We start from the raw sequence: 56027 nt of genomic DNA, 5'->3' as shown, positions 1-56027 counted from the left end.
GGGTTCATGCCCTCTGATCGGCATCAAAAGCGGCATCGACAGGCACTTGAAGGGCCACCGCAAGCTGGTTGGTCTTGGCGGCGAGCGCGATAATCCGCATCAGATCGGCATGCTGTTCATTCGTCATGCCCTTGGCTTTCGCGGCCGCCGTATGGGAATGGGCACAATAGGAGCAGCCATTGGTGACGGACACTGCGATGTAAAGCATTTCCTTCACCAGCGGGTCGAGCGCCGAGGGTGTCGCCATCACCGCCTTGACCTCGGCCCATGTCTTTTCCAGAAGATCAGGATCAAAGGTGAGGTAAAGCCACATATTGTTGATGAAGTCCGATTTGCGGGTGGTGCGGATATCATCGAACACCGCTTTCACGCGCGGATCGGCTTCGGGATTTTGTGTTTTCGTGACGGTGCTCATGGCTTCCTCCGGCTCATTTCGTGCTGACAGACTACCGCGCTGAACAATATTTGCGATAATATAGCGTTTATGGTGTGTTCGACGAGAATCCATCACAAATTACAATTACGTAAGAAACGTATTTGTGCGTTGCCTCGTTCTAAACGACGGGGAATACTGCTGATGTCCCGAAGCCTGAGCTTCAGGGGCTTTCTTATGCTGCGATGATCAACCGGAGAACTATATGCGGGTCTGGAAACAGGTGGGTGTCAGTCTGGCCGTGGTGGGGGCAGGTCTCTGTCTCTGGGGCGTCTATTCGCCCGACGCCCGCAATATGCTCGCCAGCATCGGGCTGGTCAAAGCACCCGCTGCTTCGGTCGAAGTCGCCGCAGCCGGCGGATCGGCGGCCGGCGCGCCGACGGGACAGAATGCGGGTGGCGCACGCCGCAACAATAACGCCACACTGGTTGTGACCGCCCCTGTGAAGAAAGGCACGGTCAACGACCGGTTGAACGCCATCGGCAATGGCGAGGCGATCCAGTCCGTCGTCGTCATGCCGCAGGTTTCCGGCACGCTTTCTGAAATTCGTACATCGTCCGGTGCACGCGTCGTGAAGGGGCAGGTGCTGGCGCGGCTCGATGACGAGGAGCAGGTGATCGAACGCGACAAGGCGCAGGTGGCGCTGCGCAGCGCCGTCGAAAAATCCAATTCCTACAAGAATTTGAAGTCCGTTTCCCGCCTCGACGTGCTGGATGCCCAGATTGCCGAAGAAGCCGCCAAGCTTGCGCTGAGCACCGCCGAACTCAATCTCAAGCGGCGTGATATCGTCGCGCCCATCGAAGGCGTGGCCGGTATCGTCGCCGCCAATATCGGTGACAATGTCACGACGCAATCCACCATTGTCAGCATTGACGACCGGTCTGAAATTCTCGTCAATTTCTGGGCTCCCGAGCGTTTTGCGACTGCGATCAAGGTCGGCATGCCGGTGGAGGCCACGTCGATTTCGCGCCCGGGTGAGACTTTTAAGGGGGAGATCGAGGCCGTCGACAACCGTGTCGACGAGGCGAGCCGCACCATCCGCATCCGGGCAAAGTTCGGAAATGAGAAGGATGAGTTGAGGGCGGGCATGTCATTCGGCGTCACCATGCGCTTCGCCGGGGAAACTTATGCCTCGGTTGATCCGCTGGCCGTGCAGTGGGATGCGGAAGGCTCCTATGTCTGGCGTGTGGCTGACAATAAATCCAACAAGGTGCGGGTGCAGATCGTGCAGCGCAACCCGGATGCCGTTCTCGTCAAGGCTGAACTGGCGGAAGGCGAACCTGTCGTGATTGAGGGCCTGCAGCGCGTGCGCGAAGGCGGGGCGGTGCGGGTCGGAAACCAGCCCAAGCCCGAGGAGGTTGCCAGCCAATGACGACCCAGCCGCCTTCCGGTCAGGATTCCAAGCTCGCCTTTACCGCATTGTTCGTGCGTCGGCCAATTCTGGCGGCGGTCCTTAACACGCTGCTGGTCGTTGCCGGCCTCGCGGCTCTGGTCGGCGTCGAAGTGCGCGAACTGCCCGACGTCGACCGGCCGACGATAAGCGTCAGGACCACGTATGAAGGTGCCGCGCCTGAAACGATCGATCAGGAGGTAACGCAGACCATCGAAGGTGCGGTGGCGCGTGTCAGCGGCATCAAATCCATCGCGTCCAACTCACAATTCGGCACCAGCCGCGTGACGATGGAATTCGGCGACAATGTCGACATGGCCGTTGCGGCCAATGATGTGCGCGATGCCATTGGCCGCGTCACCAACCAGTTGCCTGACGATGCTGACGAGCCGCAAATCATCAAGGCGGATTCCGACAGCCAGCCGATCATGCGGCTTGCCGTCACCTCGTCCACGCTCGGTATGGAAGACCTGACAAAGCTGGTGGATGACGAAATCATCGACCGTCTGGCTGCCGTCGATGGTGTGGCCGATGTGGAGCTTTACGGCGACCAGGAAAAGGTCTTTCGCGTCGATCTCAATCAGGCAGCATTGGCGAGCCGCGGTCTGACGGTGACCGATGTTTCCAACGCGCTTGCAAGCGCTGCCCTCGATGTCCCGGCGGGTTCGCTGAAAAGCACGACGCAGGATATCGTCGTGCGCGCGACCGCGAGCCTGACAAAGCCCGAGGATTTTTCCAATCTTCTCATCAAGAACAATATCCGCCTCAGGGACGTGGCGACCGTCATGCTGGGGGCGGACGACGAATCCACGTCGCTGCGCTCGAACGGCGTTCAGGGCGTCGGTCTTGGCATCATCCGCCAGGCACAGTCAAACACGCTCAGTATATCGACCGGTGTGAAAGCCGCCGTCGACGCCATGTCGGCCAATCTGCCGGAGGGCACGCGTGTCGTCGTGACCAGTGACGATGCCGTCTTCATCGAAGGCGCGCTGCACGAGGTCGAACTGGCGCTGGGGCTCTCGGCGATCATCGTCGTTGTGGTGCTTTATCTCTTCCTGCGCGACTGGCGCGCCACCCTCATTCCGGCGATCACCATGCCGGTGGCGCTGATTGGCACCATCGTCGCCATTTATATGGTCGGCTTCTCCGTCAATATCCTCACACTGCTCGCCATCGTTCTGGCGACTGGTCTCGTTGTCGACGACGCCATCGTGGTGCTGGAAAATATCGTGCGCCGCCGGGCGGAAGGCATGGGCCCCCGGGCCGCTGCCGTTCTCGGCACGCAGGAGGTGTTTTTCGCCGTCATCGCGACGACGGCGACGCTGGCTGCCGTGTTCATTCCGCTTTCTTTCCTGCCGGGTCAGCTTGGCGGCCTGTTCCGTGAATTCGGTTTTGTGCTGGCCTTCGCGGTGGGTTTGTCCTCCATCGTGGCACTGACGCTGTGCCCGATGCTTGCTTCGCGCATGCTGAAGGAGGGGTTGAAAGAGCCGACCGGGCCGCTCGCCTGGTTCGGTAATGTCTTTGCCTCCACATACAAGTCGACGCTGTCCGCCTGCCTCAACAACCCCCTCATCGTCATCGTCGTTGCGCTCATCTTTTCCGGCCTGTCATGGATCGCCTTCGGCATGATCCAGAGTGAATTGACGCCGCGCGAGGACCGCGCCTCTATCATGATGCGGGTCACCGCGCCGCAGGGTGTGAGCCTCGAATATACCCGCGACCAGTTGCAGCGGATCGAGGAAAACCTGCAGCCGCTACGCGACAGCGCGGAAATCCGTAACATCTACTCCATCACTGGCATGAACGGCTCGTCCAATACCGGCTTCATGGTGCTGACGCTGGCGCCCTGGGCCGACCGAGATCGCACGCAGAACCAGATCGCTGCCGATGTTACCTCTGCCGCCAACAAGGTTCCGGCGTTGCGGGGCAACGCGATGCAGCCGAACAGCCTCCGCATTCGCGGCGCCGGCAACGGATTGCAGATGGCGATGGTCGGCAGCAATTATGCGGCGCTGACAGAGGCGACGCAGAAATTGCTGCTTTCCATGGAAGAAAGCGGCCTGTTTGATACGCCACGTTTCGACAACGAACCCAATCAGGCGCAGATTTCGGTCTCCATCGACCGTGAGCGCGCGTCTGATCTCGGCATCGACATCACCGGCCTCTCTCGCGCCATGCAGTCGCTGCTGGAAGGGCGCTCGATTGTCGACGTCTTCGTGGATGGCGATGCGATCCCGGTGCGGCTCCTGTCCTCCACCCGGCCGATCAATGATCCGACCGATCTTGAGAATGTCTTCCTGAAGACGGGCGACGGCAAGATCGTGCCGATGTCGGTCATCGCGTCGCTCAAGGAAAATGCGGTCGCGCCGCAGCTCAACCGCGAACAGCAGCTTCCCTCCGTCGGCTTTACCGCCAACCTCAAGGACGGCGTTTCGCTGGGCGAGGCGCTGCAAAAGGTGAACGAGCTCTCGCAATCCGTCCTGCCGCCCGGTGCACGCTTGCTGCCGCTGGGTGAGGCTGCGACACTGGAGGAGAATTCGAGCGGCATGCTGCTGACCTTCGGTTTCGCGATTGCCATCATCTTCCTCGTGCTTGCCGCGCAGTTCGAAAGCGTGCTGAGTTCGATCATCATCATGTCAACGGTGCCGCTCGGCCTCGCCTGTGCCGTCATCGCGCTGCTCGTCACCGGCTCAAGCCTCAATGTTTACAGCCAGATCGGCCTCGTGCTGCTCGTTGGCGTCATGGCGAAGAACGGTATCCTGATTGTTGAATTCGCCAACCACCTGCGCGATCAGGGCGCAACCGTGCGGGAAGCTATCGAAAAAGCCACCAGCATCCGTCTGCGTCCGGTCATGATGACGATGATCGCGACCATCCTTGGCGGCGTGCCGCTGGTTCTGGCGCAGGGAGCAGGCGCCGAGGCGCGCATCGCGCTCGGCTGGGTCATCGTCGGCGGCCTCGGCTTCGCGACGCTGGTGACGCTTTACATCACACCGGTCTCCTACCTGCTGATCGCCCGCTTCGCCAAACCGCAAGCGGATGAGGAAATCCGCCTTCACCGCGAACTGGAACTTGCCGCCCGCCGCAAGGCGCTGGAGGAAGACAAGCCGCTGCTTGCTGCGGAATAAAAACGGTTGCCGCCTTGCCGTCTGGCGCCATTGCGCGGCTGGACAAAGCGTTAACCTTATCCCATACCACCTGACGGAATTTCGTAACGGATCGAATCCTTTACGGGCTGATGTTGCGGTGGAGACGGACGATGGCGTTGAAAGATGTGGTGGCGGGAAAGCGTAACGAAGAGGGCATTGCGTCTGCGCTCGCCGTTTTGAAGCAGCAACTCGGCGACAGGCTCCAGACCGGACAGGCGTTCCGGGAGCAGCACGGCCACACCACCACCTATCTGACGCTCCAGGCGCCTGACGGCGTCGTTTTTGCCGAGAGTGCTGATGATGTGAAGGCCGTCGTGAAGGTCTGCTCGCAATATAAGGTGCCGGTGATTCCGTTTGGGACGGGGTCTTCGCTGGAAGGGCAGGTGAATGCGCCCAGCGGCGGAATCTGCATCGATTTCAGCCGGATGAATCGCATCATTGAGGTGAATGCCGAAGATCTTGATGTGACGGTGGAGCCGGGCGTGACGCGCGAGGACCTCAATGTCTATCTGCGCGATACCGGCCTGTTCTTCCCGATCGATCCCGGCGCCAATGCCTCGATCGGCGGCATGGCCTCGACACGCGCTTCCGGCACAAATGCCGTGCGTTACGGCACGATGAAGGACAATGTGCTCGCCGTTACCGCCGTCGTCGCCAACGGCGAGGAAATCCGCACCGCGCGCCGCGCTCGCAAGTCGTCTGCCGGCTATGACCTGACGCGGCTTTTCGTGGGGGCCGAGGGGACGCTCGGCGTCATCACTTCGGTGACGCTGCGGCTGCAGGGCATACCGGAAAAGATCGCCGGCGGCGTCTGCACATTCGACAGCATCAAGGCGGCCTGCGATGCCGTCATCATGACGATCCAGATGGGGGTTCCGGTTGCCCGTATCGAATTGCTCGATGAGGTCCAGGTCCGGGCCTGCAATGCCTATTCCGGCCTGAACTATGCGGAGAAGCCGACGCTTTTCGTGGAGTTCCACGGCACCGAGGAGACGGCGGCGCTACAATCGCAGCAGTTCGCAGAAATCGCGGCTGAATGCGGAAGCATCGACTTCCGCTGGACAAGCGATGCCGCCGAACGCAACAAGCTCTGGAAGGCGCGGCACGACGCCTATTGGGCCTCGCGGGCGCTTGCGCCCCACCTCGACGGGCTTTCCACCGATGTCTGCGTGCCGATTTCGAGGCTGGCGGATTGCGTGGTTGAAACGCAGCTGGATATCCAGGAAAACGGCTTTCTCGCACCGATCGTCGGCCATGCCGGCGACGGGAACTTTCATGTCCTTATTCTGTTCGATGGAAAAGATGCGGAAAGCGTAGCGAAAACCGAAGCCTTCGTTGCCCGTCTCAACCGCCGCGCCATCGCCATGGACGGAACCTGCACCGGCGAACACGGCATAGGACAGGGCAAGATGAGTTTCCTCGCCGAAGAGGCCGGCAATGCATTGGATGTGATGCGCGCCATCAAAATGTCGCTCGACCCGGACAACATTTTCAATCCGGGCAAGTTGTTCCGTCTTGTCTGATCGTTCTCACATTTGATTGGTACAAAAGGCTGCTTGCCGTTAAGGCAAAAAAGAATAGGTTTGCAGCGTTCGTGAAGGGAGATGCAGGTCAGTGCTCGGGCGTATTCTGGTTTTTCTGGGCGGACTGCTGGCGGTGGTGCTGTTTTCGGCGCTGCTTATTCCCTATTTCGTCGACTGGACGGATTTCCGCCGTGATTTTGAGGACCAGGCGAGCCGTATTCTCGGCAAGAAGGTTGTCGTGCATGGCCGCGTCGAGGCCCGCATCCTGCCGTTCCCTTCGGTAACGTTGCATGATGTCCGGGCCGGGACGGATGCCGATGGATCGCCGCTCATCCAGGTCGCTCGTTTTTCCATGGACGCCGAGCTCGCGCCCTTCCTTTCCGGCGAGGCGCGCATCTTTGACATGCGCATCGAGGAACCCAAGGCGAAGATCAGGCTGCTGAAAGACGGCACGCTGGACTGGATGCGCGGCAGCCGCGCGGAAATTCCCGCCCGAACCGTGGTTCTGGAAAGCGTGCAGATTGAGGGCGGCCAGATCGAGTTCATCGACGAGCAATCGGGCCGCAACCGCCTGATCACCGGTCTTACCGCCGATATGTCCGCCAATTCGCTGGCCGGACCATGGAAGGCGGACGGGCGGGCTGCCGTCGACGGGCATCCCGGCTCTTTCTCCCTCTCAAGCAGCGAACCTGATTATGCCAATGGCCGCATGGGCCTTCGCGTCCGCGTCGTGCCGGATGAGCATCCCGTCGAGGTCGATCTGGATGGCGTCATCGCCGCAGCGGCGGGAAAGCCCGCCTATAGCGGTTCGTTTTCTTTCAGCTTCAGGGAAGACGAAAAGCAGAAACAGCCCGGGCAATCGCTCTTCTCCTCGCCGCGCACCCGCGGCAGTTTTGAACTGACCAATGAGAGCGTGCGGATACCGAGCTACCGCATGGAACTCGGCGGTAACGAAAATCCCTACGTCGTGACCGGAGAGGCGACGCTCGATACCGGGGCCAAACCCGAATTCCTGCTGACGGCCGATGGCCAGCAGATCGATGTCGCACGTTTTGCGCCGCCTGTCGTGCAGACGGGCAAGACCTCGCGCCAGCCCACCGTTTCCGTGCGCCAGCGCATCGAGGCCTTTGCCGCCATGGTGGCGCGCATTCCCGTACCGCCGGTGCCGGGCAAGGCGAGCATCAGCCTTCCCGCCCTCGTTTCCGACGACACGACCATTCGTGACATCCGGCTGGATGTTCGGCCGCAGGGCAGCGGCTGGCAGGTGGTGAATGCGGTGGCGACGTTGCCAGGAAGAACCCAGCTGGAGGCCAAGGGATCGTTGACCCTGCTTGGTGGTCCGGCCTTCAACGGCAATATGCTCGTTGCGTCCAACCAGCCTTCGGGGCTGGCGAACTGGCTTTCCGGCTCCGTCGATCCGGCCATCCGGCAACTCAATGCCGCCGGCTTTTCTGCCGATGTCTCGTTGACGACGCTGAACCAGCGCTTCGACAATCTGGAGCTCGCCATCGGCGACGCGTCGCTGAAAGGCGAGCTGGAACGGCGCTCCGACGGCAAGACCTCCAATCTTTCGATCGATCTTGCGGGCAACGAAATCGACCTGGACGCGCTGAAGGCACTCGGCAGTCTGGCGCTTGGCGATCAGGTCGGAAGCTCGGTTCTCGACCACCGCATTACTGCGAAGTTCAAGGCCGACCGGTTCAACATAGCCGGGGTGACCGCCAATCATGTCGAGACCGCCTTCACGATGGCGGGCGGGGTTCTTTCGCTGGAAAATATGACGGCCGGCGATATCGCCGGTGCAGAGGTCAGGGCAAGAGGCGAATTGCAGGGGTCGTTGCTGAAATATGCGGGCAAGGGCACGGTGAACCTGCACGCGGCGGATATGCAGCCGTTCTTCACGATGCTGCAGCAGAAACTGCCTGCTCATCCCTTCCTCAGCCGCCTGGCGGCCAGCGCGCCATGGTACGCCAATTCCGACCTGGCAATGGATGTCTCGGTCAACAGCGAAAACGGCGGCGCCAATGTTGCCGTCTCCGGTACCGTCAACGGCAGCCGGCTGTCCGCCGTCGCCAAGATGCCGGATTTCCTGTCGATCACCGATGACACGGCCATGTCACTGGAAGCTGTCTTGAAAAACCAGTCGACGGCCATCCTGTTCGGCCAGGCCGGGCTTGACCCGTTGCCCTTCGACGCTGACGGCGAGGGCCTCCTGTCCGTCAAGCTCAATGGCACGCTCGGCGCGCCGGCACAGACAGATATCCGCTTCTCGACGGAACGCACACATTTTTCGGCGAACGGCTCCTTTGCCCTTTCAGCCGCCAATTTCGGCGAGGGCAGCGCCGATGTCGTCCTCGAAAGCGCTGATATCGAGCCCTATCTGATCATGAATGCCGTTGGGCTGCCGCAGCTCGGTGGGGGCATGGCGGTGAAGGCCAATGCGAAAGTTGCGGTGGATGGACAAAAAATTGCGCTTTCTTCTGTCGGCGGACAGGCAGGCGGTAATCCCTTCTCCGGCAATCTGACGTTCGAACGCGCCGCGCCCCATTCCGTCAGCGGTGATCTGGCGGTCCGGACCGCCGATCTCGCCTGGCTTGGCGACGCAATCTATGGTCCGGTGATCGATCCGGAAACCGGGGGCCTCAATGCCAAGCCGCTGGCCATGCCGGCCTTCCCGCAGCTCAAGGCGTCTCTGTCGCTCAAGGCGGAAAGCTTCGAGGCCGGACCTTTCGGCACGGTCACGGGTCTGACGGCCAAGGTAACGCATGATTCGGGCAGTCTCGCACTCGACGACATCACCGGCGGCTTCATGGGCGGCAAGATTGCGGGACGGTTTGCGATGTCCACGGGCGAGGGGGCGGGCATTTTCCGCACCAAGATCGCGGTAACCGACGCCAATCCGGAGCCGATCCTTTGGGCGAATGCGAACGGTCCGGTTGCGACCGGCCGCGTGGCCATTGATCTCACGGCAGAATCGACCGGCAAAAGCGTTGGTGAAATGCTGAAATCAGCGGGTGGCTCGGGTGAAATCCGGGCCAGCGGGCTGGTGCTGAAGGGGCTCAATCCCGGTGCCCTGCCGCCAATCCTGCAGGCGGCGGATGGCTTGCTGCAGCCGATCGATGCTCCGAAAGTTCGGCCGCTGGTGGACCAGAGCCTGTGGCAGGGCGAGATCGGGCTCGGCGATGTATCCCTGCCGTTCTCGGTGAATGGTGGTGCGCTGCATTTCCAGAATTTGCGGGCGGCGATCGATCCATTGACGCTGACAGCCGATGCGACGGTTGATCTTGCTGCTTTCACGGTGAATGGCGACTTCGATCTCCTGTTCAATCCCGGCACCGAAACGGTTGCCGGCGCCGAGCCGTCTTTGCGCCTGAATTACAACGGTCCGCTTGCTGCGCCAGCCCTGACGACCGACGTTTCGGCGCTCACCAACTACCTGTCCCTGCGGGCCTTCGAAAAGGAGCGGCGCAGGGTGGAGGCAATGCAGGCAAGCGTTCTTGAAAAGCAACGCCTGCGCCGCGAAGTGGCGCTTTATCGTTTCCAGGCGGCCGAGCGGCAGGCGGAGAAGGAACGGGCGGAGGCGGAAGCCAAGGCGAAGGCAGAGGAAGAAGCGCGGCTGAAGGCTGCTACCGAAGAACGTCTGCGGCAGGAAAAGGAACAGCAGGAACGGTTGCAGCAGCAACAGCAGCAGCAGCCCGTGCCGCAGCCGCAGTCAGCACCGGTTCTGGTGGTGCCACCGACGGAAAATGCAATCCGGGAACTCGCCCCGGAAAATGCTCCCGCCAATCCGTAAATTTCCGAAAAGGGCTCGGCGTCGCTTTTCATTTCTTCTTCGGTTCCATGTCCGCGGTCTGGACAGGCTCCGGTTGCCACCCCGCAATCCGGATTTTCAGGTCCGAAACGGTTGAAGAGGCAGTGAATGAAGGGGAGAAAGCTATGCTGCTCCCGGAGAAACCATGGGTATCCCCATCGGGGGATGTCTGGACGGGGAGGTTTCGGACAAATGCTGGAAACAAGGCTACGCAATACGGGAATGCCTTGCAGCGCAGATTAGTCCGCGAATGTTTAATGAATACTTTCGCAGCGTTACCAGTTTTCGGCGGGAATGTTTTGTAGTCGGCGAATATAAATTGCGGGGCTGGCGTCGCCGGGTGACTCCGTCGCCAATTTACCGCGTCTTGAGCCAGTTCAGCACATAAACGCGTAGCGACGAAGACAGATTGCTGTCGGAGGGGCGGTTGTCATCGATTTCGGCCAGCAGGGCTGCGAAACTGATCTTGCGTCTCTCCGCGATGATTTTCAGCTCGTCCCAAAAGGCGTCCTCAAGCGAAATACTGGTCCGGTGGCCGTGCAACGTCGCAGAATGCTTGCGGATCATCAGATCGGTCTTTGGCTGGAAATCTGAATCATGTTTTGCCGGCAAGCCCCTGTTTTAAGATTCTTTTCCGATTTGCTGGCTCTGTCTGTCCCTCGGCAGGCCGGTCTCAGTCCTTCCGGGGCTCGTGAGCGTCGTTTTCGAGCCGGCCCTGGTCAAGCGCCTTTTCGGCCTTTTCATTCAGGGCTGATGTGAGGTTCTTTTCGGCTTTGGTGCGTCCGAAGGACAGGCGGTTCTGCTCCGCCTGTTTTTCTTTTTCGCTGCGGGCTTTCTGCTTCCGGAACTGGCGCAGATTGACGATATCGGCGGCCATGCGGATACGTCTCCTCGGGTTTCGCGCTCAGGCAGGCGTTATTGCTTCTTGCGGAAAGCATCCAGCGAGACGACGGAGCCTTCCTTCTTTTCCTCGCCGGCCTTGGGCGTTTCGGAAGCGGAAGCCGGCTTCGCCTCGTGCGACACCGGATATGCGGTGATTTCCGCGTCTTCCGCTTCTTCCTCGTCCGCCAGGGGGACATCGAACTCAAGTTCGAAATTTACGGAAGGATCGTAGAAACCGCGGATGGCATTATAGGGAATGACGAGCTTTTCCGGTGTATCGGAGAAGGAGAGACCGATTTCGAAGCCGGTTTCGGTGACCTTCAGGTCCCAGAATTGATGCTGGATGACAATGGTCATCTGCTCGGCATATTTCGCCTTGAGGTGCTGCGAAATCCGCACACCGGGCGCACCGGTCAAGAAGGTAATGAAGAAATGGTGGTCGCCGGGCAGTCGGCCGGTGGCGGCCACTTCGCCCAATACCTTACGAATAACGCCGCGAAGGGCATCCTGTGCGAGAATGTCGTAACGGATATGATCCTGCCCCATGCGGTCCTGTCTTTCCCTTATTCGAACGTCTTTTTCATGCGCGGCGCGCCTTGGGTACCAAGGACGCTGTAACACTTTGAATCTCTGCGTAATCCTTGAGCCGGGATCAATTCCGATCCGGATGGTTACGCTTTGCTCAAGTATACGCAATGTCCCGAACGGCAGCAATGGAAAAGCCGATGCTGTCCGCAAGTCAGCTATCATATAACCAATTCAGGCAAAATGGAGAAGGTGGAGGTTTCTGTTGCCAGGTACCTCCGAACCCCGCCTCACGGGGCTAACCGTGAGGGCTTTAGAGCGGAATTCCCGCACCGCCATTAGGCAGCGAGAGCGTATTCCTTAGCGTTGTTGTCGTTTGCAACTACACTTGTGACCCGATAACGGCGGTATCATGCCGAGCAAAAGTTCGATCTTTACACCCTTGTCGATCCTATTTCGCCCCCATCAAAAGCCGGCCTTTCATCTTAAAGCCGCCGGTTTTTGGTGGAGGCGCCGGGTACCGCCCCCGGGTCCAATAGGTTTATTACACCGACCGTTTATCGCCATAGCCGGGTTGCCCCGGCAAGGCTCATATAGGCGTTTCGACCGGCTGAGAAAAGGGGGGAGATGACAATTCGATGAAAAGGTTTCGTGTTTGACGCCGGCAATTTAGACAATTCTTGACGACGAGGGATTGCTGTCTCATTCTCCCTGCAACCGGTCATTAGAAGCAACACCGGGCCGGGGACACACGAAGGAGTGGACATGACTGACTATCTCGCAGATGTGAAGAAATACGATGCAGCAGCCGACGAAGCCGTTGTTGGCAAGATCGTCAAACATCTCGGCATTGCCCTGCGCAACCGGGATTCCTCGCTGGTGTCCGCGTCCGATCCGGAAGAGCTTGCACGTGTGAAGGCGAGCTGGTGCGGCAAGAAGCTTGGTGTCACCGATGACAGCGCCGACAAGGCAATCGATGCCGTTGCGAAAGCCATGGCCGCCGACCGCTCAAAATCGCGCGTGACCTTTTATTACCTGGTCGCCAAGGAACTCGGAAAGCTTCAGTCGCTCTGATTTTCCCGGAAAAACGGGGATAAGCGTTTCCCCGGTGATTGGTTCTGCCGCCCTGTGCTATTATATCTGCCTGATATCAGGGAATCGGCGGCAGAACGCATGAAACAATATCTCTATCTTCTCCGGCATGTGATGGAAACCGGCTCCGACCGCGGAGACCGCACCGGCACCGGCACGCGCTCGGTGTTCGGTTACCAGATGCGTTTCGACCTTGCAGAGGGGTTTCCGGTCCTCACCACCAAGAAGCTGCATCTGCGGTCCATTATCTATGAACTCCTGTGGTTCCTGAACGGCGATACCAATATCGCCTATCTCAAGGAAAACGGCGTTTCCATCTGGGATGAATGGGCCGATGAGAACGGCGATCTAGGCCCGGTCTATGGCGCACAGTGGCGGTCTTGGCCCGCGCCGGACGGACGCCACATCGACCAGATCGCGCTTCTGATCGAGGGCCTGAAAACCAACCCGAACTCGCGCCGTCATATTGTCTCCGCCTGGAACCCGGCGCTGGTGGACGAGATGGCGCTGCCGCCCTGCCACTGCCTGTTCCAGTTCTATGTTGCTGACGGAAAGCTCTCCTGCCAGCTTTACCAGCGTTCCGCCGATATTTTCCTCGGCGTGCCGTTCAACATCGCGTCCTATGCTCTTTTGACGCTGATGGTCGCGCAGGTGGTTGGTCTGAAACCGGGCGATTTCGTCCACACGCTCGGTGATGCGCATATCTATGCCAACCATTTCGAACAGGCGCGGCTGCAGATGACTCGCACGCCGAAGGCCTTGCCGACGATGCGCCTCAATCCTGATGTCAAGGACCTTTTCGGCTTTAAGTTCGAAGACTTTACGCTGGAAAACTACGAGGCCGATTCAAGCATCAAGGCACCGATCGCGGTATGACCGAGCCGCGTATCATCATCATCGTCGCAGTGTCCGAGAACGGCGTCATCGGCCGCGACCTCGACATGCCGTGGAAGCTTTCCACCGACCTCAAGCGCTTCAAGGCGATGACGATGGGCAAGCCGCTCATCATGGGCCGCAAGACGTTTTTATCCGTCGGCGAGCGTCCGTTGCCCGGCCGCCCGCATATCATCGTCAGTCGTAATGCCGATTACCGGCCGCAGGGTGTCGATGTCGTCTCCTCACTGGAGGAGGCCTTGAAGCTCGCCAAAAGCAAGGCTGCGGAACTCCGCGTGGATGAGGTCTTCGTAGCCGGTGGTGGAGAGATCTACCGTCAGGTCATGCCCTTCGCCGATCAACTTTCCGTCACCCACGTCGCGGTAAAGCTCGATGGCGACACTTTTTTCCCGGAGATCGATCCCGTCGTTTTTGAGAAAACCGAGGAAATCCCGGCTCCCGCTGGGGAAAAGGACAATTATCCCGTTCTGTTTACCACGTATATGCGGAGAGCCGCGGCAAAGTGAACTATTTACCCAGATTGGGTATTTAGTTACCACCTCTGCGTTGAAACGAACGCTTCTCCTTCCTATAACGGGTCGATATTCCCGCCGCACGCGAGCAATCGCTTTCGAACGGAACCGGGAGAGGCTTTTATAAAGAGGTATTGATGCCCTGGAGCAATCAGAATGGCGGCGGCGGCCCATGGGGCGGCGGCGGTGGAGGAAACAACCAGGGTGGCGGTGGCGGCCCGTGGGGGCAGGGGCCTAACCGGCCTCGCGGCGGCGGCGGCGGCAATGGCGGTCCGCCCGATCTGGAAGAGATCATCCGGCGCAGCCAGGACCGTTTCAAAAATGTGCTGCCCGGCGGTTTCAATGGCGGCGCAGTTGCCATTGTGGTTCTCGTCGTGCTGGTTTTCCTCGGCATCCAGTCCATCTACACCGTCCAGCCGGACGAGCGCGGCGTGGAGCTGCGTTTCGGCCGTCCGAAGGACGAAATCTCGATGCCCGGTCTGCATTTCCATCTGTGGCCGATCGAGACGGTTGAAATCGTCAAGGTCACCGAGCAGCAGCAGAATATCGGTTCGCGGGCCTCGTCGTCTTCGTCGAGCGGCGTGATGCTCACCGGCGACCAGAACATCGTCAACGTTCAGTTCTCGGTGCTCTATACGGTTTCCGATCCGAAATCCTATCTCTTCAACGTCGACAGCCCGGCCGAGACGCTGCAGCAGGTTTCCGAAAGCGCCATGCGCGAAGTCGTCGGCCGTCGTCCGGCGCAGGATATCTTCCGCGATAACCGTCAGGCAATTGCGGCGGATGTGCGCACCATCATCCAGTCCACCATGGACGGTTATGGCGCCGGCATTTCCATCAATGCCGTGGCCATCGAAGATGCGGCGCCGCCGCGTGAAGTGGCCGACGCGTTTGATGAAGTGCAGCGTGCCGAGCAGGACGAAGACCGCTTCGTTCAGGAAGCCAATCAATACGCCAACCAGAAGCTCGGCGCTGCTCGCGGTCAGGCCGCGCAGATCCTCGAAGAGGCGAACGCCTACAAGTCGCGCGTCGTCAACGAGGCGCATGGTGAGGCGCAGCGCTTTGTCTCCATCTATGACCAGTATCGCACCGCGCCTGACGTGACCCGTCAGCGCATGTTCCTGGAAACGATGGAACAGGTCCTGAAGGGATCCAACAAGATCATCATCGATGAAAAACAGGGCGTGGTGCCTTATCTGCCTCTGAACGAGATCATGCGCAACAATCCGGGCGCAGCACCGCAGGGAGGCAACTGATATGGGTAACCGTCTTACAGCCGTTCTCGTCGGTCTCGCCGTCCTGCTTTTTCTCGGTTATTCGTCGATCTTCGTGGTTAACGAGCGCCAGCAGGCCATCGTCGTCCGCTTCGGTGAAATCCAGGACGTGAAAACAGCGCCGGGCCTCTATTTCAAGCTGCCCTTCGCCTTCATGGATGCTGATCGCGTGCAATATATCGAGAACCGCGCCTTGCGTTTCGACCACGATAATATCCGTGTTCAGGTTTCCGGCGGCAAGTTCTACGAGGTCGATGCCTTCGTGGTCTACCGCATTACGGATGCGCGCCGCTTCCGGCAGACGGTCTCCGGTGACCAGATGTCGGCTGAATCGCGCCTGCGCACCCGTCTCGACGCATCGCTGCGCCGGGTTTACGGTCTGCGCGGATTTGAATCGGCGCTGTCGGATGCACGTGCGTCGATGATGCAGGAAGTGCGTGACGATCTGCGTCCCGATGCGGAATCGCTTGGGATCAGCATCGTCGATGTCCGCATCCGCCGTACCGACCTGACGCAGGAAGTCTCCCAGCAGACCTTCGAACGCATGAAGTCGGAGCGTCTGGCGGAAGCCGAACTGATCCGCGCCCGTGGTAACGAAGAAGCGCAGCGCCGCCGCGCTATCGCTGACCGTCAGGTTGTGGAACTGGAATCCGACGCTCGCCGCCAGTCCGAAGTTCTGCGCGGTGAAGGCGATGCGGAGCGTAACAAGGTGTTCGGCGAGGCTTTCCAGCGTGATCCGAACTTCTTCGAGTTCTATCGCTCCATGTCGGCCTATGCCAACGCACTGAACGGCAATGGCACGACGCTGGTTCTGTCGCCGGACTCGACGTTCTTCCGTTATTTCAACAATATCGACGGTGCGGCCCCTGCCTCTCCGGCCGCGCCCGCACCTGCGCCGGCGAACTGATGGCGGATAAAATGAATTTGGAGGGGCCGGTTTTTACCGGCCCTTTCTTTTTGGTGGGGTTTCGTGCCAATGCTGTGGCTAAGGGCAAGGCGTCCCCCGCCTGTTCACGAAAAGGTATTTTTACACTTCATCATTCCGCCTTATGCTTTGACGATATATGCAGGGCAAGACGATTTGAAACGCGAGGACGCATATGGCCGTGACCCTTCTTTCGCCTTTTCGCAGCAGCATTTCCGCAGTCGCGGTAATAGCGCTTGTTGCGGGCAGCCTTGCGGTGCCGCTTCCGGCGGGCGCGCAAAGCCACGGGCCGGAATCTGTTGCCGATCTTGCCGAGCCGCTGCTGGATGCGGTGGTGAATATTTCCACGTCGCAGAACGTCAAGACAGATGGCAAGGGGCCGGTTCCGCCACGTCTGCCGGAAGGTTCGCCCTTCCAGGAGTTCTTCAAGGATTATTTCGACAGCCAGAAGCCGGAAGGCGGTGAAAAGGTCAATTCCCTCGGGTCCGGTTTTGTGATCGATCCCGCCGGTTATGTCGTCACCAACAACCACGTCATCGAGGGTGCCGATGCCATCGAGGTGATTTTCCCGAATGGCTCGAAGCTCAAGGCGACGCTTGTCGGCACCGATACCAAGACCGATCTTTCCGTTCTGAAGGTGGAGCCAAAAACGCCGCTGAAGGCGGTCAAATTTGGCGATTCGCGCAGCATGCGCATTGGCGACTGGGTAATGGCGGTCGGTAACCCCTTCGGGCTTGGTGGATCGCTGACCGTTGGCGTCATTTCAGCGCGCGGCCGCAATATCAATGCCGGCCCTTATGACAATTTCATCCAGACGGATGCGGCCATCAACAAGGGTAACTCCGGTGGCCCGCTCTTCAACATGAAGGGCGAGGTGATTGGCATCAATACGGCGATCATTTCGCCGAGCGGCGGTTCGATCGGTATCGGTTTCGCCGTGCCGACGGAGCTTGCACAGAACATCGTTCAGCAACTGATCGAATTCGGAGAGACCCGCCGCGGCTGGCTGGGTGTTCGTGTCCAGCCGGTCACGGACGATGTCGCCGCAAGCCTCGGCATGGACAGCGCCAAGGGCGCGCTGATTTCCGGGGTCGCCAAGGGCGGCCCGGTGGAAAACGGTCCGATCCAGGCTGGCGACGTCGTGCTGAAATTCGACGGCAAGGATATTCACGAGATGCGTGACCTTCTGCGGATCGTGGCGGAAAGCCCGGTCGGCAAGGAAGTCGATGTCGTCATCCTGCGCGACGGAAAGGAAGAGACCGTCAAGGTCAAGCTGGGCCAGCTGCAGGATACTACGGATGAGAAAGCTTCGACTGACGACCAGCAGACTGACGACGGCGACAGCGGTGTGATCGCGCCGGAAGACAATGATGGCGGCGACGATCAGGCCCAGGATCAGACTCCGGAGGTGCGTGAAGCGCCGCAGAGCGTGCTTGGCATGAATCTCGTTGTGCTCAGCAATGAGTTGCGGACGGAAAAGGGCATTGCCGAGAGCGTTGAAGGCGTGCTGGTCGCAAGTGTCGATCCGGGTTCGTCCGCAGAACAGAAGGGCATGAAGGCAGGCGATGTGATTGTGGAAGTCGGACAGGACTTCATGGAGGTTCCGGGCGACGTGCTGGTGCGGGTGAATGGTCTGAAATCGGAAGGCCGCAAGAACGCCCACATGATGGTGGCCGATGCGCAGGGCAATCTGCGCGTGGTGGCGCTGCCGCTGGAATAACGCTTTCCGCACGGTCGGGCAGGAATCGGGTGGTTCCGATGCTGCCGGCTCTTTAAGCCTTGGCCTCCACCGAACGGAGACCAAGGCTATGAAATTACTTGAAAACAAAGTCGCCATCATCATCGGCGCGTCATCCGGCATCGGCCGCGCGACGGCGCGCCTGTTTGCCGCTCATGGCGCCGCCGTCGTCATTAATGCGCGCGGCGAAAAGGCGCTGGACGAGGTTGCCGCCGAGATTCGTGAGGCGGGCGGACATGTGCACACGGTTGCCGGCGACGCTGGCGTTGCGGAAACCCATTCCCGTTTGGCCGAGGCGGCCACCGACGTTTTTGGTGGTCTCGATATCGCCGTCAACAATGCGGGCGGCGTGGGTGCCGCCAAACCGCTGGCGGAGATTTCGCCTGACGAATGGGATTACGTGCTTAACGTCAACCTGACTTCCGCCTTTCTTGGCGCGCGCTACCAGATTCCGCTGATGCTGAGGCGCGGCGGCGGTTCTATCGTCTTTACCTCAAGTTTCGTCGGCACCAGTGTCGGCATACCGGGCATGTCGGCTTACGGCGCTGCGAAGGCCGCGCTGATGGGGCTGGTGAAGGGTATTACCGCCGATTATGCCGCCAGCGGCGTTCGCGCCAATGCGTTGTTGCCCGGGGGTGTGGACACGCCGATGGCAGGGGATCGGGCACAAAAGGACTGGGCCGCCAGCCTGCATGCGATGAAACGCATCGCCCAACCCGAGGAAATAGCGCAGGCAGCGCTTTTCCTCGCCAGCCCGATGGCGAGTTTTGTCGCTGGCGCGGCGCTTTTTGCCGATGGTGGCAACGCCGCGGTGAAATAATTCCGGACCGGCGGGTCACGTCAACGCGCCCGCCATTGCTCCAGCGTCAGCGCATAGGTGACGTGCGGACGCAGATGGGGATGAGTCTCCGTGGGCACGCGGGGATGGTCGAAATCCCGCGAGGGATCACGTTTCAGCCCGATTCGCTCCATCACGGCGGTCGAACGGTGGTTGTTCCAGACAGCGAAGGAGACGATTTCCGGCGTCTCCTTTTCGTCAAAGGCCATCACGAGCAGCGACTGCGCCGCTTCGGTGACATAGCCATGTCCCCAGAAACGGGTGGCGAGCCGCCAGCCGATCTCCATTGTGCCGACCGGGAAGGGCGGGTCGAGATTAAGGACGGGCGAAATACCGCAAAATCCCATGGATTCGCCTGTTTCCCGCTGCTCCATCGCATAGAAGCCATAACCACTGCCGCGGATCATGCCATTGATGGTTTCGAGAACCGCGTCCGCTTCCTGATGGCTGCGGCGGAAGGGGAAAAATTCCATGACCTTCTCGTCGGCATTGATTTCACGGAAAAGGTCTCGGTCGCTCTCCTTCCACTCGCGCAGAATAAGTCTTGGCGTCTCGCGAATGATCATGGGGTGACAAAGTCCGTCTTTCGATAACCCTGAATGTAAAGAAGCGCCGTCAGGTCGCCATGGTCGATGCGCATCTGCGCTTCGGCCGCCACGGCCGGCTTGGCGTGCAGGGCCACGCCCGCGCCCGCCACATGCAGCATGCCCAGATCATTGGCTCCATCGCCAACCGCCATCGCCTCATCTGGAGAAATGCCGAGTTTGGCGGCAATATCATTCAACGCATCTACCTTGGCCTGTTTTCCGAGGATGGGTTCGGCAACGGTGCCATCAAGCTCGCCATTTGCCTCACCAAGCAGATTGGCGCGGTTCTCGTCAAAACCGAGCACCGCGGCGACACGGCTGGTGAAGACGGTGAAACCGCCTGACACGAGGGCCGTGTAATAGCCTTTCGCCTTCATGGTGGCGATGAGTTCCTTGCCACCCGGGGTCAGCGTGATGCGCTTTTCGATGACGTCATCGATGACAGCAACCGGCAGTCCTTTCAGCAACGCGACGCGCTCCCGCAGTGCCGGTTCAAAGGCGATTTCGCCGTTCATGGCGCGTGCGGTGATGGCGGAGACCTTGTCCTTCAGCCCGACTTCAGCTGCCAGCTCATCGATGCATTCCTGACCGATCATGGTCGAATCCATGTCTGCGATCAGGAGTTTCTTGCGACGCTGGTCCTGCTCCTGGATCACGATATCGATCGGCTGGCCGGCGAGGGTGTCAGCGATAGTCCTGTGTGCCTGCTCGGTTGCGGTGCCGGAGGGCAGGGCGATATCGCAGGCAATCCCGTCCGCCAGCCAGTAGAGGCCCGAAGCGTTCACGGCCTTCGCGGCCGCTTCGCCGAGGGCCGGTGTCAGAACAGGATTTGACGGATTGGCGATAAGCGTGGCAACCAGAGCCATGATGAAAAACCTTGATGAGAATTTTGATGCGATCCTGATAACCGGCCCGACGGCTAGCGGCAAGTCCGCGCTTGCGCTTCGTCTGGCTGTGGAGCGGGACGGTGTCGTCATCAATGCCGACAGCATGCAGGTTTACGACACGCTGCGCGTGTTGACCGCCCGACCGTCCGAAGACGAGATGGAGGGGGTGCCGCATCTCCTCTACGGTCACGTGCCGGCGAGCAGCCTCTACTCCACGGGCGAATGGCTGCGGGATATCACCGCCGTGCTTGCCGATCTGCGCGAGCAGGGGCGTTTCCCCGTCATCGTCGGCGGCACGGGGCTTTATTTCAAGGCGCTGACAGGCGGGCTTTCCGACATGCCTGCCATTCCGGACACGATCCGTGAGCCGATGCGGGCCCGGTTGATCGAAGAAGGCGCAGCCATCCTTTACGCCGAGCTTGCCCGGCGCGATCCCGTCATGGCCGACATGCTCCAGCCGGGAGACGGCCAGCGTATTGTCCGCGCGCTGGAGGTGCTTGAAGCGACCGGGAAGTCCATCAGGGATTTTCAGCTTGCCCGTGGCCAGATGATCGTTGATCCGGACCGGGCGCAAAAACTCGTGGTCCTGCCGGAGAGGCCGGTATTGCATGCGCGTATCAACCGCCGTTTCGAAGCCATGATGCATAGCGGTGCAGTGGAGGAGGTGCAGGCGCTTCTCGCCCTCGATCTTCCGGCCGATGCCACCGTCATGAAGGCGATTGGCGTTGCCCAGATCGCTGAAATGCTGGCCGGGCGCATGAGCACGGCGGATGTGATTGAAAGATCGGCCGCTGCAACCCGACAATACGCCAAACGGCAGATGACATGGTTCCGCAACCAGATGGATGAAGACTGGATGCGTATTCAGCCGTGAAGGAAATCAATCTTTCCTGTAGAGACTGCCGAGCGGTTTCTTGAGCAGGCTTTCACGCAGCGACGGGCGTGTATCACCCTGGGGACCATTCTGCGCCTGCATCTGGAAACCGGCTTTGCGCAACTCGTTGACAGCGCTGGAGGCGGTGTCGGTGCCTACCGGATTTTGTGATGCAGGCAGGGCGCGCCCAGGTAGCATGTCCGGGCGGTAGGGTTCGTATTCCTCGCTTACGGCCGCCCCCAGCTCCCGCTTCCAGGGATCGATATCGGCCGCATCGAGAGGCCGCGCGGTCGGTTCCGCCGGATCTGAAAAGGCCGCTTCCACGCTCTGCTGAAAGCCTGTGATAACCGGCCTGCTTGCGGCGCGCATGCGGGTGACGATGGCGTTCAGGTCAACGGTATCGGGCGTTTCCTGGCTGGCGTGGCTGATCGTGCCGCTCGCCTTGGGCAATTTGATGGTGGGCACCCGGTCGAAACGCATGCGCATTGGCACCCCGACTGCCTCGCCGAAGGCGATGGCTTCGCCATTGCCGATGGAGGAAAGAAAGCTTGTGGTTGAGGCCGATGCGTTCGGCACAGCCGAGAGAATGATCTTCTGGTCAATCTCGTTCGACAGCCGCATGGCGAAAACAGTCGAACATTGCGACAGGATTGTCTGATCCAGCTCACTGGGTCTCTGGGTGATGATGCCCAGCGAAATGCCGTATTTCCGGCCTTCCTTGGCAATCTGGGCGATGGATTGGCGGGTGGGGAAAAAGCCGCGCTCGGGGTCGGCGGGAACATAACGGTGCGCTTCCTCGCACACGACGAGCATATGTAGCGAACCGCGCGCCAGCACCGCCAGTTCAAAGGACATACGGCAAAGAACGGAAACCACCGAGTTTACCACTTCGGACGGGATGCCCGACAGTTGGAATACCGAAATCGGTTTGCCTTCCCCGGGAATGCGGAAAATATGCGCCACTGTTTCCAGAATCGTGTCGCTGATCGTATTGCTGGAGAACATGAAATTATAGCGCGTGTCGTTGATGGCCGAAAGAATGCGGCCTTTCAGCGTGCGCAGCGCCGGTTTTTCGCCACGCCCCTCCAGCCGCCCGATGCGCTCGTCGATGAGGGCAAGAAGATCGGCGATGCGGTAGGGAACCGGCGTGTCAGGTGTGATCGCGCTCTTGTCGGAGGTGCGGCGAACGGCCGAACCTTCTGTTCCGCGAAACGCTTTTTTCGCCTCGGGAATCAGATCCCGCAGAACATCCATTTCCTCCGGCACGGGTTTGCGGCCGCGGAAGACAACCTCCGCGAATTCCTCCAGGCGCATCAGCCAGAAGGGAAGGTCCAGCGTATCGGTGTCGATGACGACGGAATGATCTGGGAAGGCGGCGGCGAATTCATTGTGCGGATCAAGAATGAGGACACGCAGTTTCGGGTCGGTCTCGATTGCCTTGTTCAAAAGCAGGGAGACCGCAGTGGTCTTGCCCACACCGGTCGAACCGACAACGGCAAAATGTTTGGCCAGCATCTGCGGAATATTGATGGCGGCATTGATCGTATCGTCCTGCGTCAGCTTGCCGATGACGCAGGCGTCGCGCTTGCCGCCGTCGTAAATCCTTGAGAGGTCGCTTGCACGGATACGATGCGCGACCGCGCCGAGATAGGGATAACGGGAGATGCCGGTGGAAAAGCGTTCGCTGCCATCTTCGGTGCGATAAACCTCGCCCACGAGTTCAACGTCGATCAGCAGCCTGTTCGGCTTGTCTGGCGCCCAGTATTCTTCGCCGGTCCGCATGGCAAAGACAAGCGCGGCGACGCGGCTCGTGCCCATTTCAATGGAGATCAGGCGTCCGACGGACCAGAGCTGCGATACGTCTGTGGTGCCCGGTTCGGTTTCCGCAACAATGGTGGCGCGTGCGCCGTCGCAGGCGATGACACGGCCGAGCATGCGGTTCGCCGGCTGCTCGCCGGATCGCCGTTCGTTTTCGCCCATGCGGGACGCGTTATGAAACGTGTCGTTACTCACATTTTTTCCCGGTACATGCGGATGATCGCGGAGGTTCCGGCAGCATCTGCCTTCCCGGTATAAAAGATTATGCTTAACAACAGGTGTATCGCTTGCGTTCGAAAATTTCGTGCAGACGCGCTTTCCGGTAATAAAAGAAGGCGACGGTGATTTTTTCATGCAATATGCGTTGACGGCTGGGGCTTTTGTGGCTAACACTCCGGCCCATGAAAAATCTTAACGTACTTATCGTGGTGGGACGGCGCATGGGCAGGATGGTGTAACCATCCGGCGAAAGCACCCATGCGCTGAACGAGGCTCCTCTAGGGGCCTTTTTTTATGTCTTCAAACAGGCCCTAGGGCTCCTCGATATCCAAAGCCAAAGCGGGATGGAAACAGGCAATGACGGATAAGGACAATACGGAAAACAGCAATCGCATGACAGGTGCGGAGATCGTTCTGCAGGCGCTGAAGGACAACGGCGTCGAGCACATCTTCGGTTATCCAGGCGGCGCCGTACTTCCGATCTATGACGAGATTTTCCAGCAGGAAGACATCCAGCATATCCTCGTGCGCCATGAGCAGGGCGCTGGCCATGCGGCTGAAGGTTATGCGCGCTCGACCGGCAAGGTCGGTGTCATGCTCGTCACCTCAGGTCCCGGCGCGACCAATGCGGTTACGCCCCTGCAGGATGCGCTGATGGATTCCATTCCGCTCGTCTGCCTGTCCGGCCAGGTTCCCACCACGCTGATCGGCTCGGACGCGTTCCAGGAATGCGACACCGTCGGCATCACGCGTCCCTGCACCAAGCACAACTGGCTGGTAAAGGACGTCAACGAACTGGCTGGTATCATCCATGAGGCGTTCCGCATTGCGCAGACTGGCCGCCCGGGTCCTGTCGTTGTCGATATTCCGAAGGACATCCAGTTTGCCACCGGCACCTACACGCCGCCTTCCGCCGCCGTCCAGCAGAAGAGCTACAAGCCGAAGGTTCAGGGTGACCTCAACGCCATCCATGCCGCCATCGAACTGATGTCGAAGGCGAAAAAGCCGGTTTTCTACACCGGCGGCGGCGTCATCAATTCCGGCCCGGAAGCAACCCGGTTGCTGCGTGAACTGGTCGAGCTGACCGGCTTCCCGATCACGTCGACATTGATGGGTCTCGGCGCCTATCCGGCGTCCGGCAAGAACTGGCTCGGCATGCTGGGCATGCACGGTTCCTACGAAGCCAATATGACCATGCATGATTGCGACGTTCTCGTCTGCGTCGGCGCGCGTTTCGACGACCGTATTACCGGCCGCATCAACGCTTTCTCGCCGAATTCGAAGAAGATCCATATCGATATTGATCCCTCCTCGATCAACAAGACGGTTCGCGTCGACGTTCCGATCATTGGTGATGTCAGCCACGTTCTGGAAGACATGGTTCGCCTGTGGCGCGCTTTGCCGAAGAAGCCTGAGAAGGCGCAGACGGCGGATTGGTGGGCGCAGATCGAGCGCTGGCGCGCCCGCAACTCCTTCGCCTACAAGAATTCCAACGATGTCATCATGCCGCAATATGCACTGCAGCGGCTTTATGAAGCTTCGAAGGGACGCGACACCTACATCACCACGGAAGTCGGCCAGCACCAGATGTGGGCGGCGCAGTTTTTTGGCTTCGAGGAGCCGAACCACTGGATGACCTCGGGCGGTCTCGGCACCATGGGCTACGGCCTGCCGGCCGCCATCGGGGTTCAGGTCGCGCACCCCGAAGCGCTGGTTATCGACATTGCCGGTGACGCCTCGATCCAGATGTGCATTCAGGAGATGTCCTGCGCCATCCAGTACGGCCTGCCGGTGAAGATTTTCATCCTCAACAACCAGTATATGGGCATGGTGCGCCAGTGGCAGCAGCTGCTGCACGGCAACCGCCTGTCCAACTCCTATACGGAAGCCATGCCCGATTTCGTCAAGCTGGCCGAAGCCTATGGCGCGGTTGGCATGTATTGCGACGACCCGAAGGAATTGGATGACAAGATTGCCGAGATGATCGCGGTCAAGAAGCCGGTCATTTTCGATTGCCGTGTTGCCAATCTCGCCAATTGCTTCCCGATGATTCCGTCTGGTAAGGCTCATAACGAGATGCTGCTGCCGGATGAGGCGACGGATGAAGCAGTTGCCAACGCCATTGACGCCAAGGGCCGTCAGCTAGTCTGAGCCGGGAGAGGAAAAGGACATGAACGCACACCTACAACCCACCGGCTCTGCCTACTTCATTCAGAAGGAAACGGCCGCCGTCGAAAACCACACGCTGTCGGTTCTCGTCAACAACGAGCCCGGCGTGCTGGCTCGGGTCATCGGGCTCTTTTCCGGCCGTGGCTACAACATTGAAAGCCTGACGGTTTCGGAAACCGAACATGAGGCGCATCTCTCGCGCATCACCATCGTCACGCGCGGCACGCCCATCGTGCTGGAGCAGATCAAGGCGCAGCTGGAACGGATCGTGCCGGTGCACCGGGTTCTCGACCTGACCGTTCGCGCCCGCGAACTGGGGCAGGAGCGGCCGATCGAGCGGGAAGTGGCGCTGATCAAGGTTGCCGGCACCGGTGAAGTCCGAGCCGAGGCGTTGCGGCTTGCCGATGCGTTTCAGGCCAAGGTCGTGGATGCGACGGTGGAGCATTTCATCTTCGAAATCACCGGCAAGTCGTCGAAAATCGACCAGTTCGTGGCGATCATCAAGCCGCTCGGCCTGATCGAAATCTGCCGCACGGGCATTGCCGCGATGAACCGTGGTTCGCAGGGGATGTGATTTCTCCGAGTGCAGAGCAGATGTTGGAATACAAGCCCGCGGTTCGCCGCGGGTTTTTTTATGGCCTGCTCTTGGCTGATATATATTCAACCATATGGTTGACTTTCTTGGGCGGGAGTCTATATTCAACAACATGGTTGAATTATCCGCTTCACATCTAGACACTGTCTTTCATGCCTTGGGCGACGCCACGCGACGCACGATGCTGCGGGATCTTTCCCGCGGTGAGCGAACGGTGACACAGTTGGCTCAGCCGTTCGACATCTCGCTCGCTGCGGCTTCAAAGCACATCAAGGCGCTGGAAAATGCGGGGCTCATCCGCCGCGAGGTGAGGGGGCGTATCCATGTCTGCCGCCTTGCGCCGGAACGGCTGGAAGAAGCGCATGAATGGCTGGATTTCTACCGGCAGTTCTGGGGCAGCCGCCTCGATATTCTTGAGCAGATGCTCAGGGAGGAAGACCAGGGAAAAACCCCTGCAGATGGAGGAAATGACAATGGCTGATATTGCAATGCCTGACACCTATGGTCGCCTCGTTGAACCGACGACCCTGAAGATCGAGCGGCTGCTGCCGGGGCCGGTCGAACGGGTATGGGCCTATCTGACGGAAAGCGACCTTCGCCGCCGCTGGCTGGCTTCCGGCGAGATGCGGCTTGCCGCCGGCGCACCATTCGAGCTGGTGTGGCGGAATGATGAACTTTCCAATCCACCCGGACGCCGCCCTGAGGGCTTTTCCGAAGAGCACAGGATGGCTTCCCGCATCATTACGGTTGTTCCGCCGCACCGCCTTGTCTTCACATGGGGCGAGGGTGCCGAGGTTTCCATCGAACTCCAGGCTCTTGGCAAGGACGTGCTCCTGACGCTGATCCATCGCCGGCTGGCGGATCGCACCACAAGGCTCAATGTCAGCGCCGGTTGGCACGTGCACCTTGATGTTCTCGCTGCCCGCCTTCAGGAGGAGGAGCCGGGACCCTTCTGGGAAACATGGCTGGGTCTGAAAGAGGAATATGAGCACCGGATACCGCAATAGGCACGGTGCGTTCTCGTGATGCAACGGCGCGGCTTGCCGCGCCGTTTCGATTGGTCCGCCTGATCTTCCCTGGGCGACAGGGCTGACTATGGACTTGGCGTTCACATTCCGATTCAACCGCTTGAGCGATTGATTCCGAAGTGTCTCCTAACCGTTTGTTACGTCAAAGCATTTCCAGCGCCGTCTTGCGCGTTGGCGGGGGGAAGACGGCATCCAGTGCGGCCCAGTCCTCCTCGGTTATATCAAGATCAGTCGCGCCGCGATTTTCTTCGACGCGCGCGGGATTCGAGGATTTCGGGATCGCGATGACGCCTTCCCTTTCCAGCAGAAAAGCCAGAGCCAGTTGCGCCGGGGTCGCCTGATAGGCCTTGGCGATGCGTATGAGTTCATGGTTCTTGAGAATACGGCCCTGTTCTATGGGAGAATAGGCCATCAGTGGTACTCCGTTCTGCTGGCACCAGGGCAAAAGCGAAAACTCCGGCCCGCGTCGGGACAGATTGTAAAGTACCTGATTGGCGGCGCAGTTCCTGCCGTCAGGAACAGCGAAAAGCTCTTCCATGTCGTCCGTGTCGAAATTGGAGACGCCCCAGTCGCCGATCTTGCCGTCCCTCTTCAGTCTTTCGAAAGCCGCCACGGTTTCTTCGAGTGGGTGCTCTCCGCGCCAGTGCAGCAGATAGAGATCGATGTGGTCGGTGCCGAGCCGGGTGAGGCTGCGCTCGCAGGCGTCAACAGTGCCGGTGGCACTGGCATTCCAAGGATAGACCTTGCTTACCAGAAACACGTCTTCGCGATGATTGACGATAGCCCTGCCGACTATCTCTTCCGATCGGCCGTCCGCGTACATTTCCGCCGTGTCAATCAACGTCATGCCAAGGTCGATGGCCCTTCGGATACTTTCGACCTCCTGCTCGGCGGATGATCTCGTCTCCCCCATGTTCCACGTCCCGAGGCCGAGGGCTGGGACCTCTTTTCCGGATGGGAGGGCAACGTAGGGAATGTCATCATACATCGTTTCGCTCCAGGGTTCTCGGGGGAAGAATAAGCCTTTGTTCCGACTTCTCAACCCGGCACGGACGGGATCGATCCATCAAAAAAATTGACCTCGTCGATCGGTTTGCCGGGCTGGTCTGATGGCGGTCCCGTGGGTAGGGTTGCCTTCACAGGAGAGATCATGACTGCCGAGACATTTATCGCGCTGGTGCTGTTTGCCTTCACCACCTCCATCACGCCCGGTCCGAACAATATGATGCTGTTTGCTTCCGGCGTGAATTTTGGTTTCCGTCGCACCGTCCCGCATATGCTCGGCATCGGTGCGGGCTTTCTTTCGCTGCTGATCGGGGTCGGATTTGGCCTCGGGGCACTGTTGCATTCGGTACCGGCACTTTACACCGGGCTGAAATTTGCGGGTGGGCTTTATCTCGTCTGGATCGCGTGGAAAATCGGAACGTCCCGCAGCCTCCATGAAGGCACGGTGGCTTCGCAGCCGATGAGTTTTCTTGCAGCAGCGGCGTTCCAGTGGGTTAATCCCAAGGCGTGGGTGATGGCGGTTACGGCAATGGCGACATATACGGACGAGAGGCAGTATTTCCTTACCGTAATGCTTGTGGGGGTGGCCTTCGCTGCCGTCAATCTTCCCAGTGTTTCCACCTGGGCCGGTTTCGGCTCGGCGCTTCGCGACTGGCTCTCCGTTCCAGTCCGGCTCAAATGGTTCAACATCAGCATGGCCGTGCTTCTCGTCATCAGTCTCTGGCCGATGCTGAAATAACGGCTCCACTCAGCGACTCTATGCCGGGAACTGCCGGTAACATTCCTCGGCGATCGCCTGTACCTCGGCTCGCGTCAGTTCCGCGGAGACGGCGTAACCCAGCTCGTTGTCGATCCAGTAGAACGTCTCGATTCCATCGGCGCTGGCCATGCGGAAACTGGTTGTACGGTTTTCTTCGTTGTGGCCTATCAGCACCGTCACCCGCCTGCCGGTCCTGTCCTGGTACATCAACATCGCACCCGGCTTGCCGCTGACGGGGATAAGACGCCCACCGACGAGGTCATATCCAATCTTCGAAAGATCGGGAATCGCGAAGGGGTAGCCGAGCCGCTTGCCAAGCCAGGTTGCCAGATGCTGCTGTTCCCCGGCCCCCACCTCTACGGGATGACGCACTTCGCTCGCGTAGATGAGATAAGCGGATTTCGCCTGGGCAGGAATGTCCGTCGTCAGCGATGCCAGCACCACATCCTGCGGCGTGGAAACGGACCAAGGCAGAAGCCTGCCGGCTGCCGCGCCCGCCGTGAAGATCAGGAAGGCTGCCGCGGTTCGCAGGAGAAGGGGTTTAAGCCGCCAGGCGCGTGCGACCTTTTCGCGAATCAGCATCGATGCGTCACGCGGATGTGCGGCGGCATAGGAGGCGAAGGCATTTCTCAGGCTGTCGGCCTGTCTCTTCCAGTCTTCCACCCGGCTCTGCTCTTCCGGTCTTTCCGCGAGCCATGCCTCGACAGCCGCGCGGTCATCGTCGGAGAGAAGCCCGTCGACATAGGCGTGCAGGTCGTCTTCGGTTATGGCATCAGCCCGTTTCATCGTGGTCTCCGCAGGGGAATGATATTATCCGCCGCCAGATGCTGGCGAAGGGTTTCGCGGGCGCGGGACAGTCTGGACATGACGGTGCCGACCGGGATCGACAATGTCTCCGCCGCCTCCTGATAACTGTAGCCTTCCACCGTCACCAGCATCAGTACGGCGCGCATCTCAGGCGAAAGCAGCGCAAGCGCGCCATGCAGGCGGTCGTTCTCCAGCGTATCGCCCAGCGTTTCGGCAGCGGCGATCGTTTCATCGAGACTTTCCGAAGGATGCCGTTTCTCTGTCCGGTGGCGGTTGCGATAAAGATTCGTCATTATCGTGTAGGCCCATGATTTCAAACCGGTTCCGCGCCATGTTGCTTTATTGGCCAGCGCCTTCTCGACGCAGTCCTGCAACAGGTCCTCTCCATCGGTATCTGAGCGCGAAAGGCTGCGGGAATAACGGCGCAGCATCGGTATCAGGGCCAGCATCTCCGCTTCGAAGCTGCCGGCCGCGGGGGACTGTCTCCCCCGCGTCGCAGCTTCCATCTCGTCAGGGTTTTGCTGCATCCCACACACCGTTCACGCCGTCGCCGGTGGCATCGCCCTTCTTGGTGTCCTTGATCCAGTAATAGAGCGGCATGCCGTCCTTCGCCCATTGCTTCTTGCCGTCCTTACGCGTCACGATGGAGTAAGCCCCTTCGGCTTTCGCATTCTCCGCAGCGAAGAAGGGCGGCCAGTTCGTGGCGCATTTGTCATAACAATTGGATACGCCCTTCTTGTCGTTCTTGAAAGTGTAGAGCGTCATGCCTTTTTCACCTGCGAGCACATTGCCTTTTGCGGTCTTGACCGTTTCGACCGCCGGGGCGGCATAGGCTGTTCCGGCAAAGGCCAGAACGAGGGCGGGGACGATGAAGCGGATTTTCATGGACATATCCTCCTTGGTTCGGGCGGGCTCGAGCCGCCGGCACAACAAGAGACACCGTTGGTCCGTGATTTATTCCCTTCGCAAAATATTTTTTTCAGCAGCCTGATGACGAACGGGGAAAACCGGTCGTAAACCTGCGCTTCAGCGCTCACGATATTCATCTTTCGTTCTTTTTCTGTTGCGTAACGGGCTCGAATCCTGCGATGAGGGCGCATGTTATTTTCACCGCAACAGGACGAAGCGCTCAAGGCTGTTTCCCGCTGGCTCAAGGAAGGCCGGTCGCCGGTTTTCCGGCTGTTCGGCTATGCCGGAACCGGCAAGACCACGCTTGCCAAGCATTTTGCGGAAAACGTCGATGGAGAGGTGCTGTTTGCGGCCTTCACCGGCAAGGCGGCGCAGGTGCTGCGTTCCCGCGGCGCGACCAATGCCCGCACCATCCACTCCCTGATCTACCGCCCGCGCGGAGAGGAGACGGTGGAAGACGAAGAAACCGGCAAGACCTCGATTGCCCCGATGTTCTCCATCAACCGCCAGAGCCCGCTCGCCAAGGCGGCGCTCATCATCATCGATGAATGTTCGATGGTAGACGAACAGCTTGGCAAGGATCTGATGAGTTTCGGCACGCCGATCCTCGTGCTCGGCGATCCCGGCCAGCTGCCGCCGGTTTCGGGCGGAGGCTTCTTTACCGAGCAGGAGCCGGATTATCTGCTGTCGGAAATCCATCGCCAGGCGAAGGACAATCCCATCATCCATCTTGCCATGGATGTGCGGGAAGGCCGGGAGATCATGCGCGGCGATTATGGTTCCGCGCAGGTGATCTCCAAATCCGAGGTGACGCAGTCGCTGGTGCTCGATGCCGATCAGGTGCTGGTTGGCACCAACCGCACCCGCCGCCGCTACAATCAACGTCTTCGCGAGCTGAAGGGTTTTACCGCCGATTATCCGCAATCGGGCGACAAGCTGGTCTGCCTTCGCAACGATCCGGCCAAGGGCCTGCTCAACGGCTCGCTGTGGCAGGTGATGAGTTCGTCGCGCGAGACGGTGAAGCCTGGTATCAACCTGATGATACGGCCTGAAGACGACGATATGGATCGCGGTGCGGCCAAGATCAAACTGCTGAAGGCGGCCTTCGAGGACGTGGAGGCCGAAATTCCGTGGTCCACGCGCAAGCGTTATGACGAATTCGATTTCGGCTATGCGTTGACGGTGCACAAGGCCCAGGGTTCGCAATGGAATAACGTGGTTCTCTTCGATGAGAGTTATGCGTTCCGGGACTCGCGCGAGAGGTGGCTTTACACCGCCATTACCCGCGCGGCTGAGACCCTGACCATCGTTCGCTGATCCTGATCAGGCGCGGATGACGCCGAGCAGAACCGCCTTGGCCACCGCCTGAAAACGGTTGCTGGCGCTGAACTTGCCGATAATCTTCGCTTCGAGGATGTTAAGCTCGTTTGCCGAAAGGCCAAGGGCGCGGGCGAGCCTGACAGGGGCGTATCCTTCCGCCATGAGTTCGAGACATTTCCGTTCAGGATCGGTTAGCGCGATGTCGTTTGCCTGTCCCCGCTCGGCCGCGTCCGCGCCATCTTCGTCGCTATCGGTGACGAGCAGTTCCTCGATCTGCTGGGCCTGGCGCTGGAGCGTGGAAAGCTCCGCGGTCAACTCTCGCTTTCGCTGCCTTAGTGCGTCGCGAAATATATCGTCTGCCTCTTCCTGTGAGAGAGAACGGACCAGTTTTTCCATGACCTCCGTAATCGAAGCCACTGAAATACCGACTTCGCGGCAAACGTTGATAACGGCCATGCGCTGGACGTTGCGGTGAGAATAGACCCGCATCTGTCCGATGCGTTTAGAGGTGAGCAGTGCCTTTTCTTCGTAAAAATGCAGGGTACGGTGGGTCACTCCGAAGATATTGGCCATGTCGGCGATCGGAACCGGTTCCGCGGGCAGCGATGAGGGCAGGCTTATATCCGGTAGAAAGCTGTTGACCCTTAGATTGGGTTTGTCCTCGTCGCCGTGACTTTCGAACGGCATCCGGCCATCCTGCATTGTCTCCCCCTTCGCGCTCTCTGGCAGCGTGTCTGCCTTTTTAAAGGCGTCTGTTGCTTATTCCCCCGCAACAGACCGTTTTTCGATAAAAACATAATGCCAAACGCTACATCAAAACCGGAACGTGTCATGCGCACTTTCGTTCCCGGTATGATAAAAAATTTATCAGCCTCCTTGCGGTCGGCGTCAACCTGCGTGAAACAGGATGTCAATTCCGAACCGGAGCCCGATGCCATGCCCGCAAAACTCTCTGTCAATCTGAACGCAATTGCCATGTTACGCAACCGCCGCGATCTTCCATGGCCGGATGTCGCGCATTTCGGGCATATTGCACTGGAGGCGGGGGCAAGCGGGCTGACTGTACACCCGCGGCCTGACCAGCGCCATATCCGCTTCTCGGATCTACCGGCCCTGCGCGCGCTGATCGATGACAGGTTTCCCTCCGCGGAGTTCAACATTGAAGGATATCCGAGCGAGGATTTTCTCCTTTTGTGCGAAAAGGCCCAGCCCGAACAGGTCACACTCGTACCTGACGATCCGTCGCAGGCAACCTCCGATCATGGCTGGGATTTCCGCGCGCATGCGAAATTTCTGAAGCAGGTCGTCGGACGGCTGAAATCGGGCGGCATGCGGGTGTCGCTTTTCGCAGATGGCGACGGCGAACGCGAGCCGGTGGAACTGGCGGCTGAGACGGGCGCTGCGCGTATCGAACTTTATACCGGGCCCTATGGCGGCTGTTATGACGATCCGCACAAGGCCGATGTGCTCGTCGAGACGCTTGGGCGGACGGCGGACCATGCTGCGGCGCTCGGACTTGCCGTCAATGCGGGCCATGATCTCACCGTCGCGAACCTGCCAAAGCTGATGAAACGTATCCCTTATCTGGCCGAGGTTTCAATCGGCCACGGGTTGACGGCGGATGCCCTGGAATATGGCATGGCGGAAACAGTCCGGCGTTTTCGGCAGGCCTGCGGTCAGGCTATTTCATAACCAAAGCCAATTTTTTCGCCTATGTTCTGTCTTGCGCATGCTCCGTGCGCGAGGGCGGCGGGAGATATGTCGGAACCGGTCCCGCCGAACTAGGTTCTGGGTTGAGTATCGGCGTTTCCGATAGTCGGAATTCACTTTCCGGATCGATGCTCGGGCTTTTGAAGGCAGAGACATATGCAAGAACATCATGTTGTCGTCGTGGGTGGAGGCTTCGGCGGTTTGCAGCTGGTACACGGGCTGGAGGGGGCCCCTGTCCGCATCACATTGATCGATCGTCGCAATCATCACCTTTTCCAGCCATTGCTTTATCAGGTTGCGACGACTGCGCTGGCGACATCCGAGATCGCGTGGCCGATCCGTCATCTCTACCGCGATCGCAAGGAGGTCACGACGCTGCTTGCCGAGGTGACCGGCGTGGATCGGGCGGCCCGGACCGTGCATCTCAACACCGGTGAAACGATCCGTTTCGACACTTTGGTGCTCGCGACAGGCGCACGCCACGCCTATTTCGGTCACGATGAGTGGGAGCGTTCCGCGCCGGGTCTCAAGACGCTGGAGGATGCAACGACAATTCGCCGCCGCCTGCTTCTTGCCTTCGAACGCGCCGAACTGGCGACCAGCGAAGAGGAACGACAGGCACTGCTAACCTTTGTCATCATAGGGGCAGGCCCGACCGGCGTGGAAATGGCAGGCATGATTGCAGAGCTTGCCCATAAGGCGTTGCCGGCGGAATTCCGCAACGTTGACACCCGAAAGACCCGCGTGCTGCTCGTCGAGGCTGGTCCCCGCGTGCTGCCGGTCTTTACGGAGGATCTTTCGGCCTATGCCAAGGAGGCGCTTGAGAAACTTGGCGTCGAGGTTCTGCTCGGAACGCCGGTGACGGCCTGCAGCGATGAGGGCGTGACGGTGGGCGAGACCCATTATCCCTGCCGTACGGTCGTCTGGGCCGCCGGCGTGCAGGCTTCTCCCGCGGCCAAATGGCTCAATGCCGCCGCCGACAGGGCAGGGCGGGCCATTGTCGGGCCACAGCTTAATCTGGAAGACGATCCCGATATCTTCGTCATCGGCGATACCGCCGCCGTCAATCAGGAAAACGGCAAGCCGGTGCCGGGTATTGCGCCTGCGGCAAAGCAGCAGGGCGCTTACGTCGCGAAGGTCATCAAGGCGCGGCTTGACGGCAAGCCGTTTCCTTCACCCTTCCGCTACAGCCATCAGGGCAATCTTGCCACGATCGGCAAACGCGCGGCGGTGATCGATTTTGGCCGGTTCAAGCTCAAGGGCGTGCTGGCATGGTGGATATGGGGACTTGCCCATATCTATTTCCTGATCGGAACGCGTTCGCGGCTGGCCGTGGCGTGGAGCTGGCTTTGGATTTACTTGAGTGGCCAGCACAGCGCGCGGCTGATCACCCAGAAAGAAACGCTGAAGGACGAGGCGTGAGGCAAGTGACAAAGAAACGGCGGGAAGCATGGCTTCCCGCCGTTTCCTGTTTCGCCGTTTCCTGACGCATCAGGCGTCGAGCGACGCCATGTCGATGACGAAGCGGTAACGTACGTCGCTCTTCAGCACGCGCTCATAAGCCTCGTTGACGTCCTTGATGTCGATCTTTTCGATTTCGGACACGATGTCGTGCTTGCCGCAGAAATCCAGCATCTCCTGGGTTTCCTTGATGGAGCCGATCATAGAGCCAGCCAGAGAACGGCGGCCGGGGATGACCGAGAAGGCGTGCACGGGGATCGCATGTTCAGGCACACCGAGAAGCACCATGGTGCCATTGACCTTCAGCAGGCCGAGATAGGCATTCCAGTCGATTTCCGCCGAAACGGTGCACAGGATCAGGTCGAAGGTACCGGCGAGCTTTTCGAAGGTCGAGGCATCGCTGGTGGCATAATATTCCTTCGCGCCAAGCTTAAGGCCGTCTTCCTTCTTGGAGAGTGTCTGCGAAAGCACGGTGATATCCGCGCCCATGGCTGAACCGATCTTCACGCCCATGTGGCCAAGACCGCCCATGCCGACGATAGCCACCTTCTTGCCCGGGCCGGCATTCCAGTGCTGAAGCGGCGAATAAAGCGTGATACCAGCGCAGAGCAGGGGAGCGGAGGCATCTAGCGGCAGGTTTTCCGGAATGGAGAGGACGTAATCTTCCCGCACGACGATATGGTCGGAGTAACCGCCCTGCGTGGCGGTCTTGCCGTCGCGTTCGACGGAGTTATAGGTCTGCACGAGACCCGGCATGTACTGTTCATTGTCGAGATCGCGCGTGGCGCAACCGACGCAGGAATCGACAAAACAGCCCACGCCGACATGATCACCGACCTTGAATCTGGTGACCTTGGAGCCAACGGCACGGACGACACCGGCGATTTCGTGGCCCGGAACGATCGGGTAGACGGCGTTCTTCCATTCGTTGCGGACGGTATGAATGTCGGAATGGCAGATACCGGCATATTTGATATCGATGACGACGTCGTCATCATTCGGCTCGCGGCGTTCGAAGGTGAACGGGGTAAGCGGCTTCGACGCATCTGTCGCAGCGTAACCTCTTGCAATAGCCATCTGAATATCCTTTCGGGAGTTGGGGACGGCGGAATATGCAATGGAAGAACGAACGGGCGTTAGAGCGATCCTCCTAGCTTTTTGCACGATCCTGCAAAATATGATGGTGCGCTCTTTGCGCGGGCCGAGAGGCTTTCTAGATAGATGACATCAAACACACCTCTTCCGTCAGTCAAGGGATTTCCCCTATGTCCTTGTCGTTCAATGTCTATCAGGAAATTGCTTCCATCGCCGCGCGGCATGCCACCAGCGACGGCGAGGTGCAGACGGCAATCGGCTCCCTTGGCATCAGCCGGCGTACGACTCCGAGCGCTCCCTGCCACGGCAGTTATCGCCCTTGTCTCGCCATGGTTATCCAGGGATCGAAAAGCGTCCAATTGGGGACGGACACCATCAACTACGGTGCCGGCGATTATCTCCTGACATCGCTTGATCTGCCGGTTGCGTGGCGGGTGGTGGAGGCGAGCAGGGAAGTGCCGCATTTCTGCATCTCGCTTGCCATCGACAGTGAAAAGCTGCTCGATCTCATGCGGCGTGTTCCTATCGATCCACCGGTGGAGCCGACGAATGCGCAGCGCGGCATCGTGGTCAACACAGCCACGCCGGAACTTCTCGATGCAGCCATCCGCCTGCTGCGCCTGCTCGATCGTCCCGCAGACATTGCCGCCGTGGCGCCGCTGATCGAACAGGAAATCCTCTATCGCATTTTGACCGGACCGGCCGGCGGGCAGCTGATGAACATCATTGCCGCTGGAAGTCACGGCAACCGCATCGCCCGCGCCATCGCATGGCTGCGCGAGAATTTCGCACGCCAGCTGCGCGTCGAAGACCTTGCAGATCACATCGGCATGAGCGTGTCGTCCTTCCATCATCATTTCAAGACGATCACGGCCATGACGCCGGTCCAGTACCAGAAGCAGCTTCGCCTGCATGAGGCGCGGCGGCTCATGCTGCTGGAGCGACTGGATGCCGGCACCGCGGGCCATCGCGTCGGTTATCAGAGCCCTTCGCAGTTTAGCCGCGAATATAGCCGCTTTTACGGGCTGTCGCCGTCACGGGACGTCGATGCATCGCGCGAGATTGCGGCGGGGTAGATTGGGGCTGTGCATTCGTAGCGGGTCGTCGGTGGGTGTGGCTTACCCCCTCTGCCCTGCCGGGCATCTCCCCCACAGGTGGGGAGATAGATATGCGGCAAGGTTTTGCCCATCTCGACGTTAGAGAATGAAGTGGCGATAGTGCATCTTGTCGATCTCCCCCTTGAGGGGAGATGCCCGGCAAGGCAGAGGGGGGTAAGCCACACCCACCGACGACCCGCTACCACACACAACCGCCTGAAGACGTACCCCGCGTGCTATTCATCCCACGCCGCACCGCGTCAATTCTCATCCCCCTCTAAAGAATCCGCTTGACCGCAACGCCGCCTCCGCTTAAATGGCGCTCGAACCGTACCGTACGGTACATCAATCGAGCCCCTTGGAGTGGAAAGACTTGGCTTCCGACCCGATCACAGCGCAGGAATTTTCGCCGCGCCAGAACGCCGTTCTGGACCAGGCATTGCGTCTATTGGTCGAAGGCGGCGAGAAAGCGCTGACCACATCGGGACTGGCGCGCGCCGCCAACTGTTCCAAGGAAAGCCTTTACAAGTGGTTCGGTGATCGCGATGGCCTGCTGGCGGCGATGATCACCTTTCAGCAGAGCAAGGTCCGCACCTTCGAAAAGGCGGGTGACCGCGTTTCCGCACCGCAGCTTGCCGATCACCTCGAGGTTTTCGCCCATGATCTGCTGGATGTGCTGGCAGGCGACGTGTCATTGGCGCTTAACCGTTTGGCGATAGGGCAGGCGAGCCGGGATGGATCGAAGCTCGGTGATCTGCTGCTGGAACGTGGTCGTCGCCAGATCGACCGCCGCGCCCGTGGGCTGATCGAGGCAGGTCGCCGTTCCGGTTACCTGCGTTTCGATGATGCCGAAGAGGCATATCGCAGTTTTTACGGCCTTATCGTCTCGGATCTGCATGTGCGCATGCTGCTGGGCGAGGCGCCGGACAAGGATTTTTCTGCCCGGGCGAAGAAGGCGGTCATTGCCTTCCTGACCCTCTACGGCACGGAAAAGGTACATTCGGAACTGGGCGGCAAGGTCGCTTAAGCTTCCGGTTCAGACAACTGAGAGACAAGCATTAGGGAAGGACCATAAAATGCGCGTTTATTATGATCGTGATGCCGATCTCAATCTCATCAAGTCCAAGAATGTCGTCGTCGTCGGTTACGGCTCCCAGGGCCGCGCCCATGCGCTGAACCTCAAGGATTCCGGTGCCAAGAACGTCGTCATCGCTCTCAAGGCCGGTTCTCCGACCGTCAAGAAGGCCGAAGCCGATGGCTTCAAGGTCATGACCGTTGCCGAAGCCGCCAAGTGGGGCGACCTGCTGATGATGGCAACGCCTGACGAACTGCAGGCCGACATCTACAAGGCCGACATTGCCGGCAACATCCGTGATGGCGCAGCGATTGCTTTCGCACACGGCCTCAATGTTCACTTCGGCCTCATCGAGCCGAAGGCATCGCTCGACGTCGTCATGATCGCACCGAAGGGCCCTGGCCACACGGTTCGCGGCGAATACCAGAAGGGCGGCGGCGTTCCGTGCCTCGTTGCCGTTCACCAGAACGCTTCGGGCAACGCCCTTGAACTCGCTCTCTCCTACGCCTGCGGCGTTGGCGGCGGCCGTTCGGGCATCATCGAGACCAATTTCAAGGAAGAGTGCGAAACCGACCTCTTCGGCGAACAGGTCGTTCTGTGCGGCGGTCTCGTCGAACTGATCCGCGCTGGTTTCGAAACTCTGGTCGAAGCCGGTTACGCACCGGAAATGGCCTATTTCGAGTGCCTGCACGAAGTGAAGCTGATCGTTGACCTGATCTATGAAGGCGGCATCGCCAACATGAACTACTCGATCTCCAACACCGCAGAATGGGGCGAATACGTCACCGGTCCGCGCATCATCACTGCCGACACCAAGGCTGAAATGAAGCGCGTTCTGCACGACATCCAGACCGGCAAGTTCACCTCCGAGTGGATGCAGGAATGGAAGGCTGGCGGCGCTCGCTTCAAGGGTATCCGTCGCAACAACGACAGCCACCAGATTGAAGAAGTCGGCGCCAAGCTCCGCGGCATGATGCCCTGGATCGGCAAGAACAAGCTGGTCGACAAGGCCGTCAACTAAGCTTCATTGCTTGTTGAAAATTTTGGAGGCCGGGGCGAAAGCTCCGGCCTTTTCCGTTAGGGAACGGGCCGGTTTAGCTTGACTCTCGATCAACGATACGTACATAAATCTGTACATATCTACGAGAGGCGGTTCTCATGGCAAATGTGCGATTCACGGAATTCCGGCAGAACTTCGCGACCCATTTCGACCGGGTTCTGGAGACGCGCGCGCCGTTGCTGGTTACTCGGCAGGGGAAGGAGGCGGTCGTGGTTCTCGCTGAGGGGGAATACGAGAGCATGCAGGAAACGCTGCATCTTTTATCCAACCCGGCAAATGCCTTACGACTTCGTACTTCCATGGATCAACTTGAACGCGGCGATATCATCGAGCGGGATCCAACCGAAGAATGAAGCTCGTCTGGACGCTGAGTTCATGGGACGATTACGAGTTCTGGCAAAGAACCGATGCTCGTATGGTAGAGAAAATTAACGACCTCATACGGAATGCCAAACGGACGCCCTTTGCTGGGCTCGGAAAACCGGAGCCTCTGAAGGGCGATATGGCAGGATATTGGTCTCGGCGGATTTCCGCCGAGCATCGGTTTGTCTATCGTGTATCCGGGTCCGGCAGCGAACAAAGGCTGGAGATCATCCAGTGCCGCTTCCATTACCAGTAATCGGTCACTTGGGCGGGATGACGCCCTTCGTCAGCAGAAAGCAGCCGTAAAACCGCGTCTCGCCCGTCGTGATGACGCAATAGGCCTGCTTGGCTTTTTCGTAAAAGGCAAAGCGCTCGATGCCATACATGGGAGCGGATTTTCCTTCCGCAGCGTCAATTTCCTTCTGCACCTCCACCTGTACCGGCTCCAGCTGATCCGGCGCGCCCATTACTTCCATGCGGCCGACTGAGGGCTGCAGCGGGGTATCGAGCGGCAGGACGGACAGGATCGCCTTCATGGCGCGGGCTGCGGAGACGTTGTCGATGTGAAGAACCTTGCCGACTGTGGTGTGGCGGGCAACAGAGTCGGAGGGGAAATTGGTGTCCGAGATCACCAGCGTGTCGCCGTGACCCATGGCGCGCAGCGCGTGCAGAACGTCGGCATTCAGCGCCGGGTCGATATTCTTCAGCATGTCCTCAAACTCCCATGATGCTTTCGCCGTGTCGTGGCTCGCGTTCAATCCAGCCGGAAAACCCCGTGGCGTCAATCGCAAAGGTGTGATTGTGAAGCTTTGCGCAAGGGTGTATTTGGCTTTGTCCGCGAAATCGGCCTCGATTGAGACCAGTTAAGGGCAATGTGCAGGGAGGCAGAAATAATTCGAAAAACTGATAAGTCAGTATTGCTGACGTATCGACATTTCTGTAAAGATGCACGCATAAAAACGACACAAGAGGAAACGTACCCATGCTCAATTGGGAACAAATTTTCGCCACGCGCTCTTCGCGCATGAAAGCGTCTGAAATTCGCGAGCTGCTGAAGCTGCTCGAGCAGCCTGATATCATTTCCTTTGCCGGCGGTATTCCGGACCCCGCTCTTTTCCCAGCAGAGGAGTTTCAGCAGGCTTACGCGGAAATTTTTTCCGGCGCGCAGGTCAACGCCGCGCTGCAATATTCCGTCAGCGAAGGTTACAAGCCGCTGCGCGAATGGCTGGCGGGCGAAATGGACAAGATCGGTATCGAATGCACCGCCGACAACGTCTTCATCGTCTCCGGTTCGCAGCAGGGTCTCGACTATCTCGGCAAGCTGTTCCTGTCGCCGAAGGATACGGCGCTGGTGACCTGGCCGACCTATCTCGGCGCGCTCTCGGCATTCAATGCCTATGAGCCCAACTATGACCAGCTGAACCCCGGCGGTAATCGCACGCCCGAGGCTTACCGCGAAACCGCGGCGAAGCTTGGCGGTTCGGTGAAGTTCGCTTATCTATCGGCCGATTTTTCCAATCCGACCGGCGAAACCGTCGATCTGGCCGGACGGCAGAAGCTCCTGGAGCTTGCTGACGAGCTTGATATCGCCGTCATTGAAGATGCCGCTTATCAGTCGCTGCGTTATGATGGCGAAGCCGTTCCGCCGATCATGGCGCTCGACATTGCCCGTTCGGGCGGCATCGAAAACACCCGCACCATCTATTGCGGCAGCTTCTCGAAGACGCTCGCTCCGGGTCTGCGCGTCGGTTACATCGTCGCTTCCGCTCCCGTCATCCGCAAGCTGGTGCTGATGAAGCAGGCCGCCGATCTCCATTCCTCGACGATCAACCAGATCGCCATCGAACGCGTCGCCTCGCGCGGTTTTGACAAGCAGGTTGCCAAGATCAAGGCAGCCTATAGCGCACGCCGCGATGCGATGCTGGCGGCACTCGAGAAGTACATGCCGAAGACGACCAGCTGGACGAAGCCGGAAGGCGGCATGTTCATCTGGGTGACGCTGCCTGAGGGCATGGATGGGGCGGCGCTGCTGGCGAAATCCATCGCCACGGAAAAGGTCGCTTTTGTTCCCGGCCGGGCTTTCTTTGCGGATGGTTCGGGCACGAACACGCTGCGCATCAGCTTCTCCTGCGCCAACGAGGCGATGATCGAGGAAGGCATGAAGCGCCTCGGGCGGTTGATTGCGACGGCTCAGGCGGAAACGGCTGAGGTGGTTCCGGCGATTTGAGGCGGCGTGTAACTTATCCGTAGCGACGGAGGGTGCGGCTTCACCCCCCTCTGTCCTGCCGGACATCTCCCCCACAAGGGGGGAGATCGACCTGTGGAAAGGTCTCGCCCATCTCGACGCTTGAGAATGAAGCGATGAGAGGGCTTCTTGCCGATCTCCCTCCTTGTGGGGGAGATGCCCGGCAGGGCAGAGGGGGGTATGCCCCCAGCCTATAAGAGAACTTTCGTTCTTCCGCCCGGTGCTCTCAACGTTGGAGCGATCCTACCCGCAAAAATCCTGCCTGTCACATACATGTTATGCAATCATGTTTTAGCGGTCCCACCGAACAACAGGGACTGGAACCATGAAAACGCTGCTCTCCGCTTTCACCGCCATCGTATCGTTTGGCTTCATCGCCACTGCTGCCAATGCCGCCGATCTGGTGCTTTATACCAGCCAGCCGAATGAGGACGCGCAGGCGACCGTTGACGGGTTCAAGGCTGCCAATCCCGGTCTCGACGTTGAATGGGTGCGTGACGGAACGCCGAAAATCATGGCCAAGCTGATGGCTGAGATCAGTGCCGGCAACCCGGTTGCCGACGTGCTTCTGATCGCCGATACCGTGACGCTGGAGCGCATGAAGCAGGCCGGTCAGCTGCTCGCCCACAAGTCTCCCGAAGCCAAGAATATCGATGCCACGCTCTATGATGCAGACGGGTTCTATTACTCCACGAAGCTCATCACGACAGGCATCATGTACAATACGGCCGCCGCGATGAAGCCGACGAGCTGGAAAGATCTAGCGAAGGCGGAAGCCAAGGGTCTCGTGACCATGCCGAGCCCGCTGACGTCGGGTGCCGCACTGATTCACGCGCAGACGCTTGCCGCTGCAAATGGCCTCGGCTGGGATTATTACAAGCAGCTGAAGGCCAATGAAGCCATTGCCGGCGGTGGCAACGGCGCGGTGCTGAAGTCCGTCGCTTCGGGCGAAAAGGCTTACGGCGTGGTGGTCGATTACATGCCGATCCGTGAAAAGGCCAAGGGCGCACCGGTCGAATTCGTCTTCCCGGAAGAGGGCGTTTCTGCTGTCACCGAGCCGGTCGCGATCATCAAGGGCACCAAGCACGAGGAAGCGGCCAAGAAGTTTGTCGATTACGTGCTTTCGGAAAAGGGCCAGCAGGGCTTCGTCAAGCTCGGTTACATCCCTGTCCGTGCCGACGCCGGCATGCCGGAAGGTTTCCCGGCCCGCGACAAGATCAAGGTTCTGCCGCTCAGCGCTGCCGATGCACTGAAGAATTCCGAACAGGATCTCAAGACCTTCTCCGATATTTTCGGTTCCAAGGGCTGATAAATCGGAATGACCCGTTCCAAGGCTTATGGAAACAGCCAGCCGCGCTGGCTGTTTCCTTTTGTGGTGAGTGTTGTTTTTGCGCTGAGCGCGCTGCCGCTCGGACGCCTCGCCTATACCGGCGTCGTTTCGTCACTGAATGGTGATATATGGCGACTTCTGGCCGATCCGGCGCTCTGGGATGCGGCGCTGAACACGCTCTCCACCTCGTTTTTAGGCATGCTGATTTCACTCGGAATCGGCGGCGCTTTCGCGCTCGCCCTGACGCTCTGCGACATCCGTGGCAAGTCGATCTTAAGCTTCCTGTTCATGCTGCCGATGATGATCCCGCCGCAGGTGACGGCGCTGTCGTGGATCGGCATGACCGGCCCGTCGAGTACGCTGTTGAAGGCCATCGGCCTTGCGCCGGCGATGGGTTCGCCGCAGCCGCTTTATTCCATCGCTGGCATCGCACTCTTGCTCGGTGTGCAGCACGCGCCGCTTGTCTATCTGTCGCTGCGCGCCGGGCTGCTCGCCTTACCGCAGGATGGCATTGAGGCCGCCAAGCTTTCCGGGGCTTCACCACGGAGCGTTTTGTGCGATATCATCCTGCCGCTTTCCACGCCTGGACTGATCGCCGGTGCGGCGATCTCCTTCGTCTCCAACGTCGGCAATTTCGGCATTCCGGCGATCCTCGGCATACCCGCTTCGATCTTTACCCTGCCGACGCTCATCTACAGCCGTTTTGCCAGTTTCGGCACAAGCACATTCGGCGATATCGCCATTCTCTCGACCATGATCGCCATCATTTCCGTCGCCGGACTTGCGCTGCAGGAACGGGCGATGAAGGGGAGGGACTATCGCATCATCGGCCTTTCCGGCAAGGCGGCGACCTTCCGGCTTGGGCTGTGGCGGGTGGCGGCGGAGCTTGCCCTGTGGCTCGTGCTGTTCTTCATGCTGGTGGCGCCGCTGACGGCGCTGGTGGCAAGCTCGCTCGCTCCCGCCTATGGCGTGCCGCTCAGCCTCAAGACCGCAACGCTGCATGCCTATGAGGAACTGCTTTACCGGCAGAGCGTGACCCGCACGGCCTTCCGCAATTCGCTGTTTCTGGCGACGGCGACATCCTTGTGTCTTCTGGCGGTGACAGTGCTGACGGCTTATTTCCTCGTGCGTGGCAGAAGCCGGTTCATGTTCTTGCTCTCGGCGCTGGTGGATATTCCGTATGCGCTGCCGGGGGTGGTGATTTCCGTCTCTTTCGTGCTGCTTTTCGCCGCTCCTATTCCATTGCTCGGCATTACGCTTTACGGCACGATCTGGATCATTCTGCTTGCCTATTTCTCCTCTTTCTTCGCGGTCAGCCTGAAACCAATGGTCAGCGCTTTCCTGCAATTCGATCCATCGCTGGAAGAGGCAGCAAGGCTGTCGGGCGCGGGTTTCTGGCGACGGCTCAAGGATATTATCCTGCCGCTGGTCGGGCCCGCGGCAGGGGCTTCCGTCATCCTCGTGTTTCTGATCGCCTGCAACGAGCTGACGGTTTCGGCGCTCCTTTGGTCTGCCGGCACACAGACGCTCGGCGTGCTCATCTACAACCTCGATGACAGCGGCAGCTTCGATCTCGCCTCGGCGCTATCGGTGCTTGTCGTCATCATGGTGATTTTCCTCATGCTGCTGCTCGAAATTCTGGGGCGCTATCTGCCAAAAGGAGTTGTGCCTTGGCGAAACTGATCCTTAACCGCCTGTCGAAGAGCTTCGGTGCCGGTTCGAAACCGGCCGTGGACGATGTTTCGCTCACTGTGCGGGAAGGCGGTTTTCTGGCGCTGCTCGGACCCTCCGGCTGCGGCAAGACCACGGTGCTGCGCATGGTTGCCGGGTTCGAACAGCCGACGGATGGTTCCATCCTGCTCGGCGAGCGGGTGCTGGCCGATGCCGGCAGCATGGTGGCGCCGGAGCGGCGCAACATGGCAATGGTGTTCCAGTCCTATGCGCTGTGGCCGCACATGTCGGTTGCCGACAACGCCGGCTACCCTTTGAAGGTGCGCGGTATTACGGGCGAAAAATACCGGGAGAGGGTGCGTCAGGCGCTTGCCGCCGTCCGACTTGAGAGCTTCGCGGATCGCCGTCCCGCCGAACTTTCCGGTGGCCAGCGGCAGCGTGTTGCGCTCGCCCGCTGCCTCGTCACCGAGCCTGACGTCGTATTGCTCGATGAACCGCTCGCCAACCTCGACCGGCATCTGCGGCAGGAAATGGAAGAGACATTTCGGGATTTCCATGCCCGTTCCGGCGCGACGATGATCTATGTCACTCACGATCAGGCGGAAGCCATGGCGCTGGCAACCGATGTCGCCGTCATGTCGCACGGCAAGCTGCTTCAGGTCGCGGCCCCGGCGGAGCTTTACGCGCGGCCGGAGGGCAGGCTGGTCGGGTCGCTGGTCGGGCAGGGGACGATCCTCAGCCTCCCACTGCCGGAAGGGGCATCGCGCGGCCTCGACTGGTCCGCAATTCGGGCGGCGATGGAGAGAGGCGCGGGAGCATCGCAGGTCGACGTGCTTGTGAGGCCGCAGGATGTGGTGCGGGATGCTGAAGGCATTGCCTGCACCGTCACCTCGGTTCTGTACGAGGGCGAGCGTTATGCCCTTCGTCTTGACCTGCCGGATGGGCAGGCGGTCAGGGCCTATTCGCGTGAAGTCGCAGCTGTGGGTGACAGGCTTCCGGTTGCCATTCGCAGCGGGTGGCGGCTTTAGAGCGCACGCACTGCCGAACGCTGGAAAGGCGGAGCGACACCGGCTAAGCTGGGGTCGCAGCAATAGGAATGATTCATGTCGCTTCGGCTTGCCACCTTCAATATCGAAAATCTTCTCACCCGTTTCGATTTCACCGGCTTTCGCAACCAGACGCGGCGCGACAGGGCGATCCAGCTTTTTGATATCAGGGACGAGGCGACCTATCAGGCCCTTGAAAGTGCGCGGATGGTCTCATCCACCGACGATACGCGCCAGCTTTCGGCGCTCGCCATCGCCGACGCGGATGCCGATATTCTCTGCCTGCAGGAAGTCGACAACATGGCGGCCCTGCAGGCCTTCGAATATGGCTATCTCTATCGCATGGTCGGCAATGGCTATCTGCAGAAATATCTGGTCGAGGGCAATGACAGCCGCGGTATCGATGTCGCGGTCGTCATGCGCGAGGAGACGCGGGATGGCGAGAAGATCGAGGTGGTCGACATCAAGAGCCATGCGGCGCTGACCTATCGCAATCTCGATCTCTTCAATCCGGAACTCGCCGCGACCAACCAGATCGATGACAAGATATTCAAACGGGATTGCCTTGAAATCGATCTGAGGATCGGCGGCAAGCCGCTGACGCTTTACGTAACGCATTTCAAGTCCATGACCAATGCCCGTGAAGCATTGGACGCCCGGCTCGGCACCATGCCGATCCGCGAGGCGGAAGCCATGGCTGTGCGCCGCATCATCGAAAATCGCTGGGGTGCGGGCAATACGCGCAACAAGAATTTCGCGATCTGCGGCGACATGAACGACTATCAGGAACGCGTCGCGATTGCCGGTGACAGGCGCAATGGCTACAGCTTCACGCCCGTCGAAGAGGCAAGAAGTGCGCTCGATGTCTTCACTGCCGACGATTTCGTCATCAATCCGATGCTGCGTCGCGATGTCATGGACCGCTGGACGCTCTATCATTCGCGGGGCCCACAGGAGCAGCATTTGTGCCAGCTTGATTACATCTGGCTTTCTCCGCGCCTGGCCGAAAGCAACGCGACGCGGGTTCCCGAAATCGTCCGCGCCGGCCAGCCTTATCGCACCATCTTTCCGCCGGGGCAGGAGGTGGAGCGTTATCCGCGCACCGGCTGGGACCGCCCCAAGGCTTCCGATCATTGCCCTGTCGTGATGACGCTGGACCTGATCTGACGTCGCCGGCGGTCGGAAACCGGTGGCTTCTAACCGTTGGCGGCTTTCGGGAAATAGGTGGCCCAGACCCGGTTGCGACCTGCGCGCTTGGCTTCATAAAGCCGGTCATCGGCAATCGCGATCAACTCGTCCCAGCTGTTGACCGCCCGCGCTTCCTGCCAGACGACGCCAAAGCTCGCCGTCAGCGACAATCCACTTTGTTCATCCACGATCTGGGCTTCGATCAGGCGGCGGAGGCGGTCGGCCGTTGCCGTTGCCGTGGCATGGCTGACATCCTGCAGCACCACGACGAATTCTTCGCCGCCATAGCGGGCAAGAATGTCGTTCTTGCGCAATGCACCCCGCAACAAAGCCGCGGTCTTTTGAAGTGCAATGTCACCCATGGCATGGCCATAACGGTCATTGATCGATTTGAAGTGGTCGATGTCGACGATCATTACGCCGAGTGACTGACACTGGTCCTCGCCCGTCAACAGGGAACGAACGGCCTTTTCGAGCGCCCGTCGGTTGAAGACGCCCGTCAGCGCATCCGTCTCGGAAAGTGCGCGTAACTGTTCGGCCAGCGCGCGCTGCTGGTTCTCCATTTCGCCCTTCTGACGAAGCTGCTCCCGCAGGAAGTCGAGTTCCTGGAACATCTTCTTCACCTCCGGGGCGACCCTGTCCTCATGCTGCGCCTCTGAAAGATCGCCCGCGGCGATGGCCGCAATCTGTGCCTGAACGGATTGCATGGGCCGGAACAGCGCTGTTTTGTAGACGGATGTGAGCCGTAGCAGGACCAGAACCGCGATACCTGCGAGAAAAAGCGATGTGGCGCCGTAGATCAGCGCTTCCTGCTGCTTCTTTTCGAGTCGCGCGCGTGTCTCGGCCAGAATGAGATCGCGCAACGTATCGGATGAACGCATCCCCGAAATATAGTTCCTGGAAAATTCAAGCACGCTCGGCTGGGCGGACGGCATGGCGATCACGATCGTATTCTGCGCGTAACGCAGCGCCTGTCCGAAATAATAGGTTTCGAGATCGCGGAATGCCCTGTCCAGTCGCGGCGTGGAAAGATAGGCGGCGGTGTAGTTGGTCAACGATGCCTTCAGTGATAGCAGGCTCTGCATCTCCGCATCGAACTTGGCGCGATAACCCAGCTTTTCCTGTCTGTTTGCCCGCAGACCCATGATCACATAGGAGCCGAGGCGGCCGATCCTGTCCCGCATGACACCGGCGGTGCCCGTCATCGCGATGTCTATCGCCACATCGGGCGTCACCTTGATGATGGCACGCGCTGCCTTGCCACGCAGCAGATTGACACTGTCGGCGGCCTTGAACATCGATGATATGGCGCCCGACATGGCCGTGTGGCTGCGTGCCGACAACGGCAGGGCGGCTACCTGATCCACCGCGTTGCGGGACTGCGCGAGTTTCTCGCGGGTCTCGGCCAGCGATTTCGCCAGCTCCGGCTGGGTCCTGATGTCGTCGGCGAAGGAAGCTTCCAGTTCCGACAGCTTGTCGTCCGTTGCCTTGCGCGCGGCAGCGAGAGCTGCGACCAAATCCTGTTCAGCGGTGGATGCGCCCATCACATTGTTCGCGGGACCGCGCTCCGCCGAAACCAGCCATGCGGACTGGAGAGCGGTTTCGAAGCGGGTGAGCTGCGCCGCGTTGGTACGATAACGCAGATAGTTGGAAACGCTTGGCAGCGCGGCAAGTGTGGCCAGCAGGATGGAGCTCGCGGCGATGACGATCGTGCCCGTTAGCTGAATTTTCTGTATGCTTGCGCGCATTTGATGCGTTGTTCTCACTCAATCGGGTATAATTCATCACCATTTTAGCTGCGCCGCGTAAATACTTCGCTTATATTGCTGCGCTTTTGCCGTCTTGACGATCCTGCCGCCCGGCCTGCGGGCATGGTGTGGAAAAGCGCGCCGCCCGTGCTGCGTGATCAGTTTTCGCTTTACACCCGGTCAGAATCTGATAGTTGGCAAGGCACTGGATTGCCCTTGTAGCTCAGTTGGTAGAGCACCTGATTTGTAATCAGGGGGTCGCGGGTTCGAACCCTGCCGGGGGCACCAGTTTTTCGCTTTGAAATCAATTATTTACGCGAAATTTCAACGGCATCCGTTTTACAGCCTGCCACGCGTTTTACAATTTGTTGCTAACGCGTTCCCTTGCTGATGGCGTCAATGACCTCCTGTCCGGCAAGATAATGACGCCGAATAATTCCTTCAGCTTCCTCCCGAGAATGGCCCGAGATCTCCGCAATTAGCTGGACTTTGTCCTCATGCGAGCGGTTCAGGTGCGCGTATGCGTAGGTAATAGCCGTGCCTCGCAAGTCGTGGAACGTGACGCCCTTGATCTTCAATCGCGCCATCTCTTTGCGCCAGGATGATTTGAAACCACTGGCCGTCCAGTTCTGGCCGAAGGAGTTCACCAGCACGCGCTGGCGGCCGCTGTCTTTGGCGTCCTGCAATATCGGCAGGATTGCAGGGGCGGCTGTAATGCGCACGCGCGCGCCCGTCTTCCCCTGCTTGATCGATACGCGTTGTCCATCGAATGCGATCATGGGCATCGTAAGGATGTCAGCCTGCCTCTGCATCGTCCAAAGGGCAATGCACGCCACGTTTCTGATGTGTGGCGCTGCTTTGGTCAGCACCGTGTTGATTTGGTCCATGGTCCAGACACAGTCGCGCCTAGTGCCCTCGTGAAGATGCTCGACGCGCTCTAGAGGGTTGCGGAGGATGATTTCATTATCCTTTGCCCACGCGAATACGCGCGCCAGCAGCCCCAGATGCATGTCAGCAGAGCGAGGAGCGTCCTTCATGGTGTCACGCCACTCGATAAAGCGTTTCCGGCTTCCACGAGCCTCTACGGCCTCAAGCCGCAGATCCCGGAACTTGTTTTCGATCACGCCGAACATACGCTCGTAGTCTTTCCGGGTCGTGACCGCGAGCTTCTTGTATTTCGCAGTCGCACGGAAGTCGGCGATCAAAGATCCGACCGTTCCCTGATAGGTGAACTTTTCTCGGTCCTTCGTCAGCCGGATAAACTCGGCAGTGAAAGCTTTAGTGCCGGGCTTCGAAGTCATGCGCGGCGCCCCTTTACCGCGCCATGCATAGTAGTACGTGACCGTCGAGCCATCAGCGAGTTTGGCTTTAACCTCGTGCACGCCCACCAGCTTTCCTTCCATTTTCCCAGTCCCTCCAAGCCTTCTCACCGGCATCATCTTCACGATCGACAACAGCGAAACTCTTGGGGGCGAACTCAATCTCGCCTGACGGGTGCATGATGACCCGGACGTTGTGCGCTGCTGCAGCTGATGCAGCATCCGCAATTTCGGATTTTGTGTAAGTGCGGGCTCTACTCATGAAGTGTTGTCCACATTGTTTCCACAGGGTGCGATGATCCCGTTGACTTCAAGAAAGTACCCATCACGCGACGCCTTCAATCAACAGCGGGATCTGGATTGCGTCGAGGCGATCTCTGCCGGCCGGGTTAACCCAAAGAACCTCTGTGCGAGTGCGGGCGCCGTCCGCCAGCGCTGTACGTGTCACCCGCTTCCAGTCAGAAAGCGCGTCGTCATACAGCTCGGAAGCATAGCCGGAGAGAACCACCATGCCCTCAACTGCGCGCAGCTGCTCAAGGAGCCGAATGTGGTCATGATCAGTCATCTCAAATTCGTACGTGTGTCGCGGTAGCTTGCCGTTTCCGCCAAGATCACGACTGCTGTGGACATAGGGAGGGTCGACATAGAAAAGGGTCTCGGGACCGTCGAATTTTCCGATGACGTATTCTGCCGGCCTGCTCTCGATCACGACACCGCGCAGTCGCTCAATCAGTGCCGGCAGACAGTCCGGATAGTTCGCCCAGTCTTTCGCCAGCGGCCCGCCGCTACGGTTGCTATCGTTGCGAAAGCCCGTGGTCCTGTTTTTGACGGCATCACCACCGAAGCCAAGAAATGACCGCGTTACCAGACGCCGAGCCCGCTCTACCGGATCTCCGTGCTTTTCATATGCAAGCGCGAACTCCGTACGCGCGAAGGGCGTAAGGCGAAGCGCCTCAACGAGCTCTCCTGCGCGGTCGGACCGCATAACTCGAAAAAGGTTTACGGCCTCGTCGTCGAGGTCGTTGTATACCTCGGCATACGATTTGTGTTTTCGCAACAGCACTGATGCGGCGCCGCCAAAGGGCTCGACATATGTGCGGTGGTCAGGAAAGTGACTGATGATCCACGGTGCAAGCAGCCACTTGCCGCCGTGCCACCGCATTGCTGGTCGGGTCGGGCTCATGCACCCACCTCGCCGGTGCTGTCTGCCTCGAAAACTTCCTCGCACCGCATCCGTCGGGCCTGCTCACGGCGCATGGCGTTCTGTTTGCGCGTGACCATCTCCAGATGCTCAGGATCCGGATTGACGCACAGCCGGTTACGGCACTTGTGGTCCAGCTCCTTCTTGCCGGGTATGTATCCGTGCTCGTTGGTCCACATCGCGATGTGCACCGCGACGGTTTGGCCTCCAAGCGACATGCGAGGGTAGCCGTGGCCGCGCCCGCTGGTGCCGGACGTCGGGCCTGTCCAGAGCCAGCAGCCTGTGACAGGATCAACGCTTACACGGCTCATGATCTTTTCGCGGATAGACTGGCGGCGGCTCATTATGCTGCACCCACTTGCCGTTGCTGCCGCGACTTCCATTTCGCATATTCGATAAAGGACATGCTTCCGTCGTAGTCGAGCCAATCCCGGTATCGTTGCTGCCCGCGCGTGAGCTTTGGTGGCGTCGGGCTATGCTCGCGAACTGCGCGCTTCCCGGCTTCCGTGACCCAAAAAGCGTCATCGCCACCAGCAAGGGTATGGGGCTTGCGAACACCCATGTAGCCGGCCTCAACCAGCGCCAAGCAGTTGGCGTGATCTGCGCTGCCCTCACCGGTCACGAAGTGGTTGCGATAGAACGTACCTCGTCCGTATTCGTCGAGGCCAAGGGAATGCTGAAGAATGTGGAGTTGGTCAGCGTTCATCGCTGTGGCCCTCCTTTGCGGGAGGATGATTAGTTCCAAATTCATCGTCGTAGGACGCGCCCGCCTGGTGAACGGCGACCTTCGCGTCGGCTATGATCTTATCCAGCTCCTTCAGGCCGGCGTAACCGTTCCAGCAGTTGACGGGAAAATCCGTGTCCCATTTGATGAGACGTTGAGAGATGTCCAAAAGCTTGCTGCTGGCGCAGAGACGCCTGACCCCGGTTTCCGCCTCATCCAGTGCGCGCGTTTGGCTGTCAAGCTCGGCCTCAGCTGCCTCGGCACGAGCCCGCTGCGCAAAAATTTCTGCGTAAGGACCACCCTCCATCTTGTTGATGTCGCGTTTCGGCAGGATCGCGTCGAAGGACCAGCGATCCATGTGATCGAGCATGTCCCGCAGCCAGTCGCGATGGTTCGTGCTGCCGAGGTAAACGCGATCGCCCTCGTCATCGAGGTGATCGAAGATCTCTTGGATGCGATTGCGGGCAGCGTCGAGAAGGACAACAATCGCCTGGTATTTGCCTTTCAGGTTATTCCGTTCGGCCTCACCTTCGGCCAACCCTTCATCGTAACCTGTTTGGCGCGCAGCTCTCCGGCGATGCAAATGAGATTTCGTCATTCGCCCGCCCTCCGCAGTGCATAGTAAGTCTCAAGGAAGGCTTCGGCGGCGCCATGCGGATCCTGCCACGGGAAGATCTCCGGTTCGAACGGCTGGATTCCGCTTAGCATGCCCCACTTTTCGCCACGGGTTGGCATCAGGTCGCGCTGTTCTGTGGCCAGCATCCGCAGGTCAAGATGCTTGATGTAAGCCGGATCGCGAACGACAATACCGAAGCGCGAGAGGCCAGCGCTTTCGCACCGCTTCTCGATCCGCTTGTAATCGGGGCATTGCGATTTGAGCGGCGCATTCATATCGCCGCACGTCGCTTCACCGACCTCGTGCAGCAAGGCGGCAATCTTGTGACCTGGGTCGGCATGGCCAGCCATGATGACGCAATGCTGCGAGATCGGATAATAGACGCGCTTGCCAGTGCGACGGCTTACGCAATGACCGGTGAAGCGCGACTGGAAGGAGAGGCTGTAAGCCACATCCTCAATCGTCAGCTCTGCGGCTTCCGGATTGTCGAAGTCAAAATACGTGCCAGATCCGAGAAGGATGGTCGGACCGATGATGCGGTGGACAGGTGCTGCAAGCTCAGTCATCAGGAAACCCTCATAGGCATGACGATGTAATCTTCGTCGGCGTCGCCATCCGGCGTGAAATGTCCCGGCGCGGCGGGGTCCGTGCCGTGGAGACAAAAGGATGTGGTGGAAATGCTGGACAGGGTTTCGTTGACGAATGTCGGATTGAAACCTCGAAGATGGCTGTCGCCGTCGTACTCGATGTCGACCGGCTCTGACGCGTTCTGCCCATCACGCGCCACCAGCTCGATCTGCATGATGCCGTTCTGGATATCGAGGCGGACGGAAGACTTGCTGATATCGCCGGCAATGACACTCACGCGCGTGATTGCCTTGCTGACGGCAGCACGGTCAGCGCGCAGAAAGACGTCACTGCGCGCAGGAATGATGCGGCGATAATCCGGAAATTGGCCGTCGACCAGTTTTGAAACGAGAGTGATGTCCTCGCACTCGACGACAATCTTGCGGTCGTTGATGAAGAACGAGCAAGCGGCCTTGCTGTGGCCGAACAGCTTGCGGATTGCCTGAACCGTCTTGATCGGGATGATAGGCGGCTCAAAGGCGCTCAACTCGCTCGGCGAGATCCGCGACCTCGCCATCTTCAATCCATCCGTGGCGCAGATCGCAAGCTTGCCGCTTTCCAACCCCTCGACGAAGGTACCAGACAGATACGGCCTGTCCTTCATCGTCGTGTTCATTGCGTAAGCAACGCGACCGAACGCGTCCGTCAGAATGCTGGCCTGCACCGCAAATGCCAAAGGCGGCCGATCCGAGCCGATGGACGGAAAGTCGGAAGCGGGCAGGGTATGCATGTTGAAACGCGACCGGCCGCCGCTCACTGCGACTTGGCCGGGAAACTGCCCCGGCTTGACCGTGATCTCTGCCGACTCAGGCATGTTCTTCACGATCCGGTAAAATTCATCCGCTGCAATGGTGAGGCCTTCGCCGACAGACGCTTCCAGCAGCTCGCAACGCGTCTCGATTTCAAGATCAAGGTTTGTGCCGCGCAACAGGAGACGTTCGCCGTCGGGCTGTAGCAGCACGTTTTCAAGGATCGGAATGTTATCCTTAGCTGGAACGGCTTCGGTAACAGCTGACAAGGCCGCCAGAAGCTCGGACCGATGGGCGCGGAAATGGATAGGATCTTTACTCATGTCGCCCTCAGCTCCGCTTTCTGGTGAGGAGATCGGCAATCGCGCGCTCGTGGTGGGGGGGGGCTAGATCGAAATGGCGAGACAGGATCTCCATCGCCTCATCAACGTTGCCTTCGGCCATGCGGCGATAGGCCTGCCCGACGTGATACAAATCGCTGTTGTCGAGTTTGTTCAGCTTGTCGTAGGCGTCGACGATGTCGTCTTCGTCCAAGTCGTCGATATTGACCGGATGCAGGGGGCGGGTTGAAACTCTCGTCCTCAGATCATTTTTTTGACTTGTCTCGTTGAATTTTGCGATAACTGCTTTCTCAAGATCAAAACCAGCAGTGATAGCAACGAGAGTTGCGCAGTGGACCACGTCCGCCACCTCGGCTTTGAGGTCGTCAATTGTCGCACGTGAGCCGCGCCAACCATGCCGCTCGCGTTCAAGCTTCTTGATTACATTGCAAGCTTCACCAACTTCGCCAGCGAGCTCGTTACCACGGAACGACAGATCTGGCTGCTGATTTGGGCACCATTCGGCCTGACGCAATTCATGGACAGCTTGCAAATCTGACAGGTTGAGGCCTCGGCGTTCTATGGTCTTCATGTGCGGCTCTCCAGAACTTTTGCGTAGATGCTGGGGCAAGGCAGCGTGATGCTGCTGCCGAAGCGGCGGACGACGACTGTCTTGAAATCGAACCTGGCTTCATCCCAGGTCCTGCCGTAGAGCGGCGCTGTAATGCCAAGCTCCCGGCATCGCGTTGTGACGCGGCCAACGCTGGCGCCGTAATGGTCGGCAATCTGAGTGCGCCCCATGCCACGCTGGGCGCAACGCGCGAGCATAATTGGCGATGGCAACTTGCTGGGGCCGCGCTTGTCGGTGTGGCGCATGTCAAAAGCCTCCGATGACAAGGCCAATCACCATTGCGACGGTGAAGGCGAGACCGACAAGGGTCTGGAGGATGCGCGCTTCGCGCACGATCGCGGATTTAGTCATGGTCTGGGCTCCCGTTGACCTGGAGCCATTGGCGAATGGCGCGCGAGAGATCGCGATCGCGGTTGCTGGCTCCGGAAAGATTGAGAAGGGGAACGACGGCGCGCAGGACCGATTCCAGCGTGTCGCCAGTCATTGTTGCGTCATGCTCTGGCAGCGTTCTGCCGTTGGTCACGACCTTGAAGGCGTGCGCGATGTCGGACTGCGCGCCGATCAGGTGTGAGTTTGCCTCTGCCAGCTGGCGCTCGACGAACACGTCGCTTTCCGTCTTGCGCGTACCGCCGGCGGAAAAGACAAGGCGCACAGGCGGCTTTCGAACAGGCAGGGTGAAGATCTCGGCGCTCATTGCCAAACGCCCTCCTGTTTGCGCAGGTCGATCTGCGGCGCACGGAAAGCGCCAAGCGTGATGACGATCACATCGATCTTGCAAAGCTCGACC

General features: G+C 59.5%; 56 protein-coding genes, 1 tRNA gene and 1 other RNA gene (1 of these 58 only partly in view). 31 read left to right on the top strand and 27 right to left on the bottom strand.

Annotated features, from left to right (window positions below):
• Positions 1-4: 4 nt before the first annotated feature.
• Positions 5-415: a carboxymuconolactone decarboxylase family protein gene (locus BTN45_RS09100; protein WP_153776168.1), complete on the bottom strand. Its 411-nt coding sequence runs from the start codon at positions 413-415 to the stop codon at positions 5-7.
• Positions 416-638: 223 nt separating this feature from the next.
• On the opposite strand from BTN45_RS09100, the gene BTN45_RS09095 reads away from it, so the two are divergent.
• From BTN45_RS09095 to BTN45_RS09080, 4 genes are all read left to right on the top strand, one after another.
• Complete coding sequence (locus BTN45_RS09095; RefSeq protein WP_112766560.1) at positions 639-1805, top strand: efflux RND transporter periplasmic adaptor subunit; 1167 nt, start codon at positions 639-641, stop codon at positions 1803-1805.
• Positions 1802-4951 (top strand): efflux RND transporter permease subunit, encoded by a 3150-nt coding sequence (locus BTN45_RS09090; protein ID WP_207587346.1) that lies wholly within the window; start codon positions 1802-1804, stop codon positions 4949-4951. Before BTN45_RS09095 ends, BTN45_RS09090 begins: the two co-directional genes overlap by 4 nt.
• A 131-nt stretch (positions 4952-5082) precedes the next feature.
• Positions 5083-6495 (top strand): FAD-linked oxidase C-terminal domain-containing protein, encoded by a 1413-nt coding sequence (locus tag BTN45_RS09085; RefSeq protein WP_022556576.1) that lies wholly within the window; start codon positions 5083-5085, stop codon positions 6493-6495.
• Between the two features lie 91 nt (positions 6496-6586).
• Positions 6587-10288, top strand: coding sequence for an AsmA-like C-terminal region-containing protein (locus BTN45_RS09080; protein ID WP_207587344.1), 3702 nt, complete (start codon positions 6587-6589; stop codon positions 10286-10288).
• Between the two features lie 375 nt (positions 10289-10663).
• Here BTN45_RS09080 and BTN45_RS09075 read toward each other — a convergent pair whose 3' ends face one another.
• The 4 genes from BTN45_RS09075 to ssrA form a co-directional block, all read right to left on the bottom strand.
• Positions 10664-10873 carry a ribbon-helix-helix domain-containing protein gene (locus BTN45_RS09075; protein ID WP_034498861.1) on the bottom strand — a complete coding sequence of 70 codons (210 nt, stop codon included), beginning with the start codon at positions 10871-10873 and terminating at the stop codon, positions 10664-10666.
• Between the two features lie 106 nt (positions 10874-10979).
• Positions 10980-11183, bottom strand: coding sequence for a DUF4169 family protein (locus tag BTN45_RS09070; RefSeq protein WP_035209709.1), 204 nt, complete (start codon positions 11181-11183; stop codon positions 10980-10982).
• Between the two features lie 38 nt (positions 11184-11221).
• Positions 11222-11734 (bottom strand): SspB family protein, encoded by a 513-nt coding sequence (locus BTN45_RS09065; protein ID WP_004442741.1) that lies wholly within the window; start codon positions 11732-11734, stop codon positions 11222-11224.
• 230 nt (positions 11735-11964) lie between these two features.
• Positions 11965-12336, bottom strand: a transfer-messenger RNA (tmRNA) gene (gene ssrA, locus BTN45_RS09060).
• A 142-nt stretch (positions 12337-12478) separates the two neighbouring features.
• Here ssrA and BTN45_RS09055 point away from each other — a divergent pair.
• From BTN45_RS09055 to BTN45_RS09025, 7 genes are all read left to right on the top strand, one after another.
• Positions 12479-12787 carry a DUF2853 family protein gene (locus tag BTN45_RS09055; RefSeq protein WP_004442740.1) on the top strand — a complete coding sequence of 103 codons (309 nt, stop codon included), beginning with the start codon at positions 12479-12481 and terminating at the stop codon, positions 12785-12787.
• A gap of 99 nt (positions 12788-12886) precedes the next feature.
• Positions 12887-13681: a thymidylate synthase gene (locus BTN45_RS09050; RefSeq protein ID WP_207587336.1), complete on the top strand. Its 795-nt coding sequence runs from the start codon at positions 12887-12889 to the stop codon at positions 13679-13681.
• The gene (locus BTN45_RS09045) at positions 13678-14205 is read left to right on the top strand and encodes a dihydrofolate reductase (protein ID WP_207587334.1); all 528 of its coding nucleotides are present in this window, start codon (positions 13678-13680) and stop codon (positions 14203-14205) included. Before BTN45_RS09050 ends, BTN45_RS09045 begins: the two co-directional genes overlap by 4 nt.
• Positions 14206-14348: 143 nt before the next feature.
• On the top strand, positions 14349-15467 hold the full coding sequence (gene hflK / locus BTN45_RS09040) for an FtsH protease activity modulator HflK (protein ID WP_207587332.1): 1119 nt from the start codon (positions 14349-14351) through the stop codon (positions 15465-15467).
• A gap of 1 nt (position 15468) precedes the next feature.
• Positions 15469-16392 carry a protease modulator HflC gene (locus BTN45_RS09035; RefSeq protein WP_004442736.1) on the top strand — a complete coding sequence of 308 codons (924 nt, stop codon included), beginning with the start codon at positions 15469-15471 and terminating at the stop codon, positions 16390-16392.
• A gap of 193 nt (positions 16393-16585) precedes the next feature.
• Complete coding sequence (locus BTN45_RS09030; RefSeq protein ID WP_006697792.1) at positions 16586-18130, top strand: Do family serine endopeptidase; 1545 nt, start codon at positions 16586-16588, stop codon at positions 18128-18130.
• A gap of 88 nt (positions 18131-18218) precedes the next feature.
• Complete coding sequence (locus BTN45_RS09025; RefSeq protein WP_207587330.1) at positions 18219-18968, top strand: SDR family oxidoreductase; 750 nt, start codon at positions 18219-18221, stop codon at positions 18966-18968.
• A 20-nt stretch (positions 18969-18988) separates the two neighbouring features.
• Here BTN45_RS09025 and BTN45_RS09020 read toward each other — a convergent pair whose 3' ends face one another.
• Both BTN45_RS09020 and serB read right to left on the bottom strand, forming a co-directional pair.
• Complete coding sequence (locus tag BTN45_RS09020; RefSeq protein ID WP_207587328.1) at positions 18989-19552, bottom strand: GNAT family N-acetyltransferase; 564 nt, start codon at positions 19550-19552, stop codon at positions 18989-18991.
• Complete coding sequence (gene serB, locus BTN45_RS09015; RefSeq protein ID WP_045531885.1) at positions 19549-20439, bottom strand: phosphoserine phosphatase SerB; 891 nt, start codon at positions 20437-20439, stop codon at positions 19549-19551. Before serB ends, BTN45_RS09020 begins: the two co-directional genes overlap by 4 nt.
• Here serB and miaA point away from each other — a divergent pair.
• On the top strand, positions 20438-21334 hold the full coding sequence (miaA, locus tag BTN45_RS09010) for a tRNA (adenosine(37)-N6)-dimethylallyltransferase MiaA (protein ID WP_207587325.1): 897 nt from the start codon (positions 20438-20440) through the stop codon (positions 21332-21334). The genes serB and miaA overlap by 2 nt on opposite strands.
• Before the next feature lie 6 nt (positions 21335-21340).
• Here the strand turns inward: miaA and BTN45_RS09005 are convergent, their stop codons facing one another.
• Entirely contained in the window at positions 21341-23347 is a 2007-nt protein-coding gene (locus tag BTN45_RS09005) for an ATP-binding protein (RefSeq protein WP_022556567.1), read from the bottom strand.
• Positions 23348-23728: 381 nt separating this feature from the next.
• Between BTN45_RS09005 and BTN45_RS09000 the strand changes: the two genes are divergently transcribed.
• From BTN45_RS09000 to BTN45_RS08985, 4 genes are all read left to right on the top strand, one after another.
• A complete protein-coding gene (locus BTN45_RS09000) occupies positions 23729-25522 on the top strand; it encodes an acetolactate synthase 3 large subunit (protein ID WP_004442729.1) in 1794 nt (597 codons plus the stop codon).
• A 19-nt stretch (positions 25523-25541) separates the two neighbouring features.
• Entirely contained in the window at positions 25542-26114 is a 573-nt protein-coding gene (gene ilvN, locus BTN45_RS08995; RefSeq protein WP_004442728.1) for an acetolactate synthase small subunit, read from the top strand.
• Between the two features lie 133 nt (positions 26115-26247).
• Positions 26248-26616: a metalloregulator ArsR/SmtB family transcription factor gene (locus BTN45_RS08990; protein ID WP_006697797.1), complete on the top strand. Its 369-nt coding sequence runs from the start codon at positions 26248-26250 to the stop codon at positions 26614-26616.
• Positions 26609-27142 (top strand): SRPBCC family protein, encoded by a 534-nt coding sequence (locus BTN45_RS08985; protein WP_035209722.1) that lies wholly within the window; start codon positions 26609-26611, stop codon positions 27140-27142. Before BTN45_RS08990 ends, BTN45_RS08985 begins: the two co-directional genes overlap by 8 nt.
• A 163-nt stretch (positions 27143-27305) precedes the next feature.
• Here BTN45_RS08985 and BTN45_RS08980 read toward each other — a convergent pair whose 3' ends face one another.
• Entirely contained in the window at positions 27306-28151 is an 846-nt protein-coding gene (locus BTN45_RS08980) for an aldo/keto reductase (RefSeq protein WP_207587323.1), read from the bottom strand.
• 162 nt (positions 28152-28313) lie between these two features.
• Here BTN45_RS08980 and BTN45_RS08975 point away from each other — a divergent pair, with 162 nt between their 5' ends.
• Positions 28314-28907, top strand: a complete 594-nt coding sequence (locus tag BTN45_RS08975; protein ID WP_207587321.1) for a LysE family translocator — start codon at positions 28314-28316, stop codon at positions 28905-28907.
• Between the two features lie 18 nt (positions 28908-28925).
• Here the strand turns inward: BTN45_RS08975 and BTN45_RS08970 are convergent, their stop codons facing one another.
• From BTN45_RS08970 to BTN45_RS08960, 3 genes are read right to left on the bottom strand one after another with little or no spacing between them, the layout of a single operon-like run.
• A complete protein-coding gene (locus BTN45_RS08970; RefSeq protein WP_207587319.1) occupies positions 28926-29714 on the bottom strand; it encodes an anti-sigma factor in 789 nt (262 codons plus the stop codon).
• A complete protein-coding gene (locus tag BTN45_RS08965) occupies positions 29711-30262 on the bottom strand; it encodes an RNA polymerase sigma factor (RefSeq protein ID WP_004442719.1) in 552 nt (183 codons plus the stop codon). The genes BTN45_RS08970 and BTN45_RS08965 overlap by 4 nt, the downstream gene beginning before the upstream one ends.
• Positions 30246-30620 (bottom strand): hypothetical protein, encoded by a 375-nt coding sequence (locus BTN45_RS08960; protein WP_169692043.1) that lies wholly within the window; start codon positions 30618-30620, stop codon positions 30246-30248. Before BTN45_RS08960 ends, BTN45_RS08965 begins: the two co-directional genes overlap by 17 nt.
• Before the next feature lie 213 nt (positions 30621-30833).
• On the opposite strand from BTN45_RS08960, the gene BTN45_RS08955 reads away from it, so the two are divergent.
• A complete protein-coding gene (locus BTN45_RS08955) occupies positions 30834-31961 on the top strand; it encodes an ATP-dependent RecD-like DNA helicase (RefSeq protein ID WP_006697803.1) in 1128 nt (375 codons plus the stop codon).
• Positions 31962-31967: 6 nt separating this feature from the next.
• Here BTN45_RS08955 and BTN45_RS08950 read toward each other — a convergent pair whose 3' ends face one another.
• Positions 31968-32666 carry a MerR family transcriptional regulator gene (locus BTN45_RS08950; RefSeq protein WP_034498818.1) on the bottom strand — a complete coding sequence of 233 codons (699 nt, stop codon included), beginning with the start codon at positions 32664-32666 and terminating at the stop codon, positions 31968-31970.
• Between the two features lie 234 nt (positions 32667-32900).
• Between BTN45_RS08950 and BTN45_RS08945 the strand changes: the two genes are divergently transcribed.
• The gene (locus BTN45_RS08945; protein ID WP_004442712.1) at positions 32901-33656 is read left to right on the top strand and encodes a pyridoxine 5'-phosphate synthase; all 756 of its coding nucleotides are present in this window, start codon (positions 32901-32903) and stop codon (positions 33654-33656) included.
• Between the two features lie 174 nt (positions 33657-33830).
• Complete coding sequence (locus tag BTN45_RS08940) at positions 33831-35096, top strand: NAD(P)/FAD-dependent oxidoreductase (protein ID WP_004442710.1); 1266 nt, start codon at positions 33831-33833, stop codon at positions 35094-35096.
• A gap of 69 nt (positions 35097-35165) precedes the next feature.
• On the opposite strand, the gene BTN45_RS08935 is transcribed toward BTN45_RS08940, so the two are convergent.
• Positions 35166-36212, bottom strand: coding sequence for an NAD(P)-dependent alcohol dehydrogenase (locus BTN45_RS08935; protein WP_004442709.1), 1047 nt, complete (start codon positions 36210-36212; stop codon positions 35166-35168).
• 188 nt (positions 36213-36400) lie between these two features.
• Between BTN45_RS08935 and BTN45_RS08930 the strand changes: the two genes are divergently transcribed.
• The 5 genes from BTN45_RS08930 (at position 36401) to BTN45_RS08910 (ending at position 40081) form a co-directional block, all read left to right on the top strand.
• Complete coding sequence (locus BTN45_RS08930) at positions 36401-37306, top strand: AraC family transcriptional regulator (RefSeq protein ID WP_004442707.1); 906 nt, start codon at positions 36401-36403, stop codon at positions 37304-37306.
• Between the two features lie 394 nt (positions 37307-37700).
• On the top strand, positions 37701-38354 hold the full coding sequence (locus BTN45_RS08925; RefSeq protein ID WP_004442706.1) for a TetR/AcrR family transcriptional regulator: 654 nt from the start codon (positions 37701-37703) through the stop codon (positions 38352-38354).
• Positions 38355-38403: 49 nt separating this feature from the next.
• The gene (ilvC, locus tag BTN45_RS08920; protein ID WP_003495030.1) at positions 38404-39423 is read left to right on the top strand and encodes a ketol-acid reductoisomerase; all 1020 of its coding nucleotides are present in this window, start codon (positions 38404-38406) and stop codon (positions 39421-39423) included.
• A 137-nt stretch (positions 39424-39560) separates the two neighbouring features.
• Positions 39561-39815, top strand: coding sequence for a type II toxin-antitoxin system prevent-host-death family antitoxin (locus tag BTN45_RS08915; protein WP_037089948.1), 255 nt, complete (start codon positions 39561-39563; stop codon positions 39813-39815).
• The gene (locus BTN45_RS08910; protein ID WP_037089950.1) at positions 39812-40081 is read left to right on the top strand and encodes a Txe/YoeB family addiction module toxin; all 270 of its coding nucleotides are present in this window, start codon (positions 39812-39814) and stop codon (positions 40079-40081) included. Before BTN45_RS08915 ends, BTN45_RS08910 begins: the two co-directional genes overlap by 4 nt.
• A gap of 4 nt (positions 40082-40085) precedes the next feature.
• Here the strand turns inward: BTN45_RS08910 and BTN45_RS08905 are convergent, their stop codons facing one another.
• On the bottom strand, positions 40086-40535 hold the full coding sequence (locus BTN45_RS08905; protein ID WP_207587317.1) for an RbsD/FucU family protein: 450 nt from the start codon (positions 40533-40535) through the stop codon (positions 40086-40088).
• Between the two features lie 272 nt (positions 40536-40807).
• Here BTN45_RS08905 and BTN45_RS08900 point away from each other — a divergent pair, with 272 nt between their 5' ends.
• The 5 genes from BTN45_RS08900 to BTN45_RS08880 all read left to right on the top strand — a co-directional run bounded on the left by BTN45_RS08900 (position 40808) and on the right by BTN45_RS08880 (position 47284).
• Positions 40808-42052 (top strand): PLP-dependent aminotransferase family protein, encoded by a 1245-nt coding sequence (locus BTN45_RS08900; protein WP_004442697.1) that lies wholly within the window; start codon positions 40808-40810, stop codon positions 42050-42052.
• A gap of 343 nt (positions 42053-42395) precedes the next feature.
• A complete protein-coding gene (locus BTN45_RS08895) occupies positions 42396-43379 on the top strand; it encodes an ABC transporter substrate-binding protein (RefSeq protein ID WP_207587315.1) in 984 nt (327 codons plus the stop codon).
• 9 nt (positions 43380-43388) lie between these two features.
• Positions 43389-45083: an iron ABC transporter permease gene (locus BTN45_RS08890; protein WP_207587306.1), complete on the top strand. Its 1695-nt coding sequence runs from the start codon at positions 43389-43391 to the stop codon at positions 45081-45083.
• Positions 45071-46099, top strand: coding sequence for an ABC transporter ATP-binding protein (locus BTN45_RS08885; protein ID WP_173614735.1), 1029 nt, complete (start codon positions 45071-45073; stop codon positions 46097-46099). The genes BTN45_RS08890 and BTN45_RS08885 overlap by 13 nt, the downstream gene beginning before the upstream one ends.
• A 75-nt stretch (positions 46100-46174) precedes the next feature.
• Positions 46175-47284 carry an endonuclease/exonuclease/phosphatase family protein gene (locus BTN45_RS08880; RefSeq protein ID WP_072494609.1) on the top strand — a complete coding sequence of 370 codons (1110 nt, stop codon included), beginning with the start codon at positions 46175-46177 and terminating at the stop codon, positions 47282-47284.
• Positions 47285-47313: 29 nt separating this feature from the next.
• On the opposite strand, the gene BTN45_RS08875 is transcribed toward BTN45_RS08880, so the two are convergent.
• On the bottom strand, positions 47314-49053 hold the full coding sequence (locus BTN45_RS08875) for a GGDEF domain-containing protein (protein WP_004442688.1): 1740 nt from the start codon (positions 49051-49053) through the stop codon (positions 47314-47316).
• A gap of 212 nt (positions 49054-49265) precedes the next feature.
• Between BTN45_RS08875 and BTN45_RS08870 the strand changes: the two genes are divergently transcribed.
• Positions 49266-49341, top strand: a tRNA-Thr gene (locus BTN45_RS08870).
• Positions 49342-49424: 83 nt separating this feature from the next.
• On the opposite strand, the gene BTN45_RS08865 is transcribed toward BTN45_RS08870, so the two are convergent.
• The 11 genes from BTN45_RS08865 to BTN45_RS08815 all read right to left on the bottom strand — a co-directional run.
• Positions 49425-50498: an integrase gene (locus BTN45_RS08865; RefSeq protein ID WP_246751687.1), complete on the bottom strand. Its 1074-nt coding sequence runs from the start codon at positions 50496-50498 to the stop codon at positions 49425-49427.
• Between the two features lie 199 nt (positions 50499-50697).
• Positions 50698-51555: a DNA adenine methylase gene (locus tag BTN45_RS08860; protein WP_246751638.1), complete on the bottom strand. Its 858-nt coding sequence runs from the start codon at positions 51553-51555 to the stop codon at positions 50698-50700.
• A complete protein-coding gene (locus BTN45_RS08855) occupies positions 51552-51920 on the bottom strand; it encodes an HNH endonuclease signature motif containing protein (protein ID WP_207589710.1) in 369 nt (122 codons plus the stop codon). The genes BTN45_RS08860 and BTN45_RS08855 overlap by 4 nt, the downstream gene beginning before the upstream one ends.
• Entirely contained in the window at positions 51917-52279 is a 363-nt protein-coding gene (locus tag BTN45_RS08850; RefSeq protein ID WP_207587304.1) for a hypothetical protein, read from the bottom strand. Before BTN45_RS08850 ends, BTN45_RS08855 begins: the two co-directional genes overlap by 4 nt.
• Positions 52269-52895, bottom strand: coding sequence for a hypothetical protein (locus tag BTN45_RS08845; RefSeq protein WP_207587302.1), 627 nt, complete (start codon positions 52893-52895; stop codon positions 52269-52271). The genes BTN45_RS08850 and BTN45_RS08845 overlap by 11 nt, the downstream gene beginning before the upstream one ends.
• Positions 52892-53479 (bottom strand): hypothetical protein, encoded by a 588-nt coding sequence (locus BTN45_RS08840; protein WP_207587300.1) that lies wholly within the window; start codon positions 53477-53479, stop codon positions 52892-52894. Before BTN45_RS08840 ends, BTN45_RS08845 begins: the two co-directional genes overlap by 4 nt.
• Positions 53479-54612, bottom strand: coding sequence for a DNA polymerase III subunit beta (gene dnaN / locus BTN45_RS08835; RefSeq protein ID WP_207587297.1), 1134 nt, complete (start codon positions 54610-54612; stop codon positions 53479-53481). The genes BTN45_RS08840 and dnaN overlap by 1 nt, the downstream gene beginning before the upstream one ends.
• Positions 54613-54619: 7 nt before the next feature.
• A complete protein-coding gene (locus BTN45_RS08830; protein ID WP_207587295.1) occupies positions 54620-55201 on the bottom strand; it encodes a MazG-like family protein in 582 nt (193 codons plus the stop codon).
• Complete coding sequence (locus BTN45_RS08825; RefSeq protein WP_207587292.1) at positions 55198-55485, bottom strand: hypothetical protein; 288 nt, start codon at positions 55483-55485, stop codon at positions 55198-55200. Before BTN45_RS08825 ends, BTN45_RS08830 begins: the two co-directional genes overlap by 4 nt.
• Before the next feature lie 98 nt (positions 55486-55583).
• Positions 55584-55934 carry a hypothetical protein gene (locus BTN45_RS08820; protein WP_207587290.1) on the bottom strand — a complete coding sequence of 117 codons (351 nt, stop codon included), beginning with the start codon at positions 55932-55934 and terminating at the stop codon, positions 55584-55586.
• Positions 55931-56027: the 3' portion of a hypothetical protein gene (locus BTN45_RS08815; RefSeq protein ID WP_207587288.1), read on the bottom strand. Its footprint extends 65 nt past the window's final position; only the last 97 of its 162 coding nucleotides appear in the window; its start codon lies off the right edge, out of view; the stop codon is at positions 55931-55933. The genes BTN45_RS08820 and BTN45_RS08815 overlap by 4 nt, the downstream gene beginning before the upstream one ends.

Source organism: Rhizobium sp. ZX09 (genome assembly GCF_017357485.1).
GTDB classification, from domain to species: domain Bacteria; phylum Pseudomonadota; class Alphaproteobacteria; order Rhizobiales; family Rhizobiaceae; genus Agrobacterium; species Agrobacterium pusense.
Note: the sequence above shows the minus strand (reverse complement) of the source record. Positions and strands in the feature narration are given on the sequence as shown.

Coding starts and splice junctions, on each gene's coding strand:
- BTN45_RS09100 (WP_153776168.1), bottom strand. CDS start 415: ATGAGCACCGTCACGAAAACACAAAATCCCGAAGCCGATCCGCGCGTG.
- BTN45_RS09095 (WP_112766560.1), top strand. CDS start 639: ATGCGGGTCTGGAAACAGGTGGGTGTCAGTCTGGCCGTGGTGGGGGCA.
- BTN45_RS09090 (WP_207587346.1), top strand. CDS start 1,802: ATGACGACCCAGCCGCCTTCCGGTCAGGATTCCAAGCTCGCCTTTACC.
- BTN45_RS09085 (WP_022556576.1), top strand. CDS start 5,083: ATGGCGTTGAAAGATGTGGTGGCGGGAAAGCGTAACGAAGAGGGCATT.
- BTN45_RS09075 (WP_034498861.1), bottom strand. CDS start 10,873: ATGATCCGCAAGCATTCTGCGACGTTGCACGGCCACCGGACCAGTATT.
- BTN45_RS09070 (WP_035209709.1), bottom strand. CDS start 11,183: ATGGCCGCCGATATCGTCAATCTGCGCCAGTTCCGGAAGCAGAAAGCC.
- BTN45_RS09065 (WP_004442741.1), bottom strand. CDS start 11,734: ATGGGGCAGGATCATATCCGTTACGACATTCTCGCACAGGATGCCCTT.
- BTN45_RS09055 (WP_004442740.1), top strand. CDS start 12,479: ATGACTGACTATCTCGCAGATGTGAAGAAATACGATGCAGCAGCCGAC.
- BTN45_RS09050 (WP_207587336.1), top strand. CDS start 12,887: ATGAAACAATATCTCTATCTTCTCCGGCATGTGATGGAAACCGGCTCC.
- BTN45_RS09045 (WP_207587334.1), top strand. CDS start 13,678: ATGACCGAGCCGCGTATCATCATCATCGTCGCAGTGTCCGAGAACGGC.
- hflK (WP_207587332.1), top strand. CDS start 14,349: ATGCCCTGGAGCAATCAGAATGGCGGCGGCGGCCCATGGGGCGGCGGC.
- BTN45_RS09035 (WP_004442736.1), top strand. CDS start 15,469: ATGGGTAACCGTCTTACAGCCGTTCTCGTCGGTCTCGCCGTCCTGCTT.
- BTN45_RS09030 (WP_006697792.1), top strand. CDS start 16,586: ATGGCCGTGACCCTTCTTTCGCCTTTTCGCAGCAGCATTTCCGCAGTC.
- BTN45_RS09025 (WP_207587330.1), top strand. CDS start 18,219: ATGAAATTACTTGAAAACAAAGTCGCCATCATCATCGGCGCGTCATCC.
- BTN45_RS09020 (WP_207587328.1), bottom strand. CDS start 19,552: ATGATCATTCGCGAGACGCCAAGACTTATTCTGCGCGAGTGGAAGGAG.
- miaA (WP_207587325.1), top strand. CDS start 20,438: ATGATGAAAAACCTTGATGAGAATTTTGATGCGATCCTGATAACCGGC.
- serB (WP_045531885.1), bottom strand. CDS start 20,439: ATGGCTCTGGTTGCCACGCTTATCGCCAATCCGTCAAATCCTGTTCTG.
- BTN45_RS09000 (WP_004442729.1), top strand. CDS start 23,729: ATGACGGATAAGGACAATACGGAAAACAGCAATCGCATGACAGGTGCG.
- ilvN (WP_004442728.1), top strand. CDS start 25,542: ATGAACGCACACCTACAACCCACCGGCTCTGCCTACTTCATTCAGAAG.
- BTN45_RS08990 (WP_006697797.1), top strand. CDS start 26,248: ATGGTTGAATTATCCGCTTCACATCTAGACACTGTCTTTCATGCCTTG.
- BTN45_RS08985 (WP_035209722.1), top strand. CDS start 26,609: ATGGCTGATATTGCAATGCCTGACACCTATGGTCGCCTCGTTGAACCG.
- BTN45_RS08980 (WP_207587323.1), bottom strand. CDS start 28,151: ATGTATGATGACATTCCCTACGTTGCCCTCCCATCCGGAAAAGAGGTC.
- BTN45_RS08975 (WP_207587321.1), top strand. CDS start 28,314: ATGACTGCCGAGACATTTATCGCGCTGGTGCTGTTTGCCTTCACCACC.
- BTN45_RS08970 (WP_207587319.1), bottom strand. CDS start 29,714: ATGAAACGGGCTGATGCCATAACCGAAGACGACCTGCACGCCTATGTC.
- BTN45_RS08965 (WP_004442719.1), bottom strand. CDS start 30,262: ATGCAGCAAAACCCTGACGAGATGGAAGCTGCGACGCGGGGGAGACAG.
- BTN45_RS08960 (WP_169692043.1), bottom strand. CDS start 30,620: ATGAAAATCCGCTTCATCGTCCCCGCCCTCGTTCTGGCCTTTGCCGGA.
- BTN45_RS08955 (WP_006697803.1), top strand. CDS start 30,834: ATGTTATTTTCACCGCAACAGGACGAAGCGCTCAAGGCTGTTTCCCGC.
- BTN45_RS08950 (WP_034498818.1), bottom strand. CDS start 32,666: ATGCAGGATGGCCGGATGCCGTTCGAAAGTCACGGCGACGAGGACAAA.
- BTN45_RS08945 (WP_004442712.1), top strand. CDS start 32,901: ATGCCCGCAAAACTCTCTGTCAATCTGAACGCAATTGCCATGTTACGC.
- BTN45_RS08940 (WP_004442710.1), top strand. CDS start 33,831: ATGCAAGAACATCATGTTGTCGTCGTGGGTGGAGGCTTCGGCGGTTTG.
- BTN45_RS08935 (WP_004442709.1), bottom strand. CDS start 36,212: ATGGCTATTGCAAGAGGTTACGCTGCGACAGATGCGTCGAAGCCGCTT.
- BTN45_RS08930 (WP_004442707.1), top strand. CDS start 36,401: ATGTCCTTGTCGTTCAATGTCTATCAGGAAATTGCTTCCATCGCCGCG.
- ilvC (WP_003495030.1), top strand. CDS start 38,404: ATGCGCGTTTATTATGATCGTGATGCCGATCTCAATCTCATCAAGTCC.
- BTN45_RS08915 (WP_037089948.1), top strand. CDS start 39,561: ATGGCAAATGTGCGATTCACGGAATTCCGGCAGAACTTCGCGACCCAT.
- BTN45_RS08910 (WP_037089950.1), top strand. CDS start 39,812: ATGAAGCTCGTCTGGACGCTGAGTTCATGGGACGATTACGAGTTCTGG.
- BTN45_RS08905 (WP_207587317.1), bottom strand. CDS start 40,535: ATGCTGAAGAATATCGACCCGGCGCTGAATGCCGACGTTCTGCACGCG.
- BTN45_RS08900 (WP_004442697.1), top strand. CDS start 40,808: ATGCTCAATTGGGAACAAATTTTCGCCACGCGCTCTTCGCGCATGAAA.
- BTN45_RS08895 (WP_207587315.1), top strand. CDS start 42,396: ATGAAAACGCTGCTCTCCGCTTTCACCGCCATCGTATCGTTTGGCTTC.
- BTN45_RS08890 (WP_207587306.1), top strand. CDS start 43,389: ATGACCCGTTCCAAGGCTTATGGAAACAGCCAGCCGCGCTGGCTGTTT.
- BTN45_RS08880 (WP_072494609.1), top strand. CDS start 46,175: ATGTCGCTTCGGCTTGCCACCTTCAATATCGAAAATCTTCTCACCCGT.
- BTN45_RS08875 (WP_004442688.1), bottom strand. CDS start 49,053: ATGCGCGCAAGCATACAGAAAATTCAGCTAACGGGCACGATCGTCATC.
- BTN45_RS08860 (WP_246751638.1), bottom strand. CDS start 51,555: ATGAGCCCGACCCGACCAGCAATGCGGTGGCACGGCGGCAAGTGGCTG.
- BTN45_RS08850 (WP_207587304.1), bottom strand. CDS start 52,279: ATGAACGCTGACCAACTCCACATTCTTCAGCATTCCCTTGGCCTCGAC.
- BTN45_RS08845 (WP_207587302.1), bottom strand. CDS start 52,895: ATGACGAAATCTCATTTGCATCGCCGGAGAGCTGCGCGCCAAACAGGT.
- BTN45_RS08840 (WP_207587300.1), bottom strand. CDS start 53,479: ATGACTGAGCTTGCAGCACCTGTCCACCGCATCATCGGTCCGACCATC.
- dnaN (WP_207587297.1), bottom strand. CDS start 54,612: ATGAGTAAAGATCCTATCCATTTCCGCGCCCATCGGTCCGAGCTTCTG.
- BTN45_RS08830 (WP_207587295.1), bottom strand. CDS start 55,201: ATGAAGACCATAGAACGCCGAGGCCTCAACCTGTCAGATTTGCAAGCT.
- BTN45_RS08825 (WP_207587292.1), bottom strand. CDS start 55,485: ATGCGCCACACCGACAAGCGCGGCCCCAGCAAGTTGCCATCGCCAATT.
- BTN45_RS08820 (WP_207587290.1), bottom strand. CDS start 55,934: ATGAGCGCCGAGATCTTCACCCTGCCTGTTCGAAAGCCGCCTGTGCGC.